This is a genomic window from Streptomyces sp. NPDC005423 (assembly GCF_040606415.1).
GTDB lineage: Bacteria > Actinomycetota > Actinomycetes > Streptomycetales > Streptomycetaceae > Streptomyces.
This window is the reverse complement of the sequence record NZ_JBEXET010000012.1, coordinates 1-57,196: the sequence shown is the minus strand read 5'-3', so window position 1 is coordinate 57,196 and position 57,196 is coordinate 1. Positions and strand designations below refer to the sequence as shown.

The 57,196-nt window shown below is 72.3% G+C and carries 51 protein-coding genes and 1 tRNA gene (1 of these 52 cut by a window edge); 19 read left to right on the top strand and 33 right to left on the bottom strand.

Translation table 11 applies throughout. The features are described 5' to 3' along the window. From glmU to ABZT12_RS15695, 5 genes are all read left to right on the top strand, one after another. Positions 1-210, top strand: partial view of a bifunctional UDP-N-acetylglucosamine diphosphorylase/glucosamine-1-phosphate N-acetyltransferase GlmU gene (glmU, locus tag ABZT12_RS15715; RefSeq protein ID WP_356383436.1) — the 3' end only. It extends 1,239 nt beyond the left edge of the window; the window shows 210 of its 1,449 coding nt (coding positions 1,240-1,449); the start codon falls outside the window, past its left edge; it ends in the stop codon at positions 208-210. Between the two features lie 77 nt (positions 211-287). Beyond that, on the top strand, positions 288-1,268 hold the full coding sequence (locus ABZT12_RS15710; RefSeq protein WP_356383433.1) for a ribose-phosphate diphosphokinase: 981 nt from the start codon (positions 288-290) through the stop codon (positions 1,266-1,268). Between the two features lie 189 nt (positions 1,269-1,457). Then, a complete protein-coding gene (locus ABZT12_RS15705; protein WP_356383430.1) occupies positions 1,458-2,045 on the top strand; it encodes a 50S ribosomal protein L25/general stress protein Ctc in 588 nt (195 codons plus the stop codon). Between the two features lie 64 nt (positions 2,046-2,109). After that, positions 2,110-2,724 (top strand): aminoacyl-tRNA hydrolase, encoded by a 615-nt coding sequence (gene pth, locus ABZT12_RS15700; RefSeq protein ID WP_356383702.1) that lies wholly within the window; start codon positions 2,110-2,112, stop codon positions 2,722-2,724. A gap of 73 nt (positions 2,725-2,797) precedes the next feature. Next, positions 2,798-3,304 carry a hypothetical protein gene (locus tag ABZT12_RS15695; RefSeq protein ID WP_356383428.1) on the top strand — a complete coding sequence of 169 codons (507 nt, stop codon included), beginning with the start codon at positions 2,798-2,800 and terminating at the stop codon, positions 3,302-3,304. A 65-nt stretch (positions 3,305-3,369) separates the two neighbouring features. On the opposite strand, the gene ppc is transcribed toward ABZT12_RS15695, so the two are convergent. Beyond that, on the bottom strand, positions 3,370-6,123 hold the full coding sequence (ppc, locus tag ABZT12_RS15690) for a phosphoenolpyruvate carboxylase (protein ID WP_356383424.1): 2,754 nt from the start codon (positions 6,121-6,123) through the stop codon (positions 3,370-3,372). A 301-nt stretch (positions 6,124-6,424) separates the two neighbouring features. On the opposite strand from ppc, the gene ABZT12_RS15685 reads away from it, so the two are divergent. Both ABZT12_RS15685 and ABZT12_RS15680 read left to right on the top strand, forming a co-directional pair. Continuing rightward, positions 6,425-7,432, top strand: coding sequence for an acyl-CoA desaturase (locus ABZT12_RS15685; RefSeq protein ID WP_356383421.1), 1,008 nt, complete (start codon positions 6,425-6,427; stop codon positions 7,430-7,432). Continuing rightward, positions 7,429-8,106 carry a TetR/AcrR family transcriptional regulator gene (locus tag ABZT12_RS15680; protein WP_356383418.1) on the top strand — a complete coding sequence of 226 codons (678 nt, stop codon included), beginning with the start codon at positions 7,429-7,431 and terminating at the stop codon, positions 8,104-8,106. The genes ABZT12_RS15685 and ABZT12_RS15680 overlap by 4 nt, the downstream gene beginning before the upstream one ends. 84 nt (positions 8,107-8,190) lie before the next feature. Here the strand turns inward: ABZT12_RS15680 and ABZT12_RS15675 are convergent, their stop codons facing one another. Then, positions 8,191-9,000, bottom strand: coding sequence for a trans-aconitate 2-methyltransferase (locus ABZT12_RS15675; RefSeq protein ID WP_356383415.1), 810 nt, complete (start codon positions 8,998-9,000; stop codon positions 8,191-8,193). 89 nt (positions 9,001-9,089) lie between these two features. On the opposite strand from ABZT12_RS15675, the gene ABZT12_RS15670 reads away from it, so the two are divergent. After that, complete coding sequence (locus ABZT12_RS15670; RefSeq protein WP_356383412.1) at positions 9,090-9,587, top strand: MarR family transcriptional regulator; 498 nt, start codon at positions 9,090-9,092, stop codon at positions 9,585-9,587. A gap of 15 nt (positions 9,588-9,602) precedes the next feature. Here ABZT12_RS15670 and ABZT12_RS15665 read toward each other — a convergent pair whose 3' ends face one another. Continuing rightward, the gene (locus ABZT12_RS15665; RefSeq protein WP_356383409.1) at positions 9,603-10,376 is read right to left on the bottom strand and encodes a response regulator transcription factor; all 774 of its coding nucleotides are present in this window, start codon (positions 10,374-10,376) and stop codon (positions 9,603-9,605) included. A gap of 259 nt (positions 10,377-10,635) precedes the next feature. Here ABZT12_RS15665 and ABZT12_RS15660 point away from each other — a divergent pair, with 259 nt between their 5' ends. Continuing rightward, the gene (locus tag ABZT12_RS15660) at positions 10,636-11,091 is read left to right on the top strand and encodes a GNAT family N-acetyltransferase (protein ID WP_356383406.1); all 456 of its coding nucleotides are present in this window, start codon (positions 10,636-10,638) and stop codon (positions 11,089-11,091) included. Here ABZT12_RS15660 and galK read toward each other — a convergent pair. From galK to galT, 3 genes are read right to left on the bottom strand one after another with little or no spacing between them, the layout of a single operon-like run. Further along, positions 11,084-12,226: a galactokinase gene (gene galK / locus ABZT12_RS15655; protein ID WP_356383403.1), complete on the bottom strand. Its 1,143-nt coding sequence runs from the start codon at positions 12,224-12,226 to the stop codon at positions 11,084-11,086. The genes ABZT12_RS15660 and galK overlap by 8 nt on opposite strands. 4 nt (positions 12,227-12,230) lie before the next feature. Then, the gene (gene galE, locus ABZT12_RS15650) at positions 12,231-13,202 is read right to left on the bottom strand and encodes a UDP-glucose 4-epimerase GalE (RefSeq protein ID WP_356383400.1); all 972 of its coding nucleotides are present in this window, start codon (positions 13,200-13,202) and stop codon (positions 12,231-12,233) included. Continuing rightward, positions 13,202-14,260, bottom strand: a complete 1,059-nt coding sequence (gene galT / locus ABZT12_RS15645) for a galactose-1-phosphate uridylyltransferase (RefSeq protein WP_356383398.1) — start codon at positions 14,258-14,260, stop codon at positions 13,202-13,204. The genes galE and galT overlap by 1 nt, the downstream gene beginning before the upstream one ends. Before the next feature lie 152 nt (positions 14,261-14,412). Between galT and ABZT12_RS15640 the strand changes: the two genes are divergently transcribed. Beyond that, positions 14,413-16,092 carry a sodium:solute symporter family protein gene (locus ABZT12_RS15640; protein ID WP_356383395.1) on the top strand — a complete coding sequence of 560 codons (1,680 nt, stop codon included), beginning with the start codon at positions 14,413-14,415 and terminating at the stop codon, positions 16,090-16,092. Positions 16,093-16,120: 28 nt separating this feature from the next. Then, complete coding sequence (locus ABZT12_RS15635) at positions 16,121-16,495, top strand: hypothetical protein (protein WP_356383392.1); 375 nt, start codon at positions 16,121-16,123, stop codon at positions 16,493-16,495. A 22-nt stretch (positions 16,496-16,517) separates the two neighbouring features. Here the strand turns inward: ABZT12_RS15635 and ABZT12_RS15630 are convergent, their stop codons facing one another. From ABZT12_RS15630 to rsmI, 11 genes are all read right to left on the bottom strand, one after another. Then, positions 16,518-17,219, bottom strand: coding sequence for a response regulator transcription factor (locus ABZT12_RS15630; protein ID WP_356383389.1), 702 nt, complete (start codon positions 17,217-17,219; stop codon positions 16,518-16,520). A gap of 269 nt (positions 17,220-17,488) precedes the next feature. After that, the gene (locus tag ABZT12_RS15625) at positions 17,489-19,330 is read right to left on the bottom strand and encodes a PQQ-binding-like beta-propeller repeat protein (protein ID WP_356383386.1); all 1,842 of its coding nucleotides are present in this window, start codon (positions 19,328-19,330) and stop codon (positions 17,489-17,491) included. A 43-nt stretch (positions 19,331-19,373) separates the two neighbouring features. Next, a complete protein-coding gene (locus ABZT12_RS15620) occupies positions 19,374-21,083 on the bottom strand; it encodes a PQQ-binding-like beta-propeller repeat protein (RefSeq protein ID WP_356383383.1) in 1,710 nt (569 codons plus the stop codon). A gap of 188 nt (positions 21,084-21,271) precedes the next feature. Beyond that, positions 21,272-23,074, bottom strand: a complete 1,803-nt coding sequence (locus ABZT12_RS15615; RefSeq protein ID WP_356383380.1) for an ABC-F family ATP-binding cassette domain-containing protein — start codon at positions 23,072-23,074, stop codon at positions 21,272-21,274. Positions 23,075-23,145: 71 nt separating this feature from the next. After that, entirely contained in the window at positions 23,146-24,279 is a 1,134-nt protein-coding gene (locus tag ABZT12_RS15610) for an N-acetylmuramoyl-L-alanine amidase (RefSeq protein WP_356383377.1), read from the bottom strand. Between the two features lie 230 nt (positions 24,280-24,509). Next, positions 24,510-25,415 (bottom strand): 4-(cytidine 5'-diphospho)-2-C-methyl-D-erythritol kinase, encoded by a 906-nt coding sequence (locus ABZT12_RS15605; protein WP_356383374.1) that lies wholly within the window; start codon positions 25,413-25,415, stop codon positions 24,510-24,512. After that, positions 25,416-26,345, bottom strand: coding sequence for a 16S rRNA (adenine(1518)-N(6)/adenine(1519)-N(6))-dimethyltransferase RsmA (rsmA, locus tag ABZT12_RS15600; RefSeq protein ID WP_356383371.1), 930 nt, complete (start codon positions 26,343-26,345; stop codon positions 25,416-25,418). A gap of 34 nt (positions 26,346-26,379) precedes the next feature. Beyond that, positions 26,380-27,861 carry a ubiquitin-like domain-containing protein gene (locus ABZT12_RS15595; RefSeq protein ID WP_356383367.1) on the bottom strand — a complete coding sequence of 494 codons (1,482 nt, stop codon included), beginning with the start codon at positions 27,859-27,861 and terminating at the stop codon, positions 26,380-26,382. Between the two features lie 124 nt (positions 27,862-27,985). Then, positions 27,986-28,957, bottom strand: a complete 972-nt coding sequence (locus tag ABZT12_RS15590) for a TatD family hydrolase (protein WP_356383364.1) — start codon at positions 28,955-28,957, stop codon at positions 27,986-27,988. A gap of 47 nt (positions 28,958-29,004) precedes the next feature. Then, positions 29,005-29,463, bottom strand: coding sequence for a hypothetical protein (locus ABZT12_RS15585; protein WP_356383361.1), 459 nt, complete (start codon positions 29,461-29,463; stop codon positions 29,005-29,007). 276 nt (positions 29,464-29,739) lie between these two features. After that, positions 29,740-30,594, bottom strand: a complete 855-nt coding sequence (gene rsmI / locus ABZT12_RS15580; RefSeq protein ID WP_356383358.1) for a 16S rRNA (cytidine(1402)-2'-O)-methyltransferase — start codon at positions 30,592-30,594, stop codon at positions 29,740-29,742. Positions 30,595-30,680: 86 nt separating this feature from the next. Here rsmI and ABZT12_RS15575 point away from each other — a divergent pair, with 86 nt between their 5' ends. The 3 genes from ABZT12_RS15575 to ABZT12_RS15565 all read left to right on the top strand — a co-directional run bounded on the left by ABZT12_RS15575 (position 30,681) and on the right by ABZT12_RS15565 (position 35,918). Further along, on the top strand, positions 30,681-32,420 hold the full coding sequence (locus ABZT12_RS15575; RefSeq protein WP_356383355.1) for a phospholipid carrier-dependent glycosyltransferase: 1,740 nt from the start codon (positions 30,681-30,683) through the stop codon (positions 32,418-32,420). Positions 32,421-32,525: 105 nt separating this feature from the next. Continuing rightward, the gene (locus ABZT12_RS15570; RefSeq protein WP_356383352.1) at positions 32,526-34,151 is read left to right on the top strand and encodes a penicillin-binding transpeptidase domain-containing protein; all 1,626 of its coding nucleotides are present in this window, start codon (positions 32,526-32,528) and stop codon (positions 34,149-34,151) included. 108 nt (positions 34,152-34,259) lie between these two features. Beyond that, a complete protein-coding gene (locus ABZT12_RS15565) occupies positions 34,260-35,918 on the top strand; it encodes a penicillin-binding transpeptidase domain-containing protein (RefSeq protein WP_356383349.1) in 1,659 nt (552 codons plus the stop codon). A gap of 3 nt (positions 35,919-35,921) precedes the next feature. On the opposite strand, the gene ABZT12_RS15560 is transcribed toward ABZT12_RS15565, so the two are convergent. Then, on the bottom strand, positions 35,922-36,275 hold the full coding sequence (locus tag ABZT12_RS15560) for an SsgA family sporulation/cell division regulator (protein ID WP_356383346.1): 354 nt from the start codon (positions 36,273-36,275) through the stop codon (positions 35,922-35,924). 286 nt (positions 36,276-36,561) lie between these two features. On the opposite strand from ABZT12_RS15560, the gene ABZT12_RS15555 reads away from it, so the two are divergent. Next, complete coding sequence (locus tag ABZT12_RS15555) at positions 36,562-37,722, top strand: serine hydrolase domain-containing protein (protein WP_356383343.1); 1,161 nt, start codon at positions 36,562-36,564, stop codon at positions 37,720-37,722. 60 nt (positions 37,723-37,782) lie between these two features. On the opposite strand, the gene ABZT12_RS15550 is transcribed toward ABZT12_RS15555, so the two are convergent. The 3 genes from ABZT12_RS15550 to ABZT12_RS15540 form a co-directional block, all read right to left on the bottom strand. After that, positions 37,783-38,337 (bottom strand): cysteine hydrolase family protein, encoded by a 555-nt coding sequence (locus ABZT12_RS15550; protein ID WP_356383340.1) that lies wholly within the window; start codon positions 38,335-38,337, stop codon positions 37,783-37,785. Positions 38,338-38,485: 148 nt separating this feature from the next. Further along, positions 38,486-40,705: an MMPL family transporter gene (locus ABZT12_RS15545; protein ID WP_356383337.1), complete on the bottom strand. Its 2,220-nt coding sequence runs from the start codon at positions 40,703-40,705 to the stop codon at positions 38,486-38,488. 119 nt (positions 40,706-40,824) lie between these two features. Further along, positions 40,825-41,427: a TetR/AcrR family transcriptional regulator gene (locus tag ABZT12_RS15540; protein ID WP_356383334.1), complete on the bottom strand. Its 603-nt coding sequence runs from the start codon at positions 41,425-41,427 to the stop codon at positions 40,825-40,827. Positions 41,428-41,581: 154 nt separating this feature from the next. Between ABZT12_RS15540 and ABZT12_RS15535 the strand changes: the two genes are divergently transcribed. Next, positions 41,582-44,869, top strand: coding sequence for a S41 family peptidase (locus tag ABZT12_RS15535; protein ID WP_356383331.1), 3,288 nt, complete (start codon positions 41,582-41,584; stop codon positions 44,867-44,869). A 109-nt stretch (positions 44,870-44,978) separates the two neighbouring features. Here the strand turns inward: ABZT12_RS15535 and ABZT12_RS15530 are convergent, their stop codons facing one another. The 4 genes from ABZT12_RS15530 to ABZT12_RS15515 all read right to left on the bottom strand — a co-directional run bounded on the left by ABZT12_RS15530 (position 44,979) and on the right by ABZT12_RS15515 (position 48,588). Continuing rightward, positions 44,979-45,176 carry a hypothetical protein gene (locus ABZT12_RS15530; protein WP_356383327.1) on the bottom strand — a complete coding sequence of 66 codons (198 nt, stop codon included), beginning with the start codon at positions 45,174-45,176 and terminating at the stop codon, positions 44,979-44,981. A gap of 90 nt (positions 45,177-45,266) precedes the next feature. After that, positions 45,267-46,151 carry an SDR family oxidoreductase gene (locus ABZT12_RS15525; protein ID WP_356383324.1) on the bottom strand — a complete coding sequence of 295 codons (885 nt, stop codon included), beginning with the start codon at positions 46,149-46,151 and terminating at the stop codon, positions 45,267-45,269. Then, entirely contained in the window at positions 46,148-47,068 is a 921-nt protein-coding gene (locus ABZT12_RS15520) for an alpha/beta hydrolase (RefSeq protein WP_356383321.1), read from the bottom strand. The genes ABZT12_RS15525 and ABZT12_RS15520 overlap by 4 nt, the downstream gene beginning before the upstream one ends. Next, positions 47,065-48,588 (bottom strand): NAD(P)/FAD-dependent oxidoreductase, encoded by a 1,524-nt coding sequence (locus tag ABZT12_RS15515; RefSeq protein WP_356383318.1) that lies wholly within the window; start codon positions 48,586-48,588, stop codon positions 47,065-47,067. The genes ABZT12_RS15520 and ABZT12_RS15515 overlap by 4 nt, the downstream gene beginning before the upstream one ends. 175 nt (positions 48,589-48,763) lie before the next feature. On the opposite strand from ABZT12_RS15515, the gene ABZT12_RS15510 reads away from it, so the two are divergent. Further along, positions 48,764-49,387, top strand: a complete 624-nt coding sequence (locus ABZT12_RS15510) for a MerR family transcriptional regulator (RefSeq protein WP_356383700.1) — start codon at positions 48,764-48,766, stop codon at positions 49,385-49,387. A gap of 21 nt (positions 49,388-49,408) precedes the next feature. Here ABZT12_RS15510 and ABZT12_RS15505 read toward each other — a convergent pair whose 3' ends face one another. After that, positions 49,409-50,257, bottom strand: a complete 849-nt coding sequence (locus ABZT12_RS15505) for an exodeoxyribonuclease III (protein ID WP_356383315.1) — start codon at positions 50,255-50,257, stop codon at positions 49,409-49,411. 24 nt (positions 50,258-50,281) lie between these two features. Between ABZT12_RS15505 and ABZT12_RS15500 the strand changes: the two genes are divergently transcribed. Further along, entirely contained in the window at positions 50,282-50,758 is a 477-nt protein-coding gene (locus ABZT12_RS15500) for a GNAT family N-acetyltransferase (protein WP_356383312.1), read from the top strand. Between the two features lie 133 nt (positions 50,759-50,891). Here ABZT12_RS15500 and ABZT12_RS15495 read toward each other — a convergent pair. The 7 genes from ABZT12_RS15495 to galU form a co-directional block, all read right to left on the bottom strand. After that, positions 50,892-50,965, bottom strand: a tRNA-Ala gene (locus ABZT12_RS15495). A 61-nt stretch (positions 50,966-51,026) separates the two neighbouring features. After that, entirely contained in the window at positions 51,027-52,238 is a 1,212-nt protein-coding gene (gene glpR / locus ABZT12_RS15490) for a gephyrin-like molybdotransferase receptor GlpR (RefSeq protein WP_356383309.1), read from the bottom strand. A 206-nt stretch (positions 52,239-52,444) separates the two neighbouring features. After that, entirely contained in the window at positions 52,445-53,047 is a 603-nt protein-coding gene (locus ABZT12_RS15485; RefSeq protein WP_356383306.1) for a GNAT family protein, read from the bottom strand. Between the two features lie 20 nt (positions 53,048-53,067). After that, positions 53,068-53,604, bottom strand: a complete 537-nt coding sequence (locus tag ABZT12_RS15480) for a MogA/MoaB family molybdenum cofactor biosynthesis protein (RefSeq protein WP_356383302.1) — start codon at positions 53,602-53,604, stop codon at positions 53,068-53,070. Continuing rightward, the gene (gene moaC / locus ABZT12_RS15475) at positions 53,601-54,080 is read right to left on the bottom strand and encodes a cyclic pyranopterin monophosphate synthase MoaC (RefSeq protein ID WP_356383299.1); all 480 of its coding nucleotides are present in this window, start codon (positions 54,078-54,080) and stop codon (positions 53,601-53,603) included. The genes ABZT12_RS15480 and moaC overlap by 4 nt, the downstream gene beginning before the upstream one ends. A gap of 62 nt (positions 54,081-54,142) precedes the next feature. Further along, the gene (gene glp, locus ABZT12_RS15470; RefSeq protein WP_356383296.1) at positions 54,143-55,465 is read right to left on the bottom strand and encodes a gephyrin-like molybdotransferase Glp; all 1,323 of its coding nucleotides are present in this window, start codon (positions 55,463-55,465) and stop codon (positions 54,143-54,145) included. A 5-nt stretch (positions 55,466-55,470) separates the two neighbouring features. After that, positions 55,471-56,373 (bottom strand): UTP--glucose-1-phosphate uridylyltransferase GalU, encoded by a 903-nt coding sequence (galU, locus tag ABZT12_RS15465; RefSeq protein ID WP_356383293.1) that lies wholly within the window; start codon positions 56,371-56,373, stop codon positions 55,471-55,473. A gap of 94 nt (positions 56,374-56,467) precedes the next feature. Here galU and ABZT12_RS15460 point away from each other — a divergent pair, with 94 nt between their 5' ends. Next, the gene (locus tag ABZT12_RS15460) at positions 56,468-57,094 is read left to right on the top strand and encodes a 5-formyltetrahydrofolate cyclo-ligase (RefSeq protein ID WP_356383290.1); all 627 of its coding nucleotides are present in this window, start codon (positions 56,468-56,470) and stop codon (positions 57,092-57,094) included. Positions 57,095-57,196: the final 102 nt, after the last annotated feature.

Genomic DNA, 57,196 nt, shown 5'->3' with positions numbered 1-57,196 from the left:
GACAACATGTTTGTGGCTCCTGTCACGGTCGGGGACGGTGCCTACACCGCCGCCGGCTCCGTGATCACCAAGGACGTACCGCCCGGTTCGCTGGCCGTGGCCCGTGGCCAGCAACGGAATATCGAGGGCTGGGTGGCCCGCAAGCGTCCGGGAAGCGCCGCGGCGAAGGCCGCCGCGACCGCTTCCCGTCAGGACGAGGGCGAAGACTGACCGGAAACCGGCACGTCGGACTCGGCGTACCGTGATAGGCGCACACCCAGTTGATGAACCTCTGAGGAGACAGTGCTGTGACCGGGATCAAGACGACCGGCGAGAAGAAGATGATGTTCTTCTCCGGCCGCGCCCACCCCGAGCTTGCCAAGGAGGTCGCCGAGCAGTTGGGTGTCGACGTCGTCCCGACCAAGGCGTTCGACTTCGCGAACGGTGAGATCTACGTCCGGTACGAGGAGTCGGCGCGCGGTGCGGACTGCTTCGTGATCCAGAGCCACACGGCTCCGATCAACCAGTGGATCATGGAGCAGCTGATCATGATCGACGCGCTGAAGCGGGCGTCGGCCCGCTCCATCACGGTGATCGTGCCCTTCTACGGTTACGCCCGGCAGGACAAGAAGCACCGCGGGCGAGAGCCGATCTCGGCGCGGCTGGTCGCGGACCTGATGGCGACGGCGGGCGCCGACCGGCTGCTCACGGTCGATCTGCACACCGACCAGATCCAGGGCTTCTTCGACGGGCCGGTGGACCATCTCTTCGCCCTTCCCCTCCTCGCGGACTACGTGGGGCACAAGGTGGACCGGAACAAGCTGACCGTCGTCTCGCCCGACGCGGGCCGGGTGCGGGTCGCCGACCGCTGGTGCGACCGGCTGGGGGCGCCGCTGGCGATCGTGCACAAGCGGCGTGACAAGGACGTGGCGAACCAGGTGACCGTCCACGAGGTGGTGGGCGAGGTCAAGGGCCGCGTCTGTGTCCTGGTCGACGACATGATCGACACGGGTGGCACGATCTGCGCCGCCGCGGACGCCCTGTTCGCGCACGGCGCCGAGGACGTCATCGTGACGGCGACGCACGGTGTGCTGTCGGGCCCGGCGGCGGACCGGCTGAAGAACTCCCGGGTCAGCGAGTTCGTCTTCACCGACTCCCTGCCCACCCCGGGCGAGGTCGGCGTGGACCTGGACAAGATCACGGTGCTGTCGATCGCCCCGACCATCGCGAGCGCGGTCCGCGAGGTCTTCGAGGACGGTTCGGTGACGAGCCTCTTCGACGAGCAGTAGGGCCGCCGGCCGGCGGGCGGCGGAGATCGTTTTGGGTACGGCCTCCCCTTCCGAGTAGACTGCGTGAGTTGCTCGGCGAGGGAGGCCGTACCGTTCCAGGTGCGGCGGTCCGTTATCGACGCGCTCTTCGTAGCAGGCCGATGTTCGGCCGGGTGACCACCTTCCCCGACGTTTCTACGAGGAGTGAACATGGCCGAGATCAAGCTCGCCGCGCAGACCCGCACCGAGTTCGGCAAGGGCGCAGCCCGCCGCATCCGCCGCGACAAGAAGGTTCCCGCGGTCGTCTACGGCCACGGTGCCGAGCCCGCCCACATCACCCTGCCGGGCCACGAGCTCCAGCTGGCGCTGCGTACCCCGAACGTCCTGCTCACCCTGGACATCGAGGGCAAGACCCAGCTGGCGATCCCGAAGGCCGTCCAGCGCGACGCCATCAAGGGCTTCCTGGAGCACGTCGACCTGCTGCTGGTGAAGAGCGGCGAGAAGGTCACCGTCGAGGTCTACGTGCACACCGAGGGCGAACTGGCGCCGGGCGCCTTCCTCCTGGAGCACGTGCTCAGCACGCTGACCGTCGAGGCCGAGGCCACGCACATCCCGGAGTCGGTCACCGTCTCCATCGAGGGCCTGGAGGCCGGTGCCTCCATCGCCGCCAAGGACATCCCGCTGCCCACCGGCACGACCCTCGCGATCGACGAGGACGCCGTCGTCCTCCAGGTCCTCTCGGCGCAGGCCGAGGAAGCCGCCGAGGGCGAGGGCACCGCCGAGGGCGCCGAGGCCTGATCCTCACCTTCACCACTGCGTCAGCCGCTGTCCCCGTCCGGTACGGGGGCGGCGGCTGGCGCGTATCCAAGGAGACACGGACGTGACGAGCGACGCCAACGCCCCCTGGCTGATCGTGGGGCTCGGCAACCCGGGGCCCGAGTACGCGGCCAACCGGCACAACGTGGGGTTCATGGTGGCCGATCTGCTGGCGGAGCGGACCGGCGGGAAGTTCAAGCGGGCCGGGAAGGCGCAGGCGCAGGTCGTCGAGGGGCGGATGGGTGCGCCGGGTCCGGCGAGCCGCCGGATCGTGCTGGTGAAACCGACGTCGTACATGAATCTCTCCGGCGGCCCGGTCAACGCGTTGCGTGACTTCTACAAGGTGCCGCTGGCCAACGTCCTGGCCGTGCACGACGAACTCGACATCGACTACGGCACCCTGCGGCTCAAGCTGGGCGGCGGGGACAACGGGCACAACGGGCTGAAGTCGATGACGAAGGCGATGGGCGCCGAGTACCACCGGGTGCGGTTCGGGATCGGCCGGCCGCCGGGCCGGATGCAGGTGGCCGACTTCGTGCTGAAGGACTTCTCCTCCACCGAGCGCAAGGAGCTGGCCTTCCTGGTGGACCGGGCGGCGGACGCGGTGGAGTGCCTGGTGGCCGAGGGGCTGGAGCGGGCGCAGAGCGCGTACAACTCCTGACGTGGCGCCCGCCACGGCCCGTGGCAACGGCGCCGGACCCGGCCGGAGTTGACCAGGAGTGCGGGTATGGCCAATGATCCCGGCCATGCCCCCTGCCGCCGCCTCCCCTTCCTCTTCGGACACCTTCGCCGCGCTGCGGTTCGGGCGGATCGCGGCGATGGGCGCCGTCACCCTGCTGCTCCTGATCGCGGGCGTCTGGGGCTCCTGGGGCACCGCGCACAACGTGATGCTGACCAAGGGCCGGGAGAGCGGCACGGTCGAGGTGACCGCGTGCTCCGGGGACACCTGCACCGGACCGTACAAGCCGGTGTCGGCGGGGTCGGCCGCGCGGAGCCGGGTCGTCATCGACAGGTCGGTCGCGGTCCGCAAGGGCGGGACGTACGCGGTGGTCGTGAAGCCGGGCACCGACGAGGTGCTGCGCTCCGGCCCGGCCGGCGTCCTCTACGCGTGGGTGCCGCTGGGCGGCGCCCTGTTGCTCGCCTCGGTGGTGGTGGCGGGCGGCCTGCGGCTGCGCCGGGCCGCGTGGCTGCTCGCGGGTGCGGGGCTCGCCCTGCTGACGGCGGCCTTCGTGGCGGTCTGAGAGTCGTCCGTACGACACTGCCCCCGGGTCGCCGCGGCGACCCGGGGGCACTGTCCATTGCGGGGTCAGCCGGTGTTGCGCAGGCCCGCCGCCACGCCGTTGACCGTCAGGAGCAGGGCGCGGGCGAGCAGCGGGTCGGGCTCGGCGCCGGCCGCCGCGGCGTCGCGCTGCCGCTTCAGGAGGGTGACCTGGAGGTAGGAGATCGGGTCCAGGTAGGCGTCACGGATGGTGAAGGTCTGCTTCAACACCGGGGTGGCGTCGAGGAGTTCGCTCTCGCCGGTGATGCGCAGCACCTCGCGCACGGTGAGTTCGTGTTCGGCCCGGATGGTGTCGAAGACGTGCTTGAGGTGGTCGGGGACGAGGGTGTCGACGTAGTGGCCGGCGATCCGCAGGTCCGTCTTGGCGAGGGTCATCTCGACGTTGGAGACGAAGTTGCGGAAGAAGTGCCACCGGTCGTGCATCTCGTCGAGGACCGTCTCCCCCTCCTGCGGCAGGCCCGCCTCGCGCAGCGCCTTCAGGCCGGAGCCGACGCCGAACCAGCCGGGCACGATCTGCCGGGACTGGGTCCAGCCGAAGACCCACGGGATGGCGCGCAGTCCGTCGAGGCCGGCGCCGGAGTCGGGCCGGCGGGAGGGGCGCGAGCCGAGGTGCAGGTCGGCGAGCTGGTCGACGGGGGTGGCGGCGAAGAAGTACGCGGGCAGGTCGGGGTCCTCCACGAGCCGGCGGTAGGCGTCGTGGGCCGCGTCCGAGACGACGTCCATCGCCGCGTCCCAGCGGGCGAGCGACTGGTCGGACTGGCGGGGGGCGGTGTGCAGGGCGGAGGCCTGGAGGGTGGCGGCGACGGTGAGTTCCAGGTTCTCCCGGGCCAGCGACGGCACGAGGTACTTGTCGGAGATGACCTCGCCCTGCTCGGTCACCTTGATCTCGCCCTCCAGGGTGCCCCAGGGCTGGGCGAGGATCGCGTCGTGCGAGGGGCCGCCGCCGCGGCCGACCGTGCCGCCGCGGCCGTGGAAGAGCCGCAGCCGGACGCCGTAGCGGTGGGCGACGTCGCGCAGCCGCCGCTGGGCGCGGTGGATCTCCCACTGGGAGGTGGTGATGCCGCCGAACTTCGAGGAGTCGGAGTAGCCGAGCATGACCTCCTGGACGTCCCCGCGGAGCGCGACCAGGCGCCGGTAGGACGGGTCGGAGAGCATGTCCTCCAGGATCGTGTCGGCGGCCTTGAGTTCGTCGGTGGTCTCCAGCAGCGGCACGATGCCGACCTTCGCCCAGCCGGCGTGCAGGTCGACGAGCCCCGCCTCGCGGGCCAGTACGGCAGCGGCGAAGACGTCGTCGGCGCCCTGGCACATGGAGATGATGTACGACTCGATCACCTCGGGCCCGAAGACCGTGAGGGCCCGCTTGACGGTCTCGAAGACACCGAGGGTCTTCTCGCCGGCCGCGTCCACGGGCGCCGGGGTGGGCGCGAGGGGGCGCCGGGAGCGGAGCTCCTTGGCGAGGAGCTTGGCGCGGTACTCGCGGGGCATGTCGGCGTAGCGCCAGGACTCCTCGCCGAGCCGGTCGAAGAGCTGGCCGAGGGCGTGGTGGTGGGCGTCGGCGTGCTCGCGTACGTCCATGGTGGCGAGCTGGAGGCCGAACGCGCCGAGGGTGCGGATCGTGCGGTCCATGCGGCCGTCCGCGAAGAGGCCGCCGCGGTGCTGCCTGAGCGAGCTCTGGATGAGGGTGAGGTCGTGCAGCAGCTGGGCGGTGCCGAGGTAGTCGCGGCCGGGCTCGTGGGGGGTGCCGGTGGCGAGCCGCGTCTTGGTGTTCTCCAGCTTCTGCCGGATGCAGGTGGCCTTGAGCCGGTAGGGCTCCTCGGCGTTGAGCCGCTTGTAGCGGGGGCTGATCTCGGGGAGCAGCTCAAGGTCGGTGTGGAGGGACTCCAGGAGTTCCTCGGTCGCGCCGGTGTAGCGGATCGAGTTGGAGAGGAAGCCGCGCAGCTCGTCGATCATCTCCAGGGCGTCGTTGATGCCGTGCTCGTGCTGGAGGATCAGGACGTCCCAGGTGACCTGGGGGGTGACGTTGGGGTTGCCGTCGCGGTCGCCGCCGATCCAGGTGCCGAAGGTGAGCGGGCGGGTGTCGTCGGGGAGCCGGACGCCGACCCGCTCCAGCTCGGCGGTGAGGTCTTCGAGGACGTCGCCGACGGCTCCGGCGTGCAGTTCGTCGAGGTAGTAGATGGCGTTGCGGGCCTCGTCGGCCGGTTCGGGGCGTACGACGCGCAGTTCGTCCGTCTGCCACACGAGGTCGATGTTCTCGGCCAGTCGGGTGTCGAGGCGCCGGCGGTCGGACTCGATGACCGGGGTCTCCAGGAGGGCGGCGATGCGGCGCAGCTTGTTGAGGACGGAGCGGCGCGCGGCCTCGGTGGGGTGGGCCGTGAAGACGGGCCGGACGTTGAGGTTGCGGACCGTCTCGCGCAGGTGGTCGGGGTCGGCGTCCTTGAGCCGGTCGGCGGTGCGGGCCAGCAGTCCGCCCTCGGCGGCGCGCTTGGCGCGCAGTTCGCGCCCGCGGTGCACCTGCTCGGTGACGTTGGCGAGGTGGAAGTAGGTGGAGAAGGCGCGGACCAGCTTGGCCGCGGTCTCCAGCTCGGTGCCCCGCAGCAGCTCGGCGGCGGCCTCGCCGTCCTCCCGGGTCAGGCGGCGGACCTTCTCGACCAGTTCGAGCAGCTCGGGCCCTTCCTGGCGGACGAGGGTCTCGCCGAGGAGGTCGCCCAGTCGCCGGATGTCGGCGCGCAGTTCGCTGTTGGTCGACATGGTGCTCGTAGTCAGGTCGTCGGCACTGCTCACAGGTGCGGCTCCTTGCAGTGGTGAAGCTCGTCTGGAGGGAACCCGGACGGCGGTCTCGCGGCGGCTGCCGCATAGGGGACGGACCTCCGGGCAGAAAACAGAGCGGACCGCGCTGTCCGACCGACACCAAGGATAGGTGTCCACGCGGACGCGCGGTCATACGGGCTTCGTCCACCGGTCGACGCGCTGCCATACTTACGTTGCCGTAGGTTACGGAACCGTAGGGAAGTCTTGCTGGACTCTTGCTCGGGCTCCACGGCCCGGCATCTGCCACCACCCTCCAACCCCACAGGGGACGCCCATGACCACGAGCTCCGAAGTGATCGACGACGCCCCGGAGGGGAGCGACGGGTCACTGCCCTCCGCCACGCTGGGCGGGGAACAGAAACGCTCTCTGGAGCAGCTGACGCTGCTGCTCTTCATCACCGTGCCGTTCCTCGCCCTGCTCGCGGCGGTGCCGCTGGCCTGGGGCTGGGGGGTGAGCTGGCTCGACCTGGGCCTGCTCGTCTTCTTCTACTATCTCGGCTGCCACGGCATCACGATCGGCTTCCACCGCTACTTCACGCACGGTGCCTTCAAGGCGAAGCGCCCGCTGCGGATCGCGCTCGCCGTCGCGGGGTCGATGGCGGTCGAGGGGCCGCTGGTGCGCTGGGTCGCCGACCACCGCAAGCACCACAGGTTCTCCGACGCCGAGGGCGACCCGCACTCCCCGTGGCGGTTCGGTGAGACGATCCCGGCGCTGATGAAGGGCTTGTGGTGGGCCCACATCGCCTGGATGTTCGACGAGGAGCAGACCCCGCAGGAGAAGTACGCGCCGGACCTGATCAGGGACCCGGCGATCCGCGCGATCTCCCGCGGGTTCATCGGGTGGGCGCTGCTCTCGCTGGCGCTGCCGCCGCTGATCGGCGGGCTGGCCACGATGTCGTGGTGGGGCGCGTTCACGGGGTTCTTCTGGGGTTCGCTCGTCCGGGTGGCGCTGCTGCACCACGTCACCTGGTCGATCAACTCCATCTGCCACGCGGTCGGCAAGCGGCCCTTCAAGTCGCGTGACCGCTCGGGCAACGTGTGGTGGCTGGCCGTCCTGTCCTGCGGCGAGTCCTGGCACAACCTGCACCACGCCGACCCGACCTCGGCGCGGCACGGTGTGGAGCGCGGCCAGCTCGACTCCTCGGCGCGGATCATCCGCTGGTGCGAGCGGCTCGGCTGGGCCTATGACGTGCGCTGGCCGTCACGCTCGCGTATCGATTCCCGCCGTATCACCGGCGGGGACGGCTCCGGGCCCTGGAGGGAACCGTCGAAGGCGGCATGATTGACGCCGTGGCGACCGATCCCAGCAGCACCCCGAGCAATGACAAGCCCCGGCGTGCGCGCCGCACCCGGATGACCGGCGCGGAGCGCCGTCAGCAGCTGCTGGAGATCGGCCGCACGCTCTTCGCGGCGCGGGGGTTCGAGGGCACGTCGGTGGAGGAGATCGCGGCGAGAGCCGGGGTCTCCAAACCGGTGGTGTACGAGCACTTCGGCGGCAAGGAGGGTCTGTACGCGGTCGTGGTGGACCGGGAGATGCGCCGGCTGCTGGACATGGTGACGAGTTCGCTCACGGCCGGCCATCCGCGTGAACTGTGCGAGCAGGCGGCCTTCGCCCTGCTCGACTACATCGAGGAGTACACGGACGGCTTCCGCATCCTGGTCCGTGACTCCCCCATCCCGCAGTCGACGGGCACCTTCGCGTCGCTGATCTCGGACATCGCCACCCAGGTGGAGGACATCCTGGGCCGGGAGTTCAAGAACCGCGGCTTCGACTCCAAGCTCGCTCCCCTCTACGCCCAGGCCCTGGTCGGGATGGTCGCGCTGACCGGCCAGTGGTGGCTGGACGTGCGCCGGCCGAAGAAGGCGGAGGTGGCGGCGCATCTGGTCAATCTGGCGTGGCACGGGCTGGACGGCCTGGAGGCGAAACCGCGGCTGATCGGCCACCGGAAGGCCTGAACCGCGCCCTCGTCGCCGACCGGGACAGGACCTCGCACCCGTCCTCGCCGCTCATCGTCCCTCCGTGCCGCTCCTCACCGCTCCTCACCCCTCCTTGCGGGCCACCGCGAACAGGCGCCGGAACGGCAGGACCGTGCCGTACGGCGTCGTTGGGTAGGCCGCGCGGAGCAGGGCGCGGTACTCCGCGACGAACGCGTCCCGCGCCTCGGGGTCGTCGGCCAGCGCCGTCAGGACCGGGCGCAGTCCGGTGCCCTTGACCCAGTCGAGCACGGGGTCCTCGCCCGCGAGGACATGCTGGTACGTGGTCTGCCAGACGTCCGGTTCGCAGCCGAGGCGGGCGAGGTGGTCGAGGTAGACGGCGGGCGGGTGGACCGAGTCCTGGCGGCGGGGCACCTCGCCGAGCCGGCTCCTCCAGCGGGCGCCGGCGGCGAGTTCGCGCATCAGGGCGTGCAGGGGCGCGTCGATGTTGTCGGGCACCTGGAAGGCGAGGGTGCCGCCGGGGGCGAGGCCGGCCAGCCAGCGCGGGAAGGCGTCCAGATGGCCCTCGACCCAGTGGAGCGCGGCGTTGGAGACGATCAGGTCGTACGTCTCCTCCGGCGTCCAGGCGGCCGCGTCCGCGTGGGCGAAGTCGAGGCGTCCGCCGCCGGCGGTGGGGCCCGCGTACGGCTCGGTCCTGGCGAGCATCTCGGGTGAGTTGTCGTAGCCGGTGATGCGGGCGGCGGGCCAGCGGGCGGCGAGGACGGCGGTCACGTTGCCCGGGCCGCAGCCGAGGTCGGCGATGCGGGGCGGGTCGCCGGGGAGGTCCGGGACCCGGGCGAGGAGGTCGGTGAAGGGGCGGGCGCGGTGGCCGGCGTGGCGCAGGTACTGGGCGGGGTCCCAGGTCGGGGTCTTCATGACCTCCACCTTCCCGGCCCTATTATCTCGATGTCAAGAGGCTCGACATCAAGAGACTTCACGTCGACACAACCATTACACTGATCGTCATGGAGGACGAGGTCGATCGGCTGGTCGCAGCGTGGCGCCGGGAGCGCCCGGACCTCGACGTGGAACCGCTCGAGGTACTCAGCCGGGTGAGCAGGCTGGCCCGGCACCTGGACCGGGCCCGTCGGCTGGCGTTCTCCGAACACAGCCTGGAACCCTGGGAGTTCGACGTCCTGACGGCGCTGCGGCGCGCGGGCAGCCCGTACCAGCTCTCGCCGGGGCAGCTGCTGACGCAGACCCTGGTCACCTCCGGCACGATGACGAACCGTATCGACCGGCTGACCAAGAAGGGCCTGGTGGAGCGGCTGCCCGACCCGAGCGACCGCCGGGGCGTACTGGTGCGGCTGACCACCGAGGGCCAGGACCGCGCGGACCAGGCGCTGGCCGGGCTGCTGACCCAGGAGCGCGCGATCCTCGGCGAGCTCTCCCGCACCCAGCGGGGCGAACTGGCCGGACTGCTGCGCCAGTTGACCGCCCCGTTCGACAACATCCCCGGCTGACACGGCCGCCACCGGTCAGGCGCTGCTGCTCTCCTCCGGCACCATCCGCCCCCCGGCGCCGAGATCGGCCGGCCCCACCCCGGCACGGCGGGCGAGGGCCACGGCGGCCAGCGTGGAGTGCACCCCGAGCTTGCCGAGCACGTTCTGCATGTGCGTGCGCACCGTGTGCGGGGAGAGGAAGAGCCGCTCGGCCACCGCCTTGCGGCCCAGCCCCGCGACCATGCAGCGCAGCACCTCCCGCTCGCGCGGGGTCAGCGACTCCACCAGCCGCTCGCTGTCGGTGCGGTGCTTGCGGGCGGCGGTCAGCTCCCGCAGCACCCCGGTCAGCAGGGCCGGCGGCAGATGCGTCTCGTCGCGCAGCACCCCGCGTATGACGGTGAGCAGCCGGGAGAGCGAACAGTCCTTGGCGACCCAGCCGGACGCGCCGGCCTGGAGCGCGAGGGCGGCCCGGCGCGGATCGTCCTTCTCGGCCAGGACGACCGTCCGGACGCCCGGCTGCGCCGAGCGGACCCCGACGACCAGGGAGATCCCGTCGACGAGACCGTCCTGGTTGGCCTCCTGCACGGGGACGGCGGGCCGCGCGCCGGGCACGTTGCCGCCGAGTTCGGAGTCGACCAGCAGGACGTCGAACCGGCGGCCCTCGGCGGTCGCCCGCTCCATACAGCGCAGAGCGGCGGGACCGCTGCCCGCCGCGGAGACGTCGACGTCCGGCTCAGCCGCCAGTGCCGCGGCGAGCGACTCGGCGAAGATGCGGTGGTCGTCGACGACCAGGACTCGGATGCGAACCACGAAACCCCCTTCCCCAGGCTCCTCACGGAGCGGGGGATACCCATCGTCGGGAGACGACGCGACCGGCGCGGGTACGACGCCCGGGGAGGCCCGAGCCGCACGACCGCCGCCGTGTCCGGACTGCTACCCCCTCATCGGGCGTCGTACCCGACTGTCTCGCCCCCTGATCGGCACCGGCCCCCACCGGTGCTGCTCATCAGAGTACGGCCGGGGGCCCGGAGCGGAAGCGGATTTGCGGAACTGTCCGCCGGACGCGTTTATGGTGAGCCGCATGTTTCGTATGGAGACGAAAGTCGACCCGGCCCGACGGGATCTGCTCAGGGCCCGGCTGCTCGAAACCAACACCGCGGCCTCCCCGGTCCTGCGCGCCCTGCGCGGCACCCCGGCCGAGCGCGACGTTCCGCTCCACGTGTGGGCGTCGGACGGCGCGGACGCCCTGGCGGGCGGTCTCGTCGGGCACACCTGGGCGGGCTGGCTGCACGTCACCTACCTCTGGGTCGACGCCCCGCACCGGGACACCGGCCTCGGCGGCCGGCTGCTCGCCGCGGCGGAGCGGCTGGCCCGCCGGGAACGCGGCTGCGCGGCGGCCCGCCTGGAGACCTGGGACTTCCAGGCTCCCGGCTTCTACCGGAAGCAGGGGTACGAGGTGGTGTGCGCGATCCCCGACTATCCGCCGGGGATCACCGAGTACACCATGACCAAGCGGCTCAGCTGAGCCTGCGCGCCCCGGCCGACGGCAGCCCCGGGAAGACGCGCGGCGCCGTGTACCCGGCCGCCGCGAACGCCTCCTCGACGGCCTTGGTGACCGCCTCCGTGTCGGCGCTCTCCACCAGGACGACCGCCGAGCCGCCGAACCCGCCGCCGGTCATCCGGGCGCCGAGGGCACCGGCCGCGACCGCCGTGTCGACGACCAGGTCGAGTTCGGCGCAGGAGATGCGCAGGTCGTCCCGGAGGGAGACGTGGCCCTCGGTGAGCAGCGGCCCGATCGCGCGGACGTCGCCCGCGTCGAGGAGGGCGACCACCTGGCCGACCCGGTGGTCGTCGGAGACGACATGGCGGACGTAGCGACGCAGGCGGTCGTCGGACAGCCGGGCCAGCGACGCCTCCAGCTCCGCGTAGGGCAGGTCCCGCAGGAACGGGACGCCCAGCCGGCGGGCGCCCTCCTCGCACCCCTCCCGGCGCTCCGCGTACGCGCCGTCGCCCAGCGCGTGCTTGACGCGGGAGTCGACGACCAGCAGCGAGAGGCCCTGCGAGGCGAGGTCGAAGGGGATCTGGCGGACCGACAGGTCACGGCAGTCGAGGTGCAGCGCGTGGCCCTCCTCGCAGCACGCCGAGGCGGTCTGGTCCATGATCCCGCACGGCACGCCCACGAAGTCGTTCTCCGCGCGCTGTGCCAGCTTCGCCAACTCCGGTGCGGACAGGCCCAGTTCGAAGAGATCGTTGAGGGCGAGCGCGGTGACGACCTCCAGCGCCGCCGACGACGACAGGCCCGCGCCGGTCGGCACCGTGGAGGACAGGTGGATGTCCGCGCCGGTCACCTCGTGGCCCGCCTCGCGCAGCACCCACACCACACCCGCCGGGTACGCGGCCCAACTGGTGTTGGTGCGCGGCACCAGGGCGTCCAGGTGCAGTTCGACGACCGGGCCCTCGATGTCCGCCGAGTGCAGCCGCAGCACGCCGTCGCTGCGCCGGGAGACCGCCGCGACCGCCGTGTGCGGCAGGGCGAGCGGCATCACGAAACCCTCGTTGAAGTCCGTGTACTCGCCGATCAGGTTGACCCGGCCCGGCGCGGCCCACACGCCCTCGGGAGCGGCTCCGTAGAGCTGCTGGAAGCCTTCACGTACCCCCACTTGCCTATCCCTCCGTGTGCGTTGCGTTCTGGGCGAACTCCCACGCGTCCGCGACGATGCCCGCGAGATCCGCGCGGGACGGGTTCCAGCCGAGGCGCTCCCGGGCGGTCGCCGCCGAGGCGACCAGGACCGCCGGGTCGCCGCCCCGGCGCGGGGCCACCACCTCGGGGATCGGGTGCCCGGTGACCTGGCGCACCGTCTCGATGACCTCGCGGACGGAGAAGCCCGCGCCGTTGCCGAGGTTGCAGATCAGGTGCTCGCCGGGCCGGGCGGCCTGGAGCGCGAGCAGGTGCGCCTCGGCCAGGTCCGCCACGTGGATGTAGTCGCGGACGCAGGTGCCGTCCGGCGTCGGGTAGTCCTCGCCGAAGACCGAGATGGCGTCCCGCTTGCCCTGCGCGACCTGGAGCACCAGCGGGATGAGGTGCGACTCGGGGGCGTGGCGCTCGCCGCTGCTGCCGTAGGCGCCCGCGACGTTGAAGTAGCGCAGCGACACCGCGCCGAGGCCGTGTGCCGCCGCCTCGCTGGTGATCATCAGGTCGACGGTGAGCTTGGTGGCGCCGTAGGGGTTGGTCGGCGAGGTGCGCGCCGTCTCGACGATCGGGACCTCCTCCGGCTCGCCGTAGGTGGCCGCCGTGGAGGAGAAGACGAGGGTGCGGACGCCGGCCTCGCGCATCGCGGCGAGCAGCGCCATCGAGCCGCCGACGTTGTTCTCCCAGTACTTCTCCGGCTTGACGACCGACTCGCCGACCTGCGAGGAGGCGGCGAAGTGCAGGACCGCGTCGTAGGAGGGGTCCAGCCATTTGGCGGCGTCGCGGATGTCGCCCTCGATGAACGCGGCCCCGGCGGGCACGCCCTCGCGGAAGCCGGTCGAGAGGTTGTCCAGGACGGTGACCTCGTGGCCCGCCTCCAGCAGATGCCGGGCGACCACGCTGCCGACGTATCCCGCCCCGCCCGTGACCAGGTACTTACCGCTCATCAACTCGCTACCTCTCGCAGTCGCTCGGCCGCGCGCTCCGGCGGCACGTCGTTGATGAACACGCTCATGCCGGACTCGGAACCCGCGAGGAACTTCAGCTTGCCGGAAGTCCGGCGGATGGTGAAAAGCTCTAGGTGGAGCGCGAAGTCGTCCCGGCTCACACCGTCGAGCCCGGCCGGCGTGCCGAACGGCGCCTGGTGCCAGGCGGCGATGTACGGCGTCGACGGCTCCCCCGCACCGAAGATCCGGTCGAAGCGCCTCAAGAGTTCCAGATAGACCTGGGCGAACTCTGTGCGCGCCGCCTCGTCCAGACCGAGCAGGTCGGGCACCCGGCGCTTGGGGTACAGGTGGACCTCGTAGGGCCAGTGCGCCGCGTACGGCACGAAGGCCGCCCAGTGTTCACTCTCCAGGACGACCCGCTCGCCGGCGAGTTCCCGCTCCAGGACGGCGTCGAAGAGGTTCTCCCCGCCGGTCGCCTCCTTGTGGGCGGCGGCCTGCCGCAGCATCAGCGCGGTGCGGGGGGTGGTGAAGGGGTAGGCGTAGATCTGGCCGTGCGGGTGGCCGAGGGTGACCCCGATCTCCTCGCCCCGGTTCTCGAAGCAGAACACCTGCTCCACGGAGGGCAGTTGGGAGAGCTCGGCGGTCCGGTCGGTCCAGGCGTCGAGGACGAGCCGCGCCTGCTCCTCGCCCAGCGAGGCGAAGGAGGCGTTGTGGTCGGAGGTGAAGCAGACCACCTCGCACCGGCCCGAGTCGCCGGCCAGCGAGGGGAAGCGGTTCTCGAAGACGACGACGTCGTACGAGGAGTCCGGGATCTCGCTCAGCCGGTCGCCGTGGGTGGGGCAGAGCGGGCACTGGTCGGCCGGGGGGTGGTAGGTGCGGCCCTGCCGGTGCGAGGCGACGGCGACGGAGTCGCCGAGCAGCGGGTCGCGGCGGATCTCCGAGGACGTGACGGTCCGCTCCAGCGGACGGCGGTCGACCGCGTCGCGCACGGTGTCGTCGCGCAGGTCGTAGTAGATCAGCTCGCGACCGTCGGCCAGCCGGGTCGAGGTCTTCTTCACTGCGGGACTCCTCATCCACACCACACCAAACCATCAAACAGAAACGAACACAACAAACCACAAATCAACAGTCGCGTCAATGCCTGCGTGCGTTCGGGGCGCGCCAGCGCGTCGTGGGTGGCTCACGCGCTTCGTGGGGCATAGGTACATGCATGCCAACCGCCACCTCCCTCGCCGCCGGGCTCCGCCTCCCGACCAACGGGCTCGACTACACGATCCTGGCGATCTACTTCATCGTCGTCCTCGGCATCGGCTTCGCCGCGCGCAGATCGGTCAAGACCAGCCTGGACTTCTTCCTCTCCGGACGCTCGCTGCCCGCCTGGATCACCGGCCTCGCCTTCATCTCCGCCAACCTGGCGGCCACCGAGATCCTCGGCATGGCGGCCAACAGCGCGCAGTACGGCGCGTACACCGTGCACTGGTACTGGATCGGCGCCATCCCCGCCATGGTCTTCCTCGGCCTGGTGATGATGCCGTTCTACTACGGCTCGAAGGTCCGCTCGGTCCCCGAGTTCCTGCTGATGCGTTTCGACAAGGCCGCACATCTGCTGAGTTCGGCCCTGTTCGCCTTCGCCGCCATCCTGATCGCCGGGGTCAACCTGTACGCCCTCGCGATCGTCGTCGAGGCGCTCCTCGGCTGGCCGCAGTGGGTGGCGATCGTGGTCGCCGGCGCCTTCGTGCTCGGGTACATCACCCTGGGCGGGCTGTCGTCCGCGATCTACAACGAGGTCCTCCAGTTCTTCGTGATCCTGGCGGCCCTCATCCCGATCTCCTACCTCGGCCTGAAGAAGGTCGGCGGCTGGGACGGGCTGACCCACTCCCTCACCAAGACCCACGGCGCCAACTTCACCAGCGCGTGGGGCGGCACCGGCATCGGCAGCGTCAACCCGCTGGGCGCCAACTGGCTGACCATCGTCCTCGGTCTCGGCTTCGTGCTCTCCTTCGGCTACTGGACGACCAACTTCGCCGAGGTGCAGCGCGCCCTGTCCGCGAAGAACCTCTCCGCCGCCCAGCGCACCCCGCTGATCGCCGCCTACCCGAAGGTCTTCATCGTCTTCCTGGTGATGATCCCGGGCCTGGTCGCCGCCGTCCTGGTGCCGAAGATCGGCACCTCCGGCTCGGACCTCCAGTACAACGACGCCATCCCGTACCTGATGCAGGAGCTGCTGCCCAACGGCGTCCTCGGCATCGCCGTGACCGGTCTGCTGGCCGCGTTCATGGCCGGCATGGCGGCCAACGTGTCGTCCTTCAACACGGTGTTCACCAACGACATCTGGTCCAAGTACGTCGTCACGGACCGCGAGGACACCTACTACGTGCGGTTCGGCCGGCTCATCACCGTCGTCGGTGTCGCCGCCTCGGTCGGCACGGCGTTCCTGGCGTCGTCGTTCTCGAACATCATGAGCTACCTCCAGACGCTGTTCTCCTTCTTCAACGTGCCGATGTTCGTCGTCTTCATCGTCGGCATGTTCTGGAAGCGCGCCACCCCCAAGTCCGGCTTCTGGGGCCTGCTCGCGGGCACGGTCACCGCGATGGTGAACTACTTCTGGATCTACAAGCAGGGCATCATCTCCATCCCCTCCGACCAGGGCGCCAACTTCGTCTCCGCGATCGCCGGCTTCGTCGCCGGCGCGGTCGTCATGGTCGCGGTCTCCCTGTTCACCAAGCCGAAGCCGGCCGACGAACTCCAGGGCCTGGTCTACGGCACCACCTCGCCCGGGATGACCGAACCCGCCGCCGCGGGCGACGACGCCTGGTACCGCAGGCCCGCCCTGCTCGGCTGGGGCGCGGTGATCCTGGCCGCGATCTGCTACATCCCGTTCTCGTTCTGACGGCCGCCGAGAGGAAACTGGAGAGACCATGTCCGACCACTCCGAGAAGGACCTCCAGCGGACCGTCACCGAACTGGAGGCCAAGTCCGCCACCGCCGCCCGCATCTTCGACCTGCGCCTGATCATCGGCGCCCTGTTCGTCGTCTACGGCGTCATCGTCACCATCGCGGGCATCAACCCCTCGCACGCCTCCCTGGCCAAGTCCGAGGGCGTCAACATCAACCTGTGGACCGGGATCGCGATGCTCCTGCTGGGCGTCTTCTTCCTCGGCTGGCTCAAGCTGCGGCCCACCCCACCGCCGCCGCCCGCCGCCGACCCCGACGAGCCCGGCGGAACCGGGCTGGGCAGGGCGGGTGGAACCGCCGGGCCGGGCGGGCCGGGCCGAAAGCCCACGGGCGAGTAACCGCCTTGTGCGGGGCCGGAGTTCACTCCGGCCCCGCACCCGCTTCGAAGGAGTGCGGCACCGGTCCGGCCCGGTCCAGCAGCCCGGTACGGGCCGCGAGCGCCGCCGCCTCCAGCCGGGAGCCGACCCCCAGCTTCATCAGGACCCGCTGCACATGGGTGCGGGCCGTCGAGGGCGCTATCCCCATCCCGGCCGCGATCACCCGGGTGTCCTCCCCGTCGGCCACCCTGACCAGCACCTCCACCTCGCGCGGGGTGAGCATCCGCAGCAGCCGCTGGCCCTCGTCGTCGGGCTGTGCCGCCGGGTTGAGCAGTTCGCTGAAGGCGCCCTGAAGCAGTTGCGGTGCCACGGCCGCCTCACCCGCCCTGGCCTTCATGATCGCCCGCTCGACGCCTTCGATGCGCTCGTCGTGCCGTACGTAGCCCGAGGCGCCCGCCGCGAAGGCCGCCGCGATACCGCGCGGGTTCGGGACCGGCCCCAGGACCAGGACCGCGACCTGCGGACGCTCCCGCTTGATCCGCACGACCGGGTCGAAGATGCCCGGTTCGGCCGGGACCGCGGTGCCCAGCAGGCACACCTCGGGCGCCCGGCTGATCACCAGTTCCGCCGCGCCCGCCGCGGGCGCCGCCGCCGCCAGCACCCGGTGTCCCCGCAGCTTCAGCGCCGAGGCCAGCGCCTCGGCGAGCAGTCGGTGGTCGTCGACCACCATCAGCCGCACTCCCATCGAGCAAACCCCCCAGTCCCCCCGATGGCTGCCACCATGGATGCCCACCGGTCCCCGAGGACAGGGGGCCCGACCACCACCCCCGCCCTTCATGCCCCCGGAAGCTACACGCTTGTTCGACGTTGCGCTGCCCCTACCGGCGAGAAGCGCCCGGATCGGCGGACTTTCCGGCATTCCTGGCATGCGCGGGTGCGGAGCGGTACGCGCCCGGCCCCGCCCCCTGAGCGGGGACGGGGCCGGGGCTGCCGAGAGGGCCGGGTGGCGGCGGGTCAGCCGCCGGTGCCGAAGGCGATGGCGAGGTACTTCTTGTCGCTCGCGGAGGACGCCTTGTCCGCGTAGACCTCCGCCAGGTACAGGTGCCCCTGGCCGTAGAGGATCTCCGAGTACTGGGGCGACATGGTGCTCTCCGCGTCCGTCTTCGGGTTCTCCAGCAGCTTGGTCTGCTTGAAGGTGCCGCCGTCGACGCTGACGATCTGGCCGCCCTTGTCGTAGGGCGGGGACTTGTAGGCGAGGACGTTCTCGCCGTCCATGCGCAGCGGGGCGATGGTGTAGCCGTTACCGGCGTCCGCGCGCTGGCCGGTCTCCTTGCCGGTGGCGAGGTCGAAGGAGACGATCTCGTTGGTCCGGCTGTAGGAGCCGCCGCTGCCGTCGTGCTCCTCGGTGGCGATGTAGAGCCGGTCGTTGCCGACCGCGAGCCCGGAGCAGTGGTCGAGCTGGTCGATGTCGTCGCAGCGGGCCGCGTACGTCTTGCCCGGCGCCGAGATGTGGGCGCGCAGCGCGCCGGTCCGGTTGTCGATCGAGAAGAAGTCGGAGATGCCGCTGCCGTCGCCCGCGCTGTCACCGACGTCGGCCGCCACGACCAGCGGGTCGGTGGAGACGACCGCCGCGTACTCGATGCCCTGCGTCATCTTGTACTCGGCGATCACCTTCCCGGAGGCCGGGTCGATGTTCTGGATGTGCAGGACGGGCGAGTCGTAGGAGCCGCACTTACGGACGGCGACCAGCTTGGTGCCGCCGCCGTAGCCGGCGTCGTAGCAGGTGTCGGTCTGCTTCGGCGTCCACAGGGCCTTGCCGGTGGAGATGTCGAAGGCGGCGCCGCCGCTGGTGGAGCCGACCGCGACCGTGTTGCCGCCGACCGTGATGTTGTTCCAATTGATCAGCTGGTCACCGGAGTTGGCGGTCTTGGTCCACAGCTTGGTGCCCTTGTTCAGGTCGATCGCGGCGACCTGGCTGCACCCGGCCGAGGAGTTCTTCGGCGGCATCTTGGGCTGGAAGGCGACGGCCGTCCTCCCGTCCGCGGTGACGTGGTCGCTCGACTGGCAGACCGGGCCGGGCAGCTTGATCGTCCAGAGCTTGCCGCCCTTGTCGCGGTCGTAGCCGGTGATCTCGGCTATGCCGCTCTTGGCGTACACCGTGTCGGTGAGCCAGGAGCCGGAGACGACGTAGTTGTCGTCCTTGTCCTTGACCGGCGGCGAGGGGACCTGGAAGAGGAGCTTGGCGGCCGGGTCGGCGGGCACCTTCTCGGTGCCGCCGGAGGTCGTGCCGCCCTTGTTCCCCTTGCTGTCCTTGCCGCCGTCGGTGCCGCCCGAACCGTCCGCGCCGCCGGAGGTCTTCGCGCCGTCGTCCTTGCCGGACGTGGAGGAGTACCAGACACCGCCGCCGATGATCAGCCCGATCGCCACGACGGCCGCGACGATGATGAGCAGCGGCGCGTTGAGCCTTCCGCCGCCGCCCGGCTTCCCGGCCTGCGGCTGCATCGGCGCGGTGGGGTGTCCCGGATAGCCGTGACCGGGTTGCTGGCCATAGGGGTTGGGCTGCTGGCCGTACGGCGGCTGCGGCGGGCCGTAGGGGTTGGGCTGCTGGCCGGGGTAGCCGTACCCGGGTGGCGGCGGGGTCTGCGGGGCGCCCTGGGGCGCGGGGGGTGCCTGCGGATAGCCGTAGCCGGGCGGCGGCGGGGGTGCCTGCGGCGCCTGGGGCACGGGGGGCACGGGGGGTGCCTGCGGGTAGCCGTAGCCCGGCGGGGGCGGCGGCTGCTGCGGGGGCGGGTCCTGGGGCGGGCCGAAGCCGCCCTGCTGCGGGGGCTGGTTCGGGGGCGGGGGCGGCTGGCTCATGACGAGTACCTCGGTAGGGGCGGACGGGGGAGAAGTCGGGGTCTCACTTGCCGTACGCGAGCATCAACTTCTCCTTCGTCTCGTCATTGCCGGTCAGCCGGGTGGTGGAGATGTAGAAGCGCCCGTCCACGTAGTCGACGTCCCGGGAGAAGAAGCCCGACTCGATCTGCGCGGTGCCCTCCGGCATCCGCAGCACGGTCACCGGGGTGTGGGCGGAGCCGGACGTCGGCACCGACACCAGCCGGCCGCCCGCGCCGTAGGACGCGTTGGCGTAGGCGTAGAGCTTTCCGCCCTCGGCCCGGACCGGCGCCATCGAGGTGTCCGTCGGCGACTTGACGCGCCACTTCTCCTTGCCGGAGTCGAGGCTGATCGCGACGATCTGGTTGGGGCCGCTGGTCGCGTCGGTCGGCAGGTACAGGGTGTCCGCGTCGACGGCGACGCCCTGGCAGCCCTGGAGGTTCCGGTCGAGGATGGCCAGGCCGCAGGAGGGGGCGAAGGACGCCTTGGTGTCGACCTGCGAGCGCAGCGAACCGTCGCTCTTCAGCGTCGAGATGTTCCAGTGCTTGTTGTCGGAGTCGGTCATGTAGAGGACGACCGGGTCGACGGAGTACGTGTGGGCGACCGTCCAGCCCTTGGGGATCGACCTGGTCCAGCGGACCTTCCCGGTCGCCGGGTCGAGCTCCTGCACCTCGTCGTGGGCGGTCGAGGTGCCCGCTCCGCAGGAGGCCACCGAGATCAGCCGGGCGCCGCCCGCGAACGAGCCAGGGAAGCAGGACGCGCCGTACTTCTTCTTGTCGTAGAGCTTCTTGCCGGTGTCCAGGGCGTACGCCGTGCCGGACTGCGAGCGGCCCGCCATCAGGGTGTCGCCGGTGATGGACAGTCCGACGGTGAGCGTGCTGTCGAAGAGACCGCCGTCGGCGACCGTGCCGGTCCAGCCCTTCTTGCCGGTGGCGAGGTCGATCTGGGCGAGCTGGTTGCACTTGGCGCGGTCGGTGACGCCGCTCATGTACGCCACGACGATCTTGCCGTCGGCCGACTTCTGCGGGGTGACCGCGCAGATCTTCTGCGGGAGGACCACCGGGTCCCAGGTGGGGGCGCCGCCGGAGACGTCGTAGGCGACGAGTTCCTTGTACGCGGCCTTCACCGCCGTCCTGCCGGTGATCCACATGCCGGGTGCGTCGGCGCCGGAACCGGGCGCGTCGGGCGCCTCCTTGTACCAGAGCACCTTCGCCTCACCGGCCTTGCGGCCCGCGTTGAGGTCGTCGGTGCCGGCGCGGCCGTCGCCGCTGCCGTCCCCGGGGTTGGCCGGATCGTCCGTGGCGGAGGGCCTGGCGGAGTCGCTCTTCTCGGCGACCGGCTTCTTCTCCTTGCCGTCGCCGCCGCCGCTCGTCACCGCCCACACCGTGCCGCCGACGACCAGCAGGGCGGCCACGGCCGCCGCGATCACCAGCGCGGGCTTCCCCTTGAAGGGGTTGCGGGAGCCGCCGGGCGGCGGGGCGGAGGGCGGCGGATAACCGTACCCGGGCTGCTGACCATAGGGGCCCGGCTGCGGTGGACCGTACGGTCCGGGCTGTTGCGGCGGGCCGTAGGGTCCGGGCTGGGCGGGCGGCCCGTACGGGCCCGGCTGCTGCGGATAGCCGTACCCGGGCGGCGGGGGAACCGGCGCCCCGAAGCCGCCGGGCGGTGGCTGTGGCGGCTGGTTCGGCGGCGCTCCGTAACCGCCGGGCGGCGGCTGGTCAGGCGGCTGAGTCATCAGCGCTTCCCCCTCGTTCACTGATTTTTGGCCACGCCCTGAGACGCCGACGGCCCTCACGGCGTCCTGAGCGGTGCGCAGACGGCCCTTTCTATCACCCGGCTGTCCTCGAACAATGGGCCGGTGCACCCCTGTTCCCAAGGGTGGACCGGCCTGTGATGCCCCTGTTACGCGCCTTCACCCGCCCTTCACGCGTCTTCGGCGAGTTCCAGCCAGCGCAGCTCCAGTTCCTCCCGCTCCGCACCCAAGTCCCGCAGCCGTCCGTCCAGTTCGGCCACCTTCGCGAAGTCTGTCGCGTTGTCGGCGATCTGGGTGTGCAGCCTGGACTCCTTCTCAGAGACCTTGTCGAGCTGCCGCTCGATGCGCTGGAGCTCCTTCTTCGCGGTCCGCTGGTCGGCGGAGCTCTTCTCCGCTACGGCCTTCACCGCCACCGGGACGGCCGCCGCGGCGCTCTCCTCCATCCGCAGCCGGCGCTCCAGGTACTCGTCGATACCGCGCGGCAGCATCCGCAGGGCGGCGTCGCCGAGCAGGGCGTAGACCTTGTCGGTGGTGCGCTCGACGAAGAACCGGTCGTGGGAGATGACGATCATCGAGCCGGGCCAGCCGTCGAGGACGTCCTCCAGCTGGGTCAGGGTCTCGATGTCGAGATCGTTGGTGGGCTCGTCGAGGAAGAGGACGTTGGGCTCGTCCATCAGCAGCCGCAGCAGCTGGAGCCGGCGCCGCTCACCGCCCGACAGGTCGCCGACCGGTGTCCACTGCTTCTCCTTGTTGAAGCCGAAGGTCTCGCACAGCTGCCCGGCGGTCATCTCCCGCCCCTTGCCCAGGTCGACCCGCTCACGCACCCGCTGGACGGCCTCCAACACCCGCAGGGCGGGGTCGAGTTCGGTGACCTCCTGGGAGAGATAGGCGAGCTTGACCGTCTTGCCCACGACGACCTTCCCGGCGGCGGGCTGGACCTCGCCCTCGGTGCGGGCGGCCTCGGTCATGGCGCGCAGCAGCGACGTCTTGCCGGCGCCGTTGACGCCGACCAGGCCGATACGGTCGCCGGGGCCGAGGTGCCAGGTGATGTGCTTGAGCAGGACCTTGGGGCCGGCCTGGACGGTCACGTCCTCCAGGTCGAAGACGGTGCGGCCCAGCCGCGAGGAGGCGAACTTCATCAGCTCGCTGCTGTCGCGGAGCGGCGGCACGTCCGCGATCAGCTCGTTGGCGGCCTCGACGCGGAAGCGCGGCTTGGAGGTGCGGGCCGGGGCGCCGCGCCGCAGCCAGGCCAGCTCCTTGCGGACGAGGTTCTGCCGCTTGGTCTCCTCGGTGGCGGCGATCCGCTCCCGCTCGGCGCGGGCGAACACGTAGTCGGAGTAGCCGCCCTCGTACTCGAAGACGTCACCGCGCTGCACGTCCCACATCCGGGTGCAGACCTGGTCGAGGAACCACCGGTCGTGGGTGACGCAGACGAGCGCGGAGCGGCGCTCGCGCAGATGCCGGGCGAGCCAGGCGATGCCCTCGACGTCGAGGTGGTTGGTGGGCTCGTCGAGGACGATCAGGTCCTGCTCCTCGATGAGCAGCTTGGCGAGCGCGATACGGCGCCGCTCGCCGCCGGAGAGGGGACCGATCACAGTGTCCAGGCCCTGCTCGAAGCCGGGCAGGTCGAGGCCGCCGAAGAGTCCGGTGAGGACGTCGCGGATCTTGGCGTTGCCCGCCCACTCGTGGTCGGCCAGGTCCCGGATGACCTCGTGCCGTACGGTCGCCGCGGGGTCGAGGGAGTCGTGCTGGGTGAGGACGCCCAGGCGCAGTCCGCCGGAGTGGGTGACGCGTCCGGTGTCGGACTCCTCCAGCTTGGCGAGCATGCGGATCAGCGTGGTCTTGCCGTCACCGTTGCGCCCCACGACCCCGATCCGGTCCCCTTCGGAGACTCCGAGCGAGACGCCGTCGAGCAGGGCACGGGTGCCGTACACCTTGCTGACGTTCTCGACATTGACCAGATTGACGGCCATTTCTCTCCTGACAGGGGGGACGGTCAGCCTCCCAGCCTAATGCGGGCGGGAGGCCGGCCGATCCCCGGCGGTCAGCAGGCGGCCGCCGCCCTGACCTCGTCGAGCAGGCCGTACATGGTCTGGCCGGGGCAGTCGGTCCGGAGCCAGTCGCGGTGGCCGCCGACGGTGGTCACGTCCTTGGTGACGCCGTTGACCGGGTTGGTGTAGGTGATCGCGGCCCGGGGGTCGAGGCCCTTGACGCGGCTGACCGCCTTGACCAGCCGGATCAGTGACGCCTTCGCGGCGTCGGTGGGGCCCTGGTCGACCAGGGTGCCGAGGAGTGCGATGCCGAGGTTGCCGGAGTTGTAGCCGGCGGTGTGGAAGGCGGTGACCACGTTGCCGTCCGCGTCGAAGGCCGGAGCCGGGTCGTCGCCGGAGTAGCGGCCCTCGTAGACCAGGCCGGCCTCGTCGATGAGGAAGTGGTAGCCGATGTCGCCCCAGTCGAGGGTGACCGCGTGGTACTCGTAGATCGCGCGGACGGTCGCGGCCGGGTCCGGGTCGCCGTTCGGGGTGTCGGTGTGGTGGACCGTGAGGGCCTGCAAGGGGTAGTACGCCTCGGGTGAGTTGACCTTGCCGTCCTTGTACCGCTTCGACTCGTCGGCGCCCCACGCCGGGCGGGAGAGGTAGCCGACGCCGCGCACCCGGGTCGGTTCGACGGGCACGTCGAAGGCGCGGGCCGGGCCGTGCCGGGTGTCGATCGCCAACGAGCGGACCCCGTCCGCCCCTTGGGGGACCCGCACGTCGTACGAGGTGGCGCTGGAGGCGGCGACCAGGGCGGTGCCGCCGTCCTCGACGGTCGCGCAGCCGGCGCCGAGCCGCTGGGGGCCGCCGTCCGCGAGGCTGATCACGGCGCCGTCCCGCGCACCGGTCCAGCGCACGCCGACGTAGGAGGCGGCGAAGGCGGTGGTGACCTGGCCGGTGCCGGTGGCGGCCTCGGTGCGGGTGACCGGGAAGGTCTCGGACCTGGTGCCGGCCCCGGTGCCGCCGCCGGTGGCGTCCTCGGAACCGGTGCCGTCCTCGGTGGCGGCGAAGGCCGCGGGAGCCAGCGCGGCCCCCACCGCGATCGCTCCGGCGGTACCGAGCACACCCCGGCGGGTCAGGGCGCGGCGCGGGCCGGGCCGGGGCGGGGCGGCGGGCGTGGGGGCGGGGCTGGGCAGTTCGGGCACGGGCGGGACCTTCCGCTGTCGTCGGCTCGGGAGGCACCGCGCGGTTCGGGTCCCGCGCGGCGCCTGCATGCCCAAGTGACCCTAGACGTAGGGGACTTCAGCCCGGCACGGTGGTCACGGCAACCCCTGCGCGGAGCACGCGAAGACGCCACGCACCCCCGCGCCTCGGCACCCCCCGCACACCCGCCACACCCGCACTCGCTCGCGGGCCTCGGCCGCCTCCACCCGTGTCAGCCGGCGAGCACCCTCGCGCCCTCGGCCGGTCCCGAGGCGGTACGAGCCGTACGGCAGGTGCCCGAGGCGAGCAGGGCGTCGGCCACCTTCGTGGCGGAGGCGGCGTCCCGGACGAGGAAGGCGGTGGTGGGGCCCGAGCCGGAGACCAGGGCGGCGAGGGCGCCGGCGGCGCGGCCCGCGGCGAGGGTGTCGGCCAGTTCCGGGAAGAGGGAGAGGGCGGCGGGCTCCAGGTCGTTGGAGACCGTGGCGGCGAGCGCGTCGGGGTCGCCCTTGGCCAGCGCCGTCAGCAGTCCGGCGGAGGCGACGGGTGCGGGGATCGAGCGGCCCGCGCTCTCCGCGAGACGGTCGAACTCCCGGAAGACCGCGGGGGTGGAGAGCCCGCGCCCGGCCATCGCGAAGACCCAGTGGAAGACGGAGCCGGTCTCCAGGGCCGTCAGCCGCTCCCCCCGGCCGGTGCCCAGCGCCGCCCCGCCCACCAGACTGAACGGCACATCGCTGCCCAACTCGGCGCAGATGGCGAGGAGTTCCTCACGCGAGGCACCCGTGCCCCACAGCGTGTCGCAGGCCAGCAGGGCGCCCGCGCCGTCCGCGCTGCCGCCCGCCATGCCGCCCGCGACGGGGATGTCCTTGTCGATGTGGAGGTGGACGGCGGGGTCACGGCCGTAGCGCTCGGCGAGGATCAGGGCGGCGCGGGCCGCGAGGTTGGTGCGGTCCAGGGGCACCTGGCCGGCGTCCGGGCCGGAGCAGGTGACCCGGAGCCGGTCGGCGGGGGTGACGGTGACCTCGTCGTAGAGGCCGACCGCGAGGAAGACGTTGGCCAGGTCGTGGAAGCCGTCGGGGCGGGCGCCGCCCACCGCGAGCTGGACGTTGACCTTGGCGGGGACGCGAACCGTCACGCTCACTTACTCGGACTCCTCGTCCCGGCGGTCCGCCTGCCGGACGGCGGCGACCGGCTGCCGCGGGCCCCGGGACGGCGCGGCCTCGGCGATGCGCGCGAACTCCTCGACCGTCAGGGACTCCCCGCGCGCCTGCGGCGACACCCCGGCCGCGACGAGGGCCTCCTCGGCCGCCGCGGCGGAACCCGCCCACCCCGCGAGCGCCGCCCGCAGGGTCTTGCGGCGCTGCGCGAACGCCGCGTCAACGACGGCGAACACCTGTTTGCGTGTCGCCGTGGTCCTGATCGGCTCGGTGCGGCGGACCAGCGCGACCAGCCCGCTGTCGACGTTCGGCGCGGGCCAGAAGACCGTGCGGCCGATGGAGCCGGCCCGCTTGACCTCGGCGTACCAGTTCGCCTTCACGGACGGCACGCCGTACACCTTCGAGCCGGGCGGCGCGGCGAGCCGGTCGGCGACCTCCGCCTGGACCATCACCAGAGTGCGCTCGATGCTCGGGAAGGTGTCGAGCATGTGCAGCAGCACGGGGACGGCCACGTTGTACGGCAGGTTGGCGACGAGCGCGGTCGGCGCCGGGCCCGGCAGCTCGGTCACCCGCATCGCGTCGGAGTGCACCAGCGCGAACCGCTCCGCCCGCTCGGGCATCCGGGCGGCGACGGTGGCCGGCAGCGCCCCCGCGAGGACGTCGTCGATCTCCACGGCGGTGACCCGGTCGGCGACTTCGAGCAGCGCCAGCGTGAGCGACCCGAGGCCGGGCCCGACCTCCACCACCACGTCGTCGGGGCGGACCTCGGCGGTGCGGACGATACGGCGGACCGTGTTCGCGTCGATCACGAAGTTCTGGCCGCGCTGTTTGGTGGGCCGCACGCCGAGGGCGGCGGCCAGCTCACGGACGTCGGCGGGGCCGAGAAGGGCGTCGGGGACGGGGCTGCTGCTCACGGCACCCAGGGTACGGGGCGCCGGGCCGGGGGATTCACCCGTGCAGCCGGGTCCCGCACACCGGCCAGGGGCTCGCTCCCTGGCGCACGTACAGCTTCTTCGCGCGGAACGTCTGTTCCTCGGCCGAGGCGTCCTGCGGGCGTCCGCTGCCGCCGAGGCTCCGCCAGGTGCGGGTGTCGAACTGGTAGAGGCCGCCGTACGTGCCCGACGCGTCGACCGCGCCGGGACGGCCGCCCGACTCGCAGGCCGCGAGGCCGTGCCAGTCCAGCTGGTCCGCGCCCCGCACCGAGACCGGCAGCGGCCGGGTGCCGACCCGCACGAGCTGCGCGCGCGGCTGCCGGACCAGCTCGGTGCCGATCCGGCGCGGCTTCTCCCTGACCCCGTTGACCGTGCGCAGCGCGTAGGTGATCCGGCGCAGCCCCGGCTGTCCGGCCCGCTCGACGACCTCGGTGCCCCGGAACAGCGCGGGGTCGTCGGTCCGCTCCACGTCGAACGGCACCAGCTCCTCGCGCACCTCCCGGCTCCCGGTCACCCGCAGCACGGTGACGGTCTGTCCGTCGCGCGGGAAGCTGCCGGGCGCCACCGAGGTGACGTCCTCGCCGCGCAGTCCGATCCCGGCCTCCTCGACGGCGCGGCGCACGGTCGCCGCGTTGGTACGGATCGTGCGGGCGCGGCCGTCGGCCATGATCGTGACGGTGCGTTCGGTGCGCACGTCGAGCGCGAGGCCGGCGCGTCCGATGGGCTGGGAGCGGGCGGCGGAGAGGTGGGCGCCCTCGGCGCGCACCCCGAGCCGGGCGAGCGCCTCGTCCACCGTGCGGGCCGTGGTCCACACCTCGCGCCGGTGCCCGTCGACGGTGAGCCGCACCGGGCGGCCGTACTCCACCGCGACCTCGTCGCCGCTGGCCAGTCCGGTACCCGGGGCGGGTGCCACCACGTCGTGGGCGCCTACGCGCACGCCCTGCTGGGCGAGGAGTCCCGTGACGTCGTCGGCGAAGGTGTGCAGGGTGCGCGGCCGGCCGTCGACGTTCAGCTCGACCGCCTTGTCCCCGGCGACGAAGGCGGTGGTGCCGCCGGCCAGGACGGCGACGACCAGCGCCTGCGGCACGAGCCGCCGCATCGGGGAGTCCGGCCGCTCACCGGGCCGCCCCCGGCGCCGGTGCCCGGCCCGCCCCTCCGCGCCGCCGGACTCCTGGGGCCGGGGCGCGCCGCCCGTTTGGCAGGGGAGCGCCGGCTCGGTCACCGCCTCGTGACAGGGCACGCGGACGGCTCCGGCGCGCCCGCCGGGACGGTACTGGCCGTCCTGGTCGTACGGGTTGTACGGGTCGGCCGGGGGGTCCGGGTTGTACGGGTCGGCCGGGGGGTCCGGGTTGTACGGGTCGGCCGGGGGGGACGGGTCGGCCGGGTTGTACGGGTCGGCCGAGGGGTTCGGGCCGTAGGGGTCGCCGACGGTCCCCCGGGTCGTTCCGTACGGGTTCCCGTACGACCCGTAGGTCTCGCGGGTCTCGTGGTCGCTCACGCCTACACGCTCCAGAAGGCCAGACGGTCCGGATCGGGCCAACAGAACCTAGCCGAGGGGCAGTCACTCTCCAAAGCGGCACGGCTACGCGGAGTGGCGTCCGGCTCCCGCGGTGCCGGGCGGCTCAGTAGGCGAAGGCGCGGGCCGTGTTCGCCGCGAGCGCCGTCGCCAGCGTGTCCTCGTCGACGCCCCGGACGGCGGCCATCGCGCGGACGGTGACGGGAACCAGATAGGGCGCGTTGGGCCGTCCGCGGTACGGCGCGGGCGTCAGGAAGGGCGCGTCGGTCTCCACCAGGACCAGCTCCAGCGGGGCGACGGCGAGCGCGTCCCGCAGGTTCTGCGCGTTCTTGAAGGTGACGGTGCCGGCGAAGGACATGAAGTACCCGGCGCGGGCGCACACTTCGGCCATGTCGGCGTCGCCGGAGTAGCAGTGGAAGACGGTCCGCTCGGGGGCGCCCTCCTCCTTGAGGATCCGCAGGACGTCGGCGTGGGCGTCGCGGTCGTGGATGACCAGCGCCTTGCCGTGCCGCTTGGCGATCTCGATGTGGGCGCGGAAGGAGCGTTCCTGGGCCGCCTTGCCCTCGGGGCCGGTGCGGAAGTGGTCGAGCCCGGTCTCGCCGACGCCCTTGACCTGGTCGAGCCCGGCCAGCCGGTCGATCTCGGCGAGGGCCTCGTCGAGTGCCGCGTCGCCGCCGGGCCCGCGCGCGCCCTGCCGGGACCAGCCGTCCGGATCGCCGTGCACGATCCTCGGCGCCTCGTTGGGGTGCAGCGCCACCGTCGCGTGCACGGTGTCGTACCGGGCCGCCGTCTCGGCCGCCCACCGGGAGCCCTTGAGGTCGCAGCCGACCTGGACGACCGTCGTGACGCCGACCGACGCGGCCTTCGCGAGCGCCTCGGCCACCGTGCCGGACTGCATGTCGAGGTGGGTGTGCGAGTCGGCGACCGGCACCCGGAGGGGCTCAGGAAGCGGCGGCGGCGCACTCTTCCCGGCGCTTTCGCCGGCCTTCTCGCCGCTCTTCTCGCCGGTCCTCTCCTCGGCGGGCTGGTCGGCGTTCTTCCCGGCGGGCTGGTCGGCGTTGTCGGCGTTCGCAGGCATGCCCCGATCCTACGAAAGGGGCCCGCCCGCGCTGTCCCCGGCCGGGGTCAGCTCGCCCCGCGGTGGTGGAAGGGGTGCAGAAGGTCCGACAGATGCCAGTGGTGCTCGTGCGCCTCACCCTTCCCCATCGGGGTCACGGCCGCCTCGGCACCGTCGGGCTCGTCCGCCGCGCCGGCCGGCTCCGCCGGGCCCACCGGCACCGGGCGCCGCGCGGCGGGCGCCTGCGGACGGGCCGCGTCGCGCACCGACGACACCTGGCCCGCCCGCATGATGCGCACCACGTGCCCGTCACAGTTCGTGCACCCGGGCCGGCTCAGCGGCGACGGCACGACCCGGCCGTCCGCCACGTACAGCACGAACTGGTGGCCCTCGCGGTTGGTGTGGTGCTCGATCTCGTACGACTGCTCCCAGCCGTGCCCGCACCGCATGCAAGCGAAGGAGTACGACTCGTGCACGACGGCGGTGGCCCCGCCGCGGAGGCCGGTCTGCCCTGCGATCTCACTCATTGCCAGCTCCTGCTGTCCGCTGGACAAGCGCCTCGGCGAGGGAACTCCCCCGGAATTCCGGCGGAGGCGAGGGACGGGTGCGTCCCTCCTTCCAGTGGACGCCTCCCGCGGGGCGAATGCATCAGGCCTGTCGAGTGTTGGAGGCGATTTGGACTTTCCTTGTCGAATCACCCCGGCGAGCCGGTCCGTACTTTGCTTTTCCCGACCGTGCTTTGCCCGGCCATGGGGCGTGCGCTCAGCGGAGGAGCGCCCTGCTCAGAGGGGCTTTCCCGCAGCTCACACGGGTTTTTGCGCACTCTTGGCGGCGACCACGGCATCGAACACCCGGCGCTTGGGCAGCCCCGCCTCGACGGCCACCGCGGCGATCGCCTCCTTCCGCCGCTCCCCCGCCTCCTCCCGCACCAGGACCCGCCGTACGAGTTCCTCCGCGCCCAGCTCTTCGCCGTCCCGCTCGGGGGCGCCCTCGACGACGACGGTGATCTCGCCCCGCACCCCCTCCGCCGCCCAGGCCGCCAGCTCCCCGACCGGGCCGCGCTTGATCTCCTCGTACGTCTTGGTCAGCTCGCGGCAGACGGCGGCGCGCCGCTCGGGGCCGAACGCCTCGGCCATCGCGGCGAGGGTGTCGTCGAGCCGGTGCGGGGCCTCGAAGTAGACGAGGGTGCGGCGCTCCCCCGCCACCTCGCGCAGCCGGGACAGCCGCTCGCCGGCCTTCCTGGGCAGGAACCCCTCGAAGCAGAACCGGTCCACCGGCAGCCCCGACAGCGCGAGCGCGGTGAGCACGGCGGACGGCCCCGGTACGGCGGTGACCTTGATGTCCTTCTCCACCGCGGCGGCCACCAGCCGGTACCCGGGGTCGGAGACGGACGGCATCCCCGCGTCGGTCACCAGCAGCACCCGCGCCCCGCCGAGCAGCGCCTCGACCAGCTCGGGCGTCCGGGCGGACTCGTTGCCCTCGAAGTACGACACGACGCGCCCCGCGGGCTGCACGCCCAGGGCCTGCGTCAGCCGCCGCAGCCGTCGGGTGTCCTCCGCGGCGACGACGTCGGCCGCGGCCAGCTCCGCGGCGAGCCGCGGCGGCGCGTCCTCGAAGGAGCCGATGGGGGTGCCCGCCAAAACCAGTGTTCCTGTCACGTTTCCATCCTCGCAGGAGCGGTTCCGGCCGAACGGGAAGGGGCCAAGGACGGGACGCACACAGAAGGGTTCCCTACGATGGCGCGGTGACCAGTACCGCGTCCTCCATGGACACCCGGCAGGGGCAGGCCCCGCAAGAGCAGCGGCCGTCGTGGCAGCGACGGCTGCGCCGCTTCGGCTACACGGCGGCGCTCCGAAGCGACGTACGGGACCGGCTGGTGCCGCCGTACGCGGAGCCCGGCCCCCGGCTGTGGGCGTCGCTCGGCCTGTCGCCGACGCTCGCCGGGCGGATCACCCGCTGGTCGGCGTGGGGCGGTCCGCTGCTGGTCACGCTGCTCGCGGGGCTGCTGCGCTTCTACCACCTGGGCAGCCCGCGGGCGGTGATATTCGACGAGACGTACTACGCGAAGGACGCGTGGGCGCTCGTCCACCGCGGCTTCGAGGTCAACTGGGACAAGAACGCCAACGACCTCGTCCTGACCACCCACGGCCACCTCACCGTCCCGGCGGACGCGGCCTACGTGGTGCACCCGCCGGTCGGCAAGTACGTCATCGGGCTCGGCGAGCTGCTGTTCGGCTTCGACCCGTTCGGCTGGCGCTTCATGACGGCGCTGCTCGGCACCCTGTCGGTGCTGATGCTGTGCCGGATCGGCCGCCGCCTCTTCCGCTCGACGTTCCTGGGCTGTGTGGCGGGCACCCTGATGGCCCTCGACGGCCTGGCCTTCGTGATGGCCCGCACCTCCCTGCTCGACGGTGTGCTGATGTTCTTCGTGGTCGGCGCCTTCGGCTGCCTGCTGATCGACCGCGACCGGGCACGGGAGAGGCTCGCCGCCGCGCTGCCGCCCGACGCGGACGGCCGGATCCGCCCCGACGCGCACACCGCCGACAGCCTCTCCCTCGGCTGGCGCCCCTGGCGCTGGCTGGCGGGCGTGCTGCTCGGCCTGGCCATCGGCACCAAGTGGAACGGCCTGTACGTCCTCGCCGCGTTCGTCGTGATGGCGCTGCTGTGGGACGTCGGCTCCCGCCGGGTGGCGGGCGCCCGCCACCCGTACCGCGCGGTCCTCCGCCACGACACGGTCCTCACGCTGATCGCCACCGTCCCGGTCGCCGTCGCGGTGTACTTCCTCTCCTGGACCGGCTGGATCCTCTCCCCGGCCAACGGCACCGGCGGCTACTTCCGCAACTGGGCCGCGACGGACGGCAGGGGCGGCAGCTTCACCTGGCTCCCCGACTGGCTGCGCAGCCTGTGGCACTACGAGCACGAGGTCTACAAGTTCCACGTCGGCCTCTCCTCGCCGCACCCGTACATGTCCAACCCGTGGAGCTGGCTCGTCGACGGCCGCCCGGTCTCGTTCTTCTACGAGTCGCCCGCGCCGGGCTCGGCGGGCTGCCCCATGAACGCGGGCGAGAAGTGCGCCCGCGAGGTGCTGGCCATCGGCACCCCGATGCTCTGGTGGGCCGCCTGCTTCGCCCTCCTCTACGTCCTGTGGCGCTGGGCGTTCCGCCGCGACTGGCGCGCGGGCGCGATCGCCTGCGGTGTCGCGGCCGGCTACCTCCCCTGGTTCATGTACCAGGAACGGACGATCTTCTTCTTCTACGCCGTCGTCTTCCTCCCCTTCCTCTGCCTGGCCGTGGCGATGCTCGTCGGCGCGGTCATCGGCCCCCCGGACTCCAGCGACACCCGCCGCCTCGCGGGCGCGGTGGGCGCGGGCGTCCTGATGCTCCTGATCGCGTGGAACTTCATCTACTTCTGGCCCCTGTACACGGGCACGGCGATCCCCATCGACCAATGGCGTTCACGGATGTGGCTGGATACCTGGGTTTGATTCAGCCATCTGATCTCCGTTCGGACAACAAACGGAAACAGCCCGCACAGGCGCCCCGCACGCCCCCTACAGTTCACGGAACTGACAGCGGGGAGGGGCCGCGCCATGCGCAAGGGGGTCAAGGCCACCGTCATCGGCGGTGTCTTCGTGGTGATGGTGGCCGGGGCGGGGTACGGCGCGTACAACCTCGTGTCCGCGGTGGGCGGTTCGGGGACGGGTGCGGGCGGTCCGGCACCCGTGCGGACCGGGCCGCCGAGCCGGGACGAGATCAGGGCGACGACCGCGAAGTTCTTCGCCGCCTGGGAGGGCGGGAAGGCGGTGACGGCGGCGTCGTACACGAACAACGACGCGGCGGCCGACCCCGTGCTGGAGTCCTTCGGGGACGCCGCGCACATCACGCACGTGAAGATCACCGCGGGCCGGGCCGCCGGGGCCACCGTGCCGTTCACGGTGCGGGCGACGGTGTCGTACAAGGGCGTCGACAAGCCGCTGTCGTACGGCAGCCGGCTGACCGTGGTGCGCGGGGAGACCACCGGGCGGGCCCTGGTCGACTGGCAACCCTCCGTCGTGCAGCCGGAGTTGAAGACCGGGGACACGCTGGTCACCGGGGAGTCGGCGAGCCCGCCGATCGAGGCGGTGGACCGCGACGGCGCGGTGCTGACCAAGGACAAGTACCCCTCCCTCGGGCCGATCCTGGACGAGCTGCGCGCCAAGTACGGTGAGAAGGCGGGCGGTACGCCCGGCGTCGAGCTGTCGATCCGGCACGAGGCCGAGGGTTCGGCCGACACCACGCTGCTGACCCTGGAGAAGGGCCGCGCGGGCCGGTTGCGGACCACGCTGAGCGCGAGCGCGCAGGCGGCTGCCGAGACCGCGGTGACCAAGTACGCCGAGTCGTCCGTCGTCGCCGTACAGCCGAGCACCGGTCAGGTGCTGGCGGTCGCCAACCACCGCGACGACGGCTTCAACGCCGCGTTCCTGGGCCGGTTGGCGCCCGGTTCCACCATGAAGATAGTCAGCGCCGCCACGCTCATCGACAACGGGATCACGTCGATGAACGGCGCGGCCCCGTGCCCGGCCGAGGCCGTCTGGCAGAGCCAGACCTTCCACAACCTGACCGGCCTGTCGCCGAACGAGCACGCCACGCTCGCCGACAGCTTCGCCCGCTCCTGCAACACGGCCTTCGTGAAGTTCGCCGACTCGGTCAAGGTCGACTCCCTGACCCAGGAGGCCGAGGACCGCTTCGGGCTCGGCCGGGACAACTGGAAGACCGGCATCCCCTCCTTCGACGGCTCGGTGCCCGCCTCCGGCGGCCCGGACACCGCGGCCAACCTGATCGGCCAGGGCCAGGTGCAGCTGAGCCCGCTCGACATGGCGTCGGTGACGGCGACCGCGAAGACGGGCACGTTCCGCCAGCCGGTGCTCGTCGCGCAGAGCCTGGACGACCGTCAACTCGCCACCGCCAAGGGGCTGTCGGCGAGTACCTCGACCCAGTTGCGCGCGATGATGAACCGCACCGCGACCAGCGGCACCGCCGCCGGGATCATGTCCGGGCTCGGCGGCACCGTCGGCGCGAAGACGGGCTCGGCCGAGGTCGACGGCCAGTCGAAGTCCAACAGCTGGTTCGCCGGCTACCGCGACGACGTGGCCGCCGCCGCGATGACCCAGGACGGCGGTCACGGTATCGACGCGGCCGGCCCGATCGTCCGCGCCGTACTGGCGGCGGGTGGCTGAAGTCACCCCGCACAGGACGGGACCCTAGGCTGGGCCTCGTCGTTGGGGTGTACGTGGGCCGAGGGTCGTGGGCGACGGGGCCCGGGGAAGCGCGGAGGATCGGTAACTGTGGGCAAGCGAAGGCGTGTTGTCGAGGGGCGCTCGAAGAGACCCGCGGTGGTCGGCGGGATCGTCGCCGTCGTGGTGGGCGGCGCCGGCCTCGGCGTCTACACGCTGTACGGGGGCGGCGGGGCCTCCGCGGAGCCCCGGACGACCTCCGGCCACAAGGCCGTCAAGACGGGCCCGGTGTCGCCGATCGAGGTGCGGACCACCGCGGAGAAGTTCCTGACCGCGTGGCAGCACGGCCAGGTCGCGCGGGCCGCCGCCGGGACGGACGACCCCACCGCCGCGACCGCCCTCCTCACCGGTTACACCAAGGACGCCCACATCAAGGGCGTCACCCTCACCGAGGGCACCCGCAAGGGCGCCCGAGTCCCCTTCTCCGTCAAGGCGACGGTCTCCTACAAGGGCCTGACCCGGCCGCTGTCGTACGACAGCTCGCTCACCGTCGTCCGCGCCCCGGGCGACGGGAAGCCGTACGTCGACTGGCACTCCGCCGTCGTCCACCCCGACCTGGCCGACGGCGACACCCTGGTCACGGGCGCCTCGGGCACCCCGCCGGTCACCGCGTACGACCGGGACGGCGGCAAGCTGACGGCGGCCCGCTACCCGTCGCTGGGCACGGTGCTGGACGGGCTACGGGAGAAGTTCGGCAAGAAGGCCGGCGGCAGAGCGGGCATCGAACTGCGGGTGGTCCGGGGCAAGAAGTCCACGGCGTCCGACAAGACGCTGGCCGAGCTGAGCAAGGGCACCCCGGGCCGGGTGGACACCACGCTCAGCCCGACCCTCCAGGCCGCCGCCGAGCGGCAGGTCACCCGGCAGAAGAACGCCTCGGTGGTGGTGATGCGCCCCTCCACCGGCGAGATCCTCGCCGTCGCCAACACCTCGCACGGCTTCAACGTGGCCTTCCAGGGCTCGCTGGCCCCCGGCTCCACGATGAAGATCGTGACGTCCACGATGCTCTTCGAGAAGAACCTCATCACCCCGGACGCGTCGCATCCCTGCCCCAAGACGTACAAGCTGGCGGGCTGGACCTTCCACAACGACGACGACTCGGAGATCAAGAAGGGCACGTTCAAGATGGCCTTCGGGGCCTCCTGCAACAACGCCTTCATCAACTTCGCGCCCAAGCTCTCCGCCAGCGACCTGACGAAGGAGGCCCAGCAGGTCTACGGCCTCGGCCTGAACAACTGGGCCATCGGCGTCCCCACCTTCGACGGCTCGGTCCCGGTGCAGAGCGGCGCGCAGATGGGCGCCTCGCTGATCGGGCAGGGCGGGGTGCGGATGAACCCGCTGAACATGGTGTCGGTGGCGTCGACGGTGGAGGCGGGCGTCTTCCACCAGCCGTACCTGGTCTCCCCGAAGGCCGACGGCCGCACCCTGGCGAAGGCCGCGCGCACGATGTCGTCGAAGACGCAGTCGGAGCTGAAGGACGTCATGCGGTACACGGCGGCCTACGGCACGGCGGCCCAGGCGATGTCCGGGCTCGGTCCGGACTACGGCGCCAAGACGGGTTCGGCGGAGGTCGACAGCCAGAAGAAGCCCAACGGCTGGTTCACCGCGTACAAGGGCGACCTCGCCGCCGCCGGCGTGGTCCAGGCGGGCGGCCACGGCGGCGACACGGCGGGGCCGATCGTGGCGGCGCTGCTGAAGCTGGGCAGCGGCTGAGGCTCAGCCGGCCACGGCGGCGGTCGCCAGGTAGGTGCGGCGCAGGAACCGCATGAGGGTCTTGGTCTCGAACTGGACGACCGCGACACCCCGCGGGGAGTGGAACTCGATCACGGCCTGGACCCGGCCGCACGGCCAGACCCGCACCTCGCCGCTGCCTGCCGGCGCCCGCAGCCCCTGCTCCAGCAGGGCCCGGGAGAAGGTCCACTCGTGCGATCCGGGCAGGCCGATCAGGACCGAGCGGGGATCGGTGTCGGGGTCGTAGCGCAGGACGACCGGTACGGCGTCACCGTCGAGCTGGGCGACGTCCTCGTCGGTGACGATATGGGCTCGCGCGTGCTGTTCGACTACGGACATCGGGCGGCCCCTTACGAGTGACCTGTGGAAGAGCTGTGCATCCGCTTCCACTACCCCAATGTCGCATATTTTCCCGTCGGCGCCCTCCGGGGCGACAGATGTCACACGCCCGGAGCGGGGACGCGGCCCGCGGACCGGCGCGTCCGGCGCGCGGAGAGCGGGCCGCGGCGACGGGGTCGTCCCGACCCCGCGCGCCGCGGGGTGACGGAGCACCGGAATCACCGGCCGCCCGCGCACGTTGCACCCGTCTGGCGAGGACATGAGGAACCGGGGAGGGAGCACGGACGTGGACGTGAACGGTGCTGTGGCCGAGGGCTTCGAGCCGGTCCGTGCGGCGTTCGTACGCAACTTCGAGGTGCTCGGGGACCGGGGCGCGGCGGTCTCCGTGTACCGGGACGGGCAGCGGGTCGTCGACCTGTGGGCCGGCACCAGGGACGTCGACGGGAGCGCGCCGTGGGAGCGGGAGACGGCGCAGATCGTGCGGTCGGCGACGAAGGGGGTGGCCGCCGCCGCCCTGCTGCTGCTGTGGCAGCGCGGCGAGCTGGACCTGGACGCGCCGGTGGGTGAGTACTGGCCGGAGTTCAAGGCGGCGGGCAAGGAACGGATCACGGTCCAGCAGTTGCTCTCCCACCGCGCGGGCCTGCCGGTGCTGGACCGCCCGCTGACCCCCGAGCAGGCCGCCGACCCGGTGCTCGGCGCGGCGGCGGTCGCGGCGCAGGCACCGGCGTGGGAGCCGGGCACGGCCCACGGGTACCACGCGCAGACGTACAGCTGGCTGACCGGGGAGCTGGTGCGGCGGGTGACGGGCCGGCCGATCGGCGCGTGGATCGCGGACGAGATCGCGGGGCCGGTCGGCGCCGACCTGTGGATCGGCCTGCCGGAGAGCGAGACGGCCCGGGTCGGCCGGGTGGGCGAGATCGCCGCCCCGGCGGAGAGGGGCGCGCTGCGTGTCCGCCCCAAGCGGGCCGTCACCGAGGCGTACGCGGACCCCGGCTCCCTCACCCGGCGCGCCTTCGCCGCGATCACCCCGCTGCCGGACGAGAACGACCCGGCCTACCGCGCCGCGGTCCTGCCCGCCTCCAACGGCATCGCGACGGCGGACGGACTGGCCCGCTTCTACGCCTCCCTGATCGGCCAAGTCGACGGCGGCAGGCGCCTGTTCACCCCCGAGACAGGTCAACTGGCCCGCACGGAACGGTCGTCGGGCCCGGACCGCGTGCTGGTGATCACCACCCGTTTCGGCCTGGGCCACATGCTGCACGGCAGCGCCTCCCCGCTGCTGTCCCCCACCTCCTTCGGCCACCCGGGCCGGGGCGGCGCCCTCGGCCTCGCCGACCCCGAGTCGGGCATCGCGCTGGGCTATGTGACGAACGGCTTCCGCAGATCCGTGACGGCCGACCCCCGGGCACAGGCGCTGGTACGGGCGGTACGGCAGTCCTTGGCCTGACCCGCGCGCTGACCGGTACGGCCACGCCCCGGCCGTCGGGAAGGGTCAGCCGCCCCCCCTTCAGCCGCCGAGGGTGACCTCGTGGGTGTCGGCGACGGTGGCCGTCCGGCCCGGCGCCGCGTGGTGGCGCCAGTAGAGGTTGGTGTGGGCGATGACCTGCTCCGGCGGCGGGGCGCCCCACTTGCTCGTGTCCACCGTGGTGTGGGCGTCGGCGACGAGTGTCACGTCGTAGCCGCGGACGAAGGCGCCGTGGATGGTGGAGCGGACGCAGACGTCGGTGGAGGCGCCGGTCACCACCAGGTGTCCGACCCGCGCCCCGGCGAGCACCTCCTCCAGCGAGGTGGCTTCGAAGGAGTCCGGGTAGTTCTTGGGGACCAGCGCCTCGGACTCCGCGCGGACCAGCTCGGGGACGTACTCCCAGGCGGCGCTGCCCTGCTCCAGATGGTCGTCGGAGTGCTGGATCCAGACGACCGGGACGTTCTCCTCGCGCGCCTTCGCGAGCAGCGCGGCGATCCGGGCGACGACCTCGTCGCGCCGGTACGCCTCGGCCATGACCTCGTTCTGGACGTCGATCAACAGCAGGGCGGTGCGCGGGCGTTCAGGCAGTGTGGTCATGTCCGACACGGTAGTCCGGACCGCCGGCCGCCGCGCCCCGGGGACGCGAACCGCGGACGGCGACAGCGGAGGGGAAGCGCGGACGCGAACCGCCGCGCCACCGGAAGCGGTGGCGCGGCGGATCAGTCACTGGTCGGCCCGGGGGAGCTCAGACCCGTACCAGCTGCCGGTCCTCGTCCGGGCCGGTGCCGCTCGCGGAGCCGCGCAGGCCCTCGCCCTCGACGTCGACGTTGGGCAGGACGCGGTCCAGCCACTTCGGGAGCCACCAGGCGCGCTTGCCGAGCAGGGCCAGCACCGCCGGCACGATCGCCATGCGCACGATGAACGCGTCGAAGAAGACCGCGATCGCGAGGCCGAAACCGATCATCTTGATCATGGACTCGCTGGAGCCGATGAAGCCGGAGAAGACGGCGATCATGATGACCGCGGCGGCCGTGACGACCCGGGCGCCGTGCTGGAAGCCGGTCACGACGGCCTGGGTCGGCTTCTCCCCGTGGACGTACGCCTCACGCATCCGCGTCACGAGGAACACCTCGTAGTCCATCGCCAGTCCGAAGACGACGCCCACCATGAAGATCGGCATCATCGACATGACCGGGCCGGTCTCCTCGACGCCCAGCAGGCCGGAGAGCCAGCCCCACTGGAAGACCGCCACCACCGCGCCGAGCGCCGCCATCACGCTCAGCAGGAAGCCAAGGGCCGCCTTCAGCGGGACCAGGATCGAGCGGAAGACGACGATCAGCAGCAGGAACGCCAGGCCGACGACGAGGATCAGGTACGGGACGAGCGCGTCGTTCAGCTTCTGGGAGACGTCGATGTTCATCGCGGTGCTGCCGGTGACCAGGACGGTCGCGTCCGTGTCGGCCTTCACCCGGACCCCCGCGTCGCGGATGCCGTGCACCAGGTCCTCGGTCGTGACCGACGACGGCTTGGAGTCGGGGATCACGGTGATGGTCGCGGTGTCGCCCGCCTTGTTGAAGGCGGCCGGGGTCACCGTGACGACGTCCTTGAGCCCCTTGATCTCGTCGGAGACCTTGGTGACGGCGGCCTTCGGGGTCCGGCTGTCCTTGGCGTCGACGACGACCATCAGCGGGCCGTTGAAACCGGCCCCGAAGCCCTCGGAGAGCAGGTCGTACGCCCGGCGCTGGGTGGTGGAGGTGGGCTGCGAGCCGTCGTCGGGCAGGCCCAGTTCGAGCGAGGAGGCGGGGACGGCCGCCGCGCCGAGGCCGATCACGCCGAGCAGGAGGACGGCGAGGGGGCGCCGTACGACGAAGCTCGCCCAGCGGGTGCCCATGTTGGGGCGGCCGGCCTGCTTCGCGGCGGCGGCACGCGCGCCGCCCAGGAACCGGCTCTTCTCGCCCGCGGGCCGTACCCTCCGGCCCGCGAAACCGAGCAGCGCCGGGATCAATGTCAGCGCGATGAGCACCGCGATGGCGACCGTGCCGGCGGCGGCGACGCCCATCTTCGTGAGCATCGGGATGTTGACGACGGCGAGGCCCACCAGGGCGATCACGACGGTCAGGCCCGCGAAGACCACCGCCGAGCCCGCCGTGCCGACGGCCCGTCCGACCGCCTCCTCGCGTTCGCGCCCCTCGGCCAGTTCGGCCCGGTAGCGGGAGACGATGAACAGGGCGTAGTCGATGCCGACCGCGAGGCCGATCATCATCGCCAGGGTGGAGGTGGTCGTGCCGAGGTCGAGCGCGTCCGCCAGCGCGGTGATGGTGGAGACGCCGATGCCCACGCCGATCAGCGCGGTGAACAGCGGGAGTCCGGCCGCGACCAGCGAGCCGAAGGTGATCCCCAGGACGACGGCGGCGATCGCGATGCCGATGACCTCGCTGGAGCCCGTCTCGGGCGTGGCGCTCAGCGCGTCACCGCCGACCTCCACGGTCAGTCCGGCGTCGCGCGCCTGCTGCGCGGTCGCCTTCAGGGCGTCCTTGGAGGCGTCCTTCAGCTCCATGCCGGAGACCTTGTACTTGACGGACGCGTAGGCGATGGTGCCGTTCTTGCTGACGGCCTTGCCCTTGTAGGGGTCGGCGACCGAGACGACCTCGGAACCGTCGCCGAGCTCCTTGACGGTCTTCTCGACGGTGGCCTTGTTCGCGCCCGCGTCCAGCTTCGCGCCGGCCGGTGCCTTGAAGACGACCCGGGCGGTGGCGCCGTCGGCGCTCATCCCGGGGAAGCGCTGTTCCAGCAGGTCGAAGGCCTTCTGGGCCTCGGTGCCGGGGACGGAGAAGGAGGAGGCGCCGGCGGTGGGGGCGCTGGCCGCGCCGACACCGGCGAGGGTGAGCAGCGCCACCCATATCAGGGCGACGTAGTGCCGTCGCCGGAAGGCGAGCCGGCCGAGTGTGTAGAGGAACGAGGCCACGGGGGCGTACTCCCGGTCAGGTCGTGGGGTCTGGGGCAGGGGTGATCAGCCCGGTGGGGACACGGGTGATCGGCCCGACGACGTGAGCGGTTACGTCAGGTGGGCGTGGCGTGGGTCGGTCAGGTGGTGGTGGCGCCGAGGGCGGGGAGCACCACGGCGTCGATGTACGACAGGAGGAATGCCTGGGTCGGCGGCTGTTCGTCGATCAGGGTGCGGGCGGCGAAGGCGCCGATCATCATGTGCACGATGAACTCGATCGCCGGGTTGTCCGCACGGATCTCGCCCCGGCCGACGGCACGCTCCAGCAGGAGTGCGAACTCCGCCATCTCGGGCTCGACGAGGTGTTCCCGGAAGGCCTTGAGGAGTTCCGGGCTGCCGTGCATCGCCATGGCCAGGCCCCGCATCAGCGCGGAGTTCTGTTCCAGGTCGCAGTCGTCGGACCGCATGGTGAGCGCGTGCAGGTCGCCCTTGAGCGATCCGGTGTCGGTCCCGGCGTCCGAGACGCCCGGCTTGTTGTGCCGCACCGCCTTGGCCACCAGCTCGGCCTTGCCGCCCCACTGGCGGTAGAGCGTCGCCTTGCTGGACCGGGTGCGGGCCGCGACGGCGTCCATGGTGAGCGCGTCGTAGCCGACCTCCCGGAGCAGGTCGAGCACGGCCTCGTACAGCTCGGCCTCGCGCTCGGGCGTGATGCGACTGCGACGCGTCGTTGCGACCTCAGTCATGTCACTCACCTCTCCGGATGGATGCACTCCGTTGCGTACGTCTCGAATGTAGCGCAGAGCCAAGCGAAACGAAACTGTTTCGTACGTGGGTTGGATCACCCTCGACGATTCCTCACGAGTTGCTCCGGTCCGTCCCCCGGAAAAGCATGGGGAGGTGAGCTATCTGCGCCTGCCGCACCTCAACGGCGACCTCCTGTGCTTCGTGGCCGAGGACGACCTCTGGCTCGCCCCGCTCGACGGTCCGGGCCGCGCCCGGCGGCTCACCGTCGACCGCACCAAGACCGGCCACCCCCGCTTCTCGCCCGACGGCCGCCAGATCGCGTACACGAGCTGGCGCAGCCTGGCGCCGGAGATCCATCTGGCGCCGGTCGGGGGCGGACCGGCCCGCCGGCTGACGTACTGGGGCAGCGCCGACACCCGGGTCTGCGGCTGGACCCCCGGCGGTGACATCCTCGCCGTCGCCTCCCACGGGGAGCCCTTCTCCTACTTCACCTGGGCCTACAAGGTCCCCACCGACGGCGGCCCCGGCGGCCGGCTGCCCTGGGGGCCGGTCGGCGACCTCCAGACCGCCGACCTCGACGGCGAGCCCAGGACCCTGCTGCTGACCGGCACCCCGCCGCACGAACCGGCCGCCTGGAAACGCTACCGGGGCGGCGCCACGGGCCGTCTCTGGCTGCACGGGCAGCGGCTGCTCCCCGACCTCGCCGGCCACCTCCACTCCCCCATGTTCGTCGGCGGCCGGCTCGCCTTCCTCTCCGACCACGAGGGCATCGGCAACCTCTACTCCTGCGCCCACGACGGCTCCGACCTGCGCCGCCACACCGACCACGACACCTTCTACGCCCGGCACGCGGCCGGCGACGGGCACCGCGTGGTGTACCAGTGCGCGGGCGACCTGTGGATCGTCGACGACCTCTCCCCCGGCGGTGTGCCGCGTCGGCTCGACGTACGGCTGGGCGGCCCGCGCGCCGGCCGCCGTACGTACCAGGTTCCCGCCGCCCAGCACGTCGACGGCGTCTCCGTGGACGAGACCGGGCGGGCCTGCGCCGTCGTCGTCCGGGGCAGCCTGTACTGGCTGACCCACCGCGACGGCCCGGCCCGCACCATCGCCGACACCCCGGGCGTCCGGGTACGGCTCCCGGAGATGCTCGGCTCCGGCGGCCGGGTCGCCTACGTCACGGACGCGGAGGGCGAGGACGCCGTCGAGATCGCCGCCCTGCCCCGGGCCAGCGGCGACCGCCCGCCGCGCCGGCTCGCGCAGGGCGCGCTGGGCCGGGTGCTGGAACTGGTCTCCGACCCGCGGGGCGAACGGCTCGCCGTCGCCGCGCACGACGGACGGCTGCTCCTGCTCGACGCGGGCGAGGAGCAGGACGGCACCAACCCGACGGACCCGGACGGCGCCCCCGGGACGGAGTCGGGGGGCGGTGAGGTCACCGAGCTGATCCGGTCGGCCGACGGGCCCGTGCGCGACCTCGCCTTCTCCCCGGACGGGGCGTGGCTGACCTGGTCGCACCCGGGCGTCGGCCGTTCCCTCCGCCAGATCAAGATGGCCCGCGTCCCCGGCACCGGCCAGGCCCCCCACGTCGTCGACGTCACCGACGGCCGCTTCGAGGACGAGAACCCGGTCTTCACCCGGGACGGCCGCTACCTCGCCTTCCTCTCCTGGCGCGGCTTCGACCCGGTCTACGACGTCCACACCGGCGACCTCTCCTTCCCACTGGGCTGCCGCCCCTACCTCGTACCGCTCTCCTCGGCGACCCTCTCCCCGTTCGCCCTGACCCCGGAGGGCCGGCCCGCCGCCGGCGGCCTCGACCCGGTGGGCGACGAGGGCGCGGACGGCGCGGTGACCGTGGAGGTGGAGGGGCTGGAGAGCCGGGTGACCCCGTTCCCGGTCACCGCCTCCAAGTACTCGGCGCTGCAACCGGTTTCGGGCGGCGGACTGGTCTGGCTGCGCTGGCCGATCTCCGGCGCGCTCGGCGAGACCTTCGCCAACCCGGCCGACACCAGCGGGCGGCCGACCCTGGAGTACTTCGACCTCGCCAAGGCGAGGAAGTCCGAACTCGTCGGTCACCTCGACTGGTTCGCGCTCAGCGGCGACGGCTCCCGGCTCGTGGTGGTCGACGAGGACGAGCTGCGGGCGGTCCCCGCCACCGAGCCCGGCGACGGCGACTCCACCGTCTGGATCGACCTGCGCCGCATCCTGCACGAGGTCGACCCGCCCGCCGAGTGGCGCCAGTCCTACGAGGAGGCCGGCCGGCTGATCCGCGCCCACTTCTGGGAGCCGCGCATGTGCGGCATCGACTGGGACGCGGTCCTCGCCCAGTACCGTCCGCTGCTCCAACGGGTCGCCTCACCCGACGAGTTCGCGGACCTGCTCCGCGAACTCCTGGGCGAACTGGGCACCTCGCACGCCTACGTCACCCCCGCCCGCCGCAACGAGGGCCCCCCGCACTACCAGCGCCGGCAGGGCCTGCTCGGCGCCAACCTGGTCTGCCGGGACAGCAGTTGGCTGATCCGCCGGATCCTGCCCGGTGACTCCTCCGACTCCAGGGCCCGTTCGCCGCTGGCCGGCACCGGCATCCGCGAGGGCGCCGCCCTCACCCATGTCGACGGCCGCCCGGTGGACCCGGTGGCGGGCCCGTACCCGCTGCTGGCGGGAGCGGGCGGTACGACGGTGGAGCTGACGTTCACCCCGGCCGGGGGCGAGGGCCGCTCCCGCCGGGTCGCGGTGGTCCCGCTGGTCGACGAACGCCCCCTGCGCTACCAGGACTGGGTGGCCAAACGCCGGGCGGTGGTACGGGAGTTGAGCGGCGGCCGGTGCGGCTATCTGCACATCCCCGACATGGGCGGCTCGGGCTGGGCCCAGTTCAACCGCGATCTGCGCCTGGAGGTCTCCCGGCCCGCCCTGATCGTGGACGTGCGCGGCAACGCGGGCGGCCACATCAGCGAACTCGTCGTGGAGAAGCTGACCCGTACCATCCTCGGCTGGGACCTGGCCCGCGGCGCCCAGCCGGTGTCGTACGCCTCGAACGCCCCGCGCGGTCCCGTGGTCGCCCTCGCGGACGAGGCGACCGCCTCCGACGGCGACATGATCACGGCCGCCTTCCGACTGCTCGGGCTGGGGCCGGTGGTGGGCCAGCGCACCTGGGGCGGGGTGGTCGGCATGACCGGCCGCCACCTCCTGGGCGACGGTACGGTGATCACCGTACCGATGAACGCGGCCTGGTTCGACGCCTACGGCTGGTCCGTGGAGAACCGGGGCGTGACACCGGACCTGGAGATCCTGCGCACCCCGCTGGACTGGGCGGAGGGCCGCCACGCCCAGCTGGACGACGCGATCCGACTGGCCCTGGAGCTGCTGTCCGCGCACCCGGCCGCCACACCCCCGGACTACACGGACGCCCCGGACCGCAGCCGCCCGAAACTGCCGCCACGCCGGTGAGACGCCCGGAGAAAACACCGGGAAGGCGGGAGAACGGGAGCCACGCCCGCGAACACCGGGAAAGGGGCGCCCCTCGTCAGGGGCGCCCCATCACTGCTGCGTGTTCGCGTCAGGCGTTGGCGTCCCGGTCGAACCGGTCCTCCGTCTCCTCCCGCGCGTCGTCCATGCGGTCCCGGCCACGCTCCTGCTCCGGGCGGACGCGCTCACGGCCCTGCTCGCGGCCCTGGCTCCGGCCCTGGCCCGGCTTGTCGTTGGCCTTGTCCGCGGCGTCGCGGGCCTTCTCCTGGAACTGGTCCTTCATACCCATAGGGGTTCACTCCCGTGGTGATGGGGGGGTTTGCGGCCCACGGTGGGGCCTCGACCAGATTCACACGGCCGGTCACTCCCCGCATCTCGATCAGTCACGCCGCGTGACGCGCGCCTTCTCGTCGGCGGCGCCGCCCGCGCCGACCAGCCCGGACCGCACCCCTGCCAGCCGCGATCCGAACCGCCGCATCTCCCGCTGCCCCACCGTGCCGATGATCCCCGGCAGATACCCGCGCACGCTCTGCATCCCGCGCAGCCACCACTGCCCGTAGACATGCCCGGACCGCCGTTCGATCCCGGCGACGATCCGGTCCACGGCCGGGCCCAGCGGATACGTCTTGTTCGCCGGCCAGGGCAGCCGCTGCCTCAACTCCCGCATCACGTCGTCCTGGTCGGCGCCGCGCACCATGTCGGTGTCGGTCCACGACAGATACCCGACGCCGACCCGTACGCCCTGGTGGCCGACCTCGGCCCGCAGGCTGTGCGCGTACGCCTCGACGCCCGACTTGGAGGCGCAGTACGCGCTCATCATCGGGGCGGGTGTGATCGCGGCGAGGGAGGCGATCTGCAGCAGGTAGCCCCGGCTCTCCGTCAGCGCCGGCAGGAACGCGCGGGCCGTCACCGCCGAGCCGATCAGATTGACCTCGATGACCCGCCGCCACGCCTCCGGGTCGGAGTCGGCGAAGGGGCCGCCGTTGGCCACCCCCGCGTTGGCGACGACGATGTCGACCTTCCCGAACCGCTCCCTGACCTCCCGGGCCACCCGCGCCATCGCCTCGTGGTCGGTGACGTCGGCATACCAGTGGTCGCTGTCGGTGTGCAGCCGCTCGGCGACCTGCTTCAGCTCGTCCGGTTCCAGTCCGACCAGCGCCACCTTGGCGCCGCGAGCGGAGAGTTTGCGGGCGAGCAGCTCGCCGACCCCCCGCGCGGCCCCGGTCACGACCGCGACCTGGCCCTCCAGGCTCACCCTGCTCATGCGCCCTCCTTGATCTGTGCGTACGTGGCGACCAGTTCACGGATCCGGCCGGTGACGAAGTCCGGCGCCTCGACGGGTGTCATGTGGCCGACCCCCGGCAGTTCGGTGCTTCCGACGCAGTGGGGCAGCGCGGCGACCAGCGCCCGCGCGTGCACGGGCGGCGTCATCCGGTCCGCCGTGCCGACGACGACGGCCGTCGGCACCGCCAACTCCCGTACGCCGTGGTCGAGATCGAGCCGGTCGAGCACCTGCGACCAGGCGTGCCGCACCGCGCGCGGGCAGGCGTGCACGATCCGCGCGCAGGCCTCGGCCATGTGCGGCGCCGAACCGGGGCCCAGCGTCGCGTACTTGAGGATCCGGCGGGCGGCGGGCGTGACCGGTCCGAGCGGCGCGCGCGAGCCGAGGATCCGGCGGGTCAGCCAGGTCCGGTACGTCCCGGCCCGTACCGGCACCACCAGTGACTCGGCGACCAGCCGCGAACTGCCGGTGCTGCACAGCAGTACGGCCGCCGCGTGCTCTCGGAAGACGGGCCGGGCGGAGGCCGCCAGCACCGTCATGCCGCCCATGGAGTGCCCCGCGATCACCGCCCGCTCGCCGGGTGCGAGGGTCGCGGCGAGTACGGCTTCGAGGTCGTCGGCGAGCGCCTCGGTGCTGGTCGCGGCGCTCGCCGGAGTGCGCCCGTGGCCCCGCTGGTCGTAGGCGATGACGCGGTGGTCGGCGGCCAGCTCCCGGATCTGGGCCGCCCAGAACGCGGTCGAGCAGGTCCAGCCGTGGGCGAGGACGACGGCGGGGGCGCCCTCGGGTCCGTGCACCTCGACGTGGAGCGGGGCGCCGTCGGCGGAGGTGACGGTCAGGACGCGAGCGGGGACCGGCGGGGCGTAGGGCCCGGTCGTGACGTGCGGCGCCGGGCGGCTCACGCGCCCACCCCGGCGGACGGCCGCTCGTCGGCGACGGCACCCGACTCGCCCGGCGCCCGCAGGACGTGGTACTCCGCGAGGTCCAAGCGCCGGGTGGCGGACCGGAATTCGGTGGTGGTGCCGGGCCAGACGGTGGTGTTGCGGCCGTTGGCGTCCAGGTACCAGCTGGTGCAGCCGCCGGTGTTCCACACGGTGCGCTTCATGCGCTCCTGCACCCGGTGGTTCCAGGCGTCGACGGCGGCGGGCCGGGCGTCGAGGGCCGCCTTGCCGCCGAGCACGTCCAACTGCCGTACGTAGTCGGCCAGATAGTTCAGCTGGGACTCGATCATCAGGATCATCGAGGAGTTCCCGAGGCCGGTGTTGGGCCCGATGATGCTGATCCAGTTCGGGAAGCCGGCCGCGGAGGCGCCGCGCAGGGCCCGCATGCCGTCCTTCCAGGACTCGGCGAGGGTGTGGCCGTCCGCGCCGACGACCCGTTCGGCGATCGGCATGTCCGTGACGTGGAAGCCGGTACCGAAGACGATCGCGTCGGCCTCGGTCTCGCTGCCGTCGGCGGCGACCAGGGTCGAACCCCGGATCTCGCTCAGACCGCTGGCGACGACGTCCACGTTGGGGCGGGCGAGCGCCGGGTAGTACGTGCTGGAGAGCAGGATGCGCTTGCAGCCGATGCGGTAGTCCGGGGTCAGCTTGGCCCGCAGGGCCGGGTCCTTGACGGCGCTGGTCATGTTCCGCCGGGCAAGCTTCTCCACCAGGCCCAGCTCGTCGGGCCGCTTGGTGAACGCCTGGACCTGCAACTCCCTGATGCCCCACAGGAGTCCGCGGCGCGCCTGGGTGGTGAAGGGCAGCGCCCGGTGCAGGGCCCGCTCGGCGCCGCTGATGGCGCGGTCGACGCGGGGCATCACCCACGCCGGGGTGCGCTGGAAGAGGGTGAGCCGGCCGACCTCGGGCTGGATGGCCGGCACGATCTGGATCGCGGAGGCGCCGGTGCCGACGACGGCGACCCGCTTGCCGCGCAGTGCGTAGCCGTGGTCCCAGCGGGCCGAGTGGAAGACCTCGCCGGGGAAGGTGGAGAGCCCCGGGATGTCGGGGATCTTGGGGTCGGAGAGCGGCCCGGTGGCGGAGACGACCAGGTCGGCGGTGAGCGTCCCGCTCGCGGTCTCGATCACCCAGCGCAGCTCCCGCGCGTCCCAGGTCATCAGCTTCACTTCGGAGTCGAAGCGGAGGTGGGGCCGCAGCCGGAAGACGTCCGTGACGTGCTCCAGGTAGGCGCGGATGTGCTCCTGCCCGGAGAAGGTGCGCGGCCAGTCGGGGTTGGGCGCGAAGGAGAACGAGTACAGGTGCGACGGAACGTCACAGGCGCACCCGGGATAGCTGTTGTCCCGCCAGGTGCCGCCCACGCTGCCGGCCCGCTCCAGGACGACGAAGTCGGTGACGCCCTCGCGCCGCAGCCGGACCGCGGCCCCGAGTCCGCCGAACCCGGACCCGATCACCGCCACCCGCACATGTTCGTGTTCGGTCATCCCGACGTCCTCCTCCGCACTCCGATCGTGCCAGTGTTCACTGGCACGATCGGAGCGTAGAACAGCTTCGTACCGATGGGTAGGGGTCGGACGCGGAACGTTCCCGCCGACCGCCGCCTCGGGCGTCGGCACCACGACGTAAGGTGCGGGCGTGGCGGAGAGACGCGAATACCGCATGGAGGAGCTGGCCGAGGAGGCCGGCATCACGGTGCGCACCCTGCGCTTCTACCGCGAGCGCAAGCTGATCCACCCGCCCCGCCGGGAGGGCCGTATCGCCTGGTACGACGAGACGCACCTGGCCCGGCTGCGCACGATCTCGGCGCTGCTGGAGCGCGGCCACACCCTCAACGGCATCGCCGAACTGGCCGAGGCCTTCGACCACGGCCGCAACGTCGGGGAGTTGCTCGGCCTCGGCGCGCCCACCGAGGAGACGCCGGTCCGCCTCACCCCCGAGGCGCTCGCCGACGTGTTCGGCGCGCAGGCCACCCCGGAGAACCTGGCCGCCGCCCTCGACCTCGGCTACCTCGGCACCGACGGCGGCGAGATCGTGCACATCAGCCGCCGCCTCCTCGACGTCTCCGCGGCCCTGGTCCGCGAGGGCATCCCCCTCGCGGACGTCCTGCACGCCGGGCGCCGCGTCCGCGAGCACACCGAGGCCCTCGCCGAACTCTTCACCCGCCTCGTCCTCACCCAGGACCGCACCGAGGAGGACCTGCGGCGGCTCCGGCCGCTGGCCAAGAGCGTGGTCGAGGCGGAACTGTCGCTGGCCCTGGACCGCGGACTGCCGCGGCGGTCCTGAACCGGACCGCCGCGGCACCGGTCACCTCTCGAAGACCACGGTCACCGGAGCGTGGTCGGACCACCGCTCCTCATGGGTGGCGGCCCGCTCCACCACCGCCTTGGCCGCCCGCGCCGCCAGCCCGGGAGTCGCCACCGCGAGGTCGATCCGCCACCCCGTGTCGTTGTCGAAGGCACGCCCCCGGTAGGACCACCACGAGTACGGCCCCTCCACCTCCGGGTGGAGCGCCCGTACGACGTCGACGTACCCGCCGTCCGCGGGGTCGTAGACCCGGTCGAGCCAGGCCCGTTCCTCGGGCAGGAAGCCGGACTTCTTCGTGTTGCCGCGCCAGTTGCGCAGATCGGCCGGCCGGTGCGCGATGTTCCAGTCGCCGCAGACGACGACCTCCCGCCCGTCGGCGGCGGCCCGCTCGCGCAGCTCCTTGAGGTACCCGAGGAACTCGCCCATGAACCGGACCTTCTCGTCCTGCCGCCCGGTACCCACCTCACCCGAGGGCAGATACAGGCTCGCCACCGTGACGCCGGGGAAGTCGGCCTCGGCATACCGGCCGCTCCCGTCGAACTCGGCCGAACCGAAGCCCACTTGGTCCCGGTCGGGCTCGCGGCGGCTGTAGAGGGAGACGCCCGCGCGGCCCTTGGCGGCGGCGGGCGCGTGCACGGCGTACCAGCCCTCGGGAGCACGGACGTGCTCCGGCAGCTGGTCCGGCTCGGCGCGCACCTCCTGAAGGCACAGCACGTCGGCGGCGGTCCCGGCGAGCCACTCCACGAAGCCCTTCTTCGCGGCGGCCCGCAGACCGTTCACATTGGCGGAGGTCACAGTCAGCACCCGGGCACGATACCGGCCCGCCGCCCGCCGCCCCGACCTGCCCATACGGCGCCCATGTACCGTATCCGGGTGCACATACGCCCCGTCGCCTTCGACCACCCCGACGCCGTGAAGCTCAACGACCAGGTCCAGGCGGAGTACCACGTCCGCTACGGCGACGGCGGCGACGCCACCACGCTGGATCCCTCCCACTTCACCCCGCCGGCCGGCCTGTACCTGATCGCCTACGACGAGGACGGCAGCCCCGTCGCCACCGGCGGCTGGCGCGCGCAGGACGCGAACGACGAGGGCTACGCGGACGGCGACGCCGAACTCAAGCGCATGTACGTGATCGAGCAGATGCGCGGCCGGGGCCTGGCCCGCCGGATGCTCGCCGCCCTGGAGGACGACGCCCGCACCGCCGGCCGCGTCCGCATGGTCCTGGAGACGGGCACCAAGCAGCCGGAGGCCATCGCCCTCTACACGTCGAGCGGCTACGAGCCGTGCGCCAAGTTCGGCTACTACCGCACCTACGAAGAAAGCCTCTGCTACGCCAAGCCGCTGTGAGCCGGACCCGGCCCGGCCGGGCACCGCGCGAGCCCCCTTGGGAAGCAGGATCCAAAGTAGTTGCCGTACTTCGCTGCTGTACGGCACCAAAAAGCCCCAGCCGGATCACTCCGGCTGGGGCTTCGAGCTGCGGTGGACCTGTGGGGATTTGAACCCCAGACCCCCTCGATGCGAACGAGGTGCGCTACCAGACTGCGCCACAGGCCCTTGCAACGAGTGGAACTCTAGCATCCCCGTCCGGGTGCCCGGAAATCCGTTCCTTGGCTGGTCACTCGTTGGCCGCGCGCGGCCGGCCGTCCTCGTCGTACTGGTCGAACAGGGGGGTGCGGCCGCGCTCGCGGGCGCGGCGGGCGGAGGCGGCGCGGCGGGCGTCGCAGCGTCCGTCGTCGGCCGCCGGCCGGTCCCCCTCCTCGTCCGCCGCGTCCCCGTCCGGCCCGGCGTCGGCGTCGGCATCGGCGTGCGCCGCGGTCCGCGCCTCCTGCTCCCGGGCCACGGAGCCGGAACGGGCCGAACTCCACGCGTCGGGCGCGCCCAGGTCCACATCGGAGGTGGCGCGGGGGGCGACCGGCGCGGTGACGTACGTCGGCAGCGGTACGGGGACCGGGTCCCAGCTGTCGCCGTGGCCGGGCCGGCGCTGCCGCTCGCGCTGCTGGTCGACCCATTCGGCGTGGTCGGTCTGCTCGACGAGGGCGCGGCGGTCGGCGGCGAGCGCGGAGAGTCCGGGGTCGCTCTCCGGTTCGGGTCCCTCGTCGGGCTCGTCGGCGCCCGGGTCCGCCGGCGCCCGCCTGCGCGGCTGGCGTTCGCGCAGCCGCTGGGCGGCGACCTCGGCCTGACGGCGGTCCATCTGGTAGGCGAAGCGCCGGCGTTCCTGCGACCGCAGATAGGCGATGTAGCCGCTGAGCAGCACCGCCGGCACCCCGGGCGCCCACAGCAGGGCGAGGCCGCCGACCGCGGCGACGATCGCGCCGAGCGTGAAGGCGAGGAACAGCATCACCGTGGTGCGCCGGCGACGCGCGAGGACCTTCAGGCGCCGGGCGCGCGCGGCGGCGGCCTCGGCGGCCGGGGTACGCCGGGGGGCGGGGACGCGCTGCCGCGCCGGGGCCGGTTCGGCCGGCTGTTCCCGGACCGGTTCGCGCATGGGCTGCCGTACCGGTTCGGCACGTTCCGGGGCGGGTGCGTGGACCGCCGCGTGCGCCTGGGGCCGGACCGGGGGCGCGGCGAAGGCCCGGACGTCCACCGAGTCGGTGACGGCATCCGGAACGACGGCGTCGAGCTCCTCCTCGTCGGCGGAGCGCGCCCGCAGGTCCTTGGCGTACCGGCGCTCCATCCCCGCCCGTCCGGACAGCAGCCGGATGGCGGTACTGAAGCGTTCCGTCGGACGGGCCTCGTTCAGCTCGTCCTGCCTACGGAGCCACATCGGCACCAAGTAGGCGGCCCAGGCCCCGACAATGACTGCGTAGATGAGGCCGCTGCTGCTCACGCCTCACACGGTAGAGGGGTTTGTGTGAGGCCATCCGCCAATTGAGTCGGTGTGTCGCACGATCCGGCTGATATTTCGAGCTTTTTTTGTGACCGATGCGATCAGCGGGCCATCAGATCCTCGAATTCAATGCCCTGAGTTGGTCAGACATCGATCAATTTCGAACACCCATTCGGATTATTCAGATTTTCCGGCGTGCGGCTTATTCAATTGGACGCGTTCTGGGACCTCGCCCGCTGCCAGCGCCTGAGCAGCCCCTCGGGCACCTCCTCCGCGGTGAGCGCGAAGACGAGATGGTCGCGCCAGGCGCCGTCGATGTGGAGGTAACGGGGTCTGAGACCTTCGTCACGGAATCCGAGTTTCTCGACGACCCGGCGGCTGGGCCCGTTCTCCGGGCGAATGCAGACCTCGACGCGGTGCAGTCCCACGGCGCGGAAACAGTGGTCGACGGCGAGTGCCACGGCCGTCGGCATCACCCCGCGGCCGGCCACCGCCTCGTCCACCCAGTAGCCGACGTGTCCCGAACACATCGAGCCCCAGGTGATCCCGGCGACCGTCAACTGCCCGACCAGTTGCCCCTGGTACTCGATGACGAACGGCAGCATGCGGCCCGAGTTCGCCTCGGAGCGCAGATGGCGGACCATCTGCCGGTAGGTCGGCCGGTGGGCGACGGGCCCGCTGGGGGTGGGCGGCGGGATGGTCGCCTCCCACGGGCGCAGCCAGTCCCGGTTGCGCCGGTTCACCTCGCGCCACGGCCGCTGGTCGCGCAGTTTTATCGGTCTGAGGACGACATCGCCGTCCGTCAGCACGACGGGCCAGGACGGGCTGTTCAGCTCGCACCCCCGGTGGGTCTGGAGTGGTCGCCGCCGCGGATCTGGTCCACGGCGTGCGCCAGCAGGGGCTCCAGGACGGCCAGTCCGTCCCGCACCCCGCCGGGGGAACCCGGCAGATTGACGACCAGTGTCCGGCCCGCGACTCCGGCCAGGCCGCGGGAGAGCGCCGACGTCGGCACCTTCGCCCGCCCGAACGCCCGGACGGCCTCCGCGATGCCCGGCACCTCCCGGTCGATCACCGCGCGGGTCGCCTCGGGGGTGCGGTCGGTGGGCGAGATGCCGGTACCGCCGGTGGTGACGATCACGTCGTACCCGGCGTCGGCCCCGGCGCGCAGGGCCGCCTCCACCGGGTCTCCGTCGGGGACGATCTCCGGCCCGTCGACGGCGAAGCCGAAGCCCCGCAGCCCCTCGGCGACCAGCGGGCCGCCGCGGTCCTCGTAGACCCCGGCGGCAGCCCTGTTGGAGGCGGTGACGACCAGCGCGCGGTACGGCGCGGGCAGCGGCGCGCCGCCGCCCGCCGCTGCGGCCGTCATGTCCGGCTCCAGTCGCCCGACTTGCCGCCTGTCTTCTCCTCCACCCGTACGTCCGTGATGACCGCTCCCTTGTCGACCGCCTTGACCATGTCGATCACGGTGAGCGCGGCGACGGAGACCGCGGTGAGCGCCTCCATCTCGACGCCGGTGCGGTCGGTCGTCTTCACGGTGGCGCGGATGCGCACGGAGTCGTCGGTGACCGACAGTTCCAGTCTCACACCCGACACCGACAACGGGTGGCAGAGCGGGATCAGCTCCGGGGTGCGTTTGGCACCCATGATCCCCGCGATGCGCGCGGTGGCGAGGGCGTCGCCCTTGGGCATCCCCTCGCCCCGCAGCAGCTCGACCACGCGGGGCGAGACGAGGACGCGTCCGCTGGCGGTGGCGGTGCGCGCGGTCACGTCCTTCCCGGACACGTCGACCATCCGGGCGGCGCCCGCTTCGTCGAGGTGCGTCAGTCGGTCTTGCGTACTCATGCTGTGCGGCGCTCCGGGTTCGGGCCTGTGGTGCGCGACACGGTACCGCCAACCGCGCGTACTCAGCCGAGCAGGATCACTTCGACGTCGGTGCCGGGCTCCACCGACTCGGTGTCCTCGGGGACGACGATCAGCGCGTCGGCGTGCGCGAGGGCCGCGATCAGGTGGGATCCGGCGCCGCCCACGGGCGTCACCCGGCCGTCGGCGCAGGTGGCCCGCAGGAACTGCCGACGCCCCTTCGGCGAGGTCAGCGCCCGCTCCGCGGTCAGGGTGGCCCGGGTCCTGGCCCGGTGGACGTCGCCGAGCCCCATCATGACGCGGATCGCGGGCCGCACGAACAGCTCGAAGGAGACGTACGACGACACCGGGTTGCCCGGGAGCGCGAGCAGCGGGGTGTGGTCGGGGCCGATGGAGCCGAAGCCCTGGGGTCTGCCGGGCTGCATGGCGAGTTTGCGGAACTCCACCCCGCCGCCCGGCCCGTCCTCGTCGCCGACGGACGACAGGGCTTCCTTGACGACGTCGTACGCCCCGACGCTCACGCCGCCCGTGGTGACCACGAGGTCGGCGCGGACGAGCTGGTCCTCGATGGTGGAGCGGAGGGTGTCGGCGTCGTCGGCGACGGCGCCCACCCGGTAGGGGATGGCGCCGGCGTCGCGGGCGCACGCGGTGAGGGCGAAGCTGTTGGAGTCGTAGATCTGGCCGTCGTCCAACTGCTCGCCGGGCTGGACGAGTTCGCTGCCGGTGGACATGACGACGACGCGCGGGCGCGGGCGGACGCGGACGGTGCCGCGGCCGATCGCGGCGAGCAGGGCGATCTGCGGCGGCCCGAGGACGGTGCCGGACTCCAGGGCGCGGTCGCCGGCCCGGACGTCGCTGCCCTTGGCGCGTACGTGGGCGCGTGCCTCGGCCGGCCGGTACACGTGCACGTGCCCGGTGGCGCCCTCGGGGGCCTGGCTGCGGGCGCGCATGGAGGTGACGGGGCCCTCGCCCAGGCCGCCGTCGGTCCACTCGACGGGGACGACCGCTTCGGCGCCGGGCGGCAGCGGGGCGCCGGTCATGATGCGGGCGGCTTCGCCGGGGCCCACCTGAAGCAGGTCGGCCCCGCCCGCCGCGACGTCGCCGACGACCGTCAGGACGGCCGGGAACTCGTCGCTGGCGCCGGTGACATCGGCGACCCGCACCGCGTACCCGTCCATCGAGCTGTTGTCGAACGGCGGGAGCGACACCGGCACCGTGATGTCCTCGACCAGGACGCAGCCCTGGGCGTCGAGCAGTTGCAGCTCGATGGGTTCGAGGGGGCGCACGGTCGCGAGGATGTCCTCCAGGTGCTCGTCCACCGACCAGAGGTGGTCCGGGCCGGCGGTGCGGGTCGCGGCGCTGCTCAACGTTGCTACATCTCCTCGGCTACGTAACTGCGAAGCCAGGCCCGGAAGTCGGGGCCCAGGTCCTCACGTTCGCATGCGAGTCGGACAATGGCACGCAGGTAGTCGCCACGGTCTCCGGTGTCATAGCGGCGGCCCTTGAAGACGACGCCGTGCACCGGGCCGCCGATCTTCTCGTCCGTCGCGAGCTGCTGGAGGGCGTCGGTGAGCTGGATCTCGCCGCCGCGGCCCGGCTCGGTCCTGCGCAGTATGCCGAAGATGTGCGGGTCCAGGACGTACCGGCCGATGACCGCGTAGTGGGACGGGGCGTCCGCCGCGTCGGGCTTCTCCACCAGACCGGTCACCTTGACGACGTCGTCGTCCTCGGTGAGCTCCACGGCCGCGCACCCGTAGAGGTGGATCTGCTCGGGGGCGACCTCCATGAGGGCGATGACGCTGCCGCCGTGCCGCTCCTGGATCTCCACCATGCGGGCGAGCAGGGGGTCGCGGGGGTCGATCAGGTCGTCACCGAGGAGGACCGCGAAGGGTTCGTCGCCGACGTGCGGGGCCGCGCAGAGCACCGCGTGGCCGAGGCCCTTGGGGTCGCCCTGGCGGACGTAGTGCATGGTGGCGAGGTCGCTGGACTCCTGGACCTTGGCGAGCCGGCCGGCGTCGCCCTTCTTCTGAAGGGCCGATTCCAGCTCGTAGTTGCGGTCGAAGTGGTCTTCCAGGGGGCGCTTGTTGCGGCCCGTGATCATGAGGACGTCGTCGAGACCAGCCGACGCGGCCTCTTCGACCACGTACTGGATCGCGGGCTTGTCGACGACCGGCAGCATCTCCTTGGGAGTGGCCTTGGTCGCCGGCAGGAACCGGGTGCCGAGACCTGCTGCGGGGATGACAGCCTTGCTGATCCTGGGGTGCGACTGAGTCATGCCCGCAACCCTATCCGGTGCCTTTGCAGCTAATCAGTGGCTCCGGTTGGTTGGCCGTCATATGGCCGGATGAGAAAGGGTATGGGTACGACCTGTGGGTCACAGCGGACGTGGGGCCGAGCCTGACAAGCGAAGGTTGCGACGGGAAATCCTCGCGGTGAGGAACACGTTGACGGCCGATGACGTACGGGAGTCGGCCGCCGCCCTGGCCGGACACGCGCTGGGGCTGCCGGAACTGGCACGGGCCCGGACGGTCGCGGCGTACGTGTCGGTGGGCGGCGAGCCCGGCACGCTCGCCCTGCTGGACGCGCTGCACGCGCGCGGGGTGCGCGTCCTGCTGCCGGTGCTGCTCCCCGACCACGATCTGGACTGGGGCGTGTACACCGGGGCCGGCTCTCTCGTGCGCGGCCGACTCGGCGGAAAACTGCCCCTGTTGGAGCCGGCCGGACCCTGCCTCGGGCCCGACGCGGTGACGGCCGCCGACGCCGTTCTGCTGCCCGGTCTGGCGGTCGACGGGCGCGGACTGCGTCTGGGGCGCGGCGGGGGGTCCTACGACCGCGTGCTGGCCCGGCTGGAGCGTGCGGGCGCCCGTGCGGCGCTGGTGGTGCTGCTGTACGACCCGGAGATCGTCGAGCGGGTGCCGGCCGAGCCGCACGACCGGCCGGTGCACGCGGTGGTGACGCCCTCCGGGACGCGTCGCTTCACCCGGGACTTCCGTTAGACCGGTCCGGCCCTCCACGCGCGCCACGACGGAATCCACTGCCTGCCCAACCCGTGGCCCTACCCAGGGAGTTGACAGCTGACGCTTATGTCACATTGACAC

Coding starts and splice junctions, on each gene's coding strand:
- ABZT12_RS15620 (WP_356383383.1), bottom strand. CDS start 21,083: ATGACTCAGCCGCCTGACCAGCCGCCGCCCGGCGGTTACGGAGCGCCG.
- ABZT12_RS15590 (WP_356383364.1), bottom strand. CDS start 28,957: ATGCCTGCGAACGCCGACAACGCCGACCAGCCCGCCGGGAAGAACGCC.
- ABZT12_RS15560 (WP_356383346.1), bottom strand. CDS start 36,275: ATGTCCGTAGTCGAACAGCACGCGCGAGCCCATATCGTCACCGACGAG.
- ABZT12_RS15685 (WP_356383421.1), top strand. CDS start 6,425: ATGACCACGAGCTCCGAAGTGATCGACGACGCCCCGGAGGGGAGCGAC.
- ABZT12_RS15640 (WP_356383395.1), top strand. CDS start 14,413: ATGCCAACCGCCACCTCCCTCGCCGCCGGGCTCCGCCTCCCGACCAAC.
- ABZT12_RS15675 (WP_356383415.1), bottom strand. CDS start 9,000: ATGAAGACCCCGACCTGGGACCCCGCCCAGTACCTGCGCCACGCCGGC.
- ABZT12_RS15585 (WP_356383361.1), bottom strand. CDS start 29,463: ATGAGTGAGATCGCAGGGCAGACCGGCCTCCGCGGCGGGGCCACCGCC.
- ABZT12_RS15695 (WP_356383428.1), top strand. CDS start 2,798: ATGATCCCGGCCATGCCCCCTGCCGCCGCCTCCCCTTCCTCTTCGGAC.
- ABZT12_RS15515 (WP_356383318.1), bottom strand. CDS start 48,588: ATGACCGAACACGAACATGTGCGGGTGGCGGTGATCGGGTCCGGGTTC.
- galE (WP_356383400.1), bottom strand. CDS start 13,202: ATGAGCGGTAAGTACCTGGTCACGGGCGGGGCGGGATACGTCGGCAGC.
- ABZT12_RS15530 (WP_356383327.1), bottom strand. CDS start 45,176: ATGGGTATGAAGGACCAGTTCCAGGAGAAGGCCCGCGACGCCGCGGAC.
- ABZT12_RS15630 (WP_356383389.1), bottom strand. CDS start 17,219: ATGGGAGTGCGGCTGATGGTGGTCGACGACCACCGACTGCTCGCCGAG.
- ABZT12_RS15505 (WP_356383315.1), bottom strand. CDS start 50,257: ATGGGCAGGTCGGGGCGGCGGGCGGCGGGCCGGTATCGTGCCCGGGTG.
- galU (WP_356383293.1), bottom strand. CDS start 56,373: ATGACTCAGTCGCACCCCAGGATCAGCAAGGCTGTCATCCCCGCAGCA.
- ABZT12_RS15625 (WP_356383386.1), bottom strand. CDS start 19,330: ATGAGCCAGCCGCCCCCGCCCCCGAACCAGCCCCCGCAGCAGGGCGGC.
- ABZT12_RS15670 (WP_356383412.1), top strand. CDS start 9,090: ATGGAGGACGAGGTCGATCGGCTGGTCGCAGCGTGGCGCCGGGAGCGC.
- ABZT12_RS15615 (WP_356383380.1), bottom strand. CDS start 23,074: ATGGCCGTCAATCTGGTCAATGTCGAGAACGTCAGCAAGGTGTACGGC.
- ABZT12_RS15510 (WP_356383700.1), top strand. CDS start 48,764: ATGGAGGAGCTGGCCGAGGAGGCCGGCATCACGGTGCGCACCCTGCGC.
- ABZT12_RS15660 (WP_356383406.1), top strand. CDS start 10,636: ATGGTGAGCCGCATGTTTCGTATGGAGACGAAAGTCGACCCGGCCCGA.
- ABZT12_RS15480 (WP_356383302.1), bottom strand. CDS start 53,604: ATGACGGCCGCAGCGGCGGGCGGCGGCGCGCCGCTGCCCGCGCCGTAC.
- ABZT12_RS15540 (WP_356383334.1), bottom strand. CDS start 41,427: ATGACTGAGGTCGCAACGACGCGTCGCAGTCGCATCACGCCCGAGCGC.
- ABZT12_RS15550 (WP_356383340.1), bottom strand. CDS start 38,337: ATGACCACACTGCCTGAACGCCCGCGCACCGCCCTGCTGTTGATCGAC.
- ABZT12_RS15525 (WP_356383324.1), bottom strand. CDS start 46,151: ATGAGCAGGGTGAGCCTGGAGGGCCAGGTCGCGGTCGTGACCGGGGCC.
- ABZT12_RS15635 (WP_356383392.1), top strand. CDS start 16,121: ATGTCCGACCACTCCGAGAAGGACCTCCAGCGGACCGTCACCGAACTG.
- ABZT12_RS15705 (WP_356383430.1), top strand. CDS start 1,458: ATGGCCGAGATCAAGCTCGCCGCGCAGACCCGCACCGAGTTCGGCAAG.
- ABZT12_RS15680 (WP_356383418.1), top strand. CDS start 7,429: ATGATTGACGCCGTGGCGACCGATCCCAGCAGCACCCCGAGCAATGAC.
- ABZT12_RS15570 (WP_356383352.1), top strand. CDS start 32,526: ATGCGCAAGGGGGTCAAGGCCACCGTCATCGGCGGTGTCTTCGTGGTG.
- moaC (WP_356383299.1), bottom strand. CDS start 54,080: ATGAGTACGCAAGACCGACTGACGCACCTCGACGAAGCGGGCGCCGCC.